Source organism: Acidovorax sp. SUPP950 (assembly GCF_030158935.1).
Lineage (GTDB): Bacteria > Pseudomonadota > Gammaproteobacteria > Burkholderiales > Burkholderiaceae_C > Paracidovorax.
This window is the reverse complement of the sequence record NZ_BQXE01000001.1, coordinates 955,279-1,012,454: the sequence shown is the minus strand read 5'-3', so window position 1 is coordinate 1,012,454 and position 57,176 is coordinate 955,279. Positions and strand designations below refer to the sequence as shown.

The window sequence follows — 57,176 nt, the reverse complement described above, 5'->3', positions numbered from 1 at the left end:
GTGCCGCAGGACCAGATGCACTCGGGCTACAAGCGGCGCAAGGACGATGAGCATCCCGCCGAAAAGCGCCGCCGCAACGACGACAACCAGATCCGCTACCTGCCCATCCAGCAGGAATCCGGCCAGCCGCCACCCGTGCGTCGGATCGTGCTGGCCTGGCGCAGGAGCTTTCCCCGCTACGAGGTCATTGCCGCCCTGCGCAATGCGATCTATGCGTGCGAGCTTCCCGGCGTCACGCCCATTCTGAGGTAGAGGGGCCGCTGGGCTGGGATCAGGGACCTGGCTTGCCGGCGGTCAGGGGCGGGTAGGTGCCCGTCCCTTCGGGCCAGGCGGTGAGCACCTCGTACCCCTCGGGCGTGACCGCCACCATGTGTTCCCACTGGGCGGAGAGGGATCGGTCCTTCGTCACCACGGTCCACCCATCGGACAGTTGCCGGGTCTCGCGTCTGCCCGCGTTGAGCATCGGCTCGATGGTGAAAACCATGCCCGGTTCCAGCCGCAGCCCCTCTCCGCGGCGGCCGTAGTGCAGCACTTGCATATCTTCGTGATAGACCTGACCGATGCCGTGTCCGCAGTACTCGCGCACCACGCTGAAGTGCTCCCGGTGAGCCACGGACTGGATGGCATGGCCAATGTCGCCCAGCGTCCCTCCGGGTCGGACCTGCTGGATGCCCGCCCGCAGGGCTTCATAGGTCGTCTCCACCAGGCGCCGGGCCAAGGCACTGGGGGCGCCGACGAAGTACATGCGGCTGGTGTCGCCGAACCATCCATCCTTGATGACGGCGACATCGATGTTGACGATGTCGCCCTGCTTCAGGATCTTGTCGGGCGAAGGGATGCCATGGCAAACCACCTGGTTGACGGAGGTCAGGATGGTCTTGGGGTACCCCTGGTAGCCCACGTTGGCTGGAATGGCGCCCTGGACATTCACGATGTGGTCATGGCAGATGCGGTCGAGCGCCTCGGTGCTCACGCCGGGCACGACGTGGGGTGCCACCATGCTGAGGACCTCCGCGGCCAGTTGCCCCGCCTGCCGGGCCATCGCGATCTGCTCGGCCGACTTGATGCGAATGTCGCTGGCCATCAGTGTTGCCCGGGCGAGGAGGGGGCGGGCTTGCCCGAGGAGGCCGCTGCAGCCACCGAGATGTCCAGTCCCCCGGCGAGCTCGGCGCGGATCAGCAGTTGGCAGATTTCCCGGTGGTTCAACTCCGGATACAGCTCGGTGAGCATGCCGACGCGCATCCAGTGCTCGGCCTGCGCATTGATCGATCGGCTGAGTGCGTTGCCTGCCACGCGCAGGTTTTCGTGCATCAGATCCGAAATTTTGACGATTCCCATCAGTCACCTCTATACGAAACGTATGTGAAGTATATGTGTTTCATATGGTTTTTGATGGCTTCTTACGGGTTGGATCCGTGACTGGGAAACCAAGCAACCTCCTTTGACCTTTAAGCTGCCGCTCTTTCCAATCGCCAACGGGTGTTTACCGCGCAACTCGGTTCGCATTCGTTGAAAGGAGAGCGCGCGACCCAGTTACGCTCGGAGCCCGCGCCGGGGCGCGCGTTGCCGTGCTACGGGCTGCTGTCTTACTGTTTTATTGAGTAAAGGCTTGTAGGCAAGGTCCGTTTTAAACCGCCCACTGTCTCGATTTCCTGAATGGGATGTCGAGAAAGCCTATCTATTGCGCTTCGACTATTGTCCTGAATGAACCAATATGTAATATTGGCAATGAAATTTTGCTTATCACTGGTCAAGGCGCGAGCATCGGTTCGATCGTAAGGAAACACTTCCATGGGTTTTAGGGATTTATGGGACACGTTACGTGCCCGCCGGCGCATGCGCTTTGAAAATACGGATGCGTTTCCAATGAGCGAAGAGTTGCACGAACTCGAGCCCTCCACGCATTCACCCCAGTCGGAGCTAGGGGTGGCCTTGATGCTGCGGCGGCGCATGGACCGTCCCCGCACGCGGATGGTGCCGGTCCTGCTGTGCTTGCTGTATCTGGCTTGCGTGCTGGTTTACTTTGCCTTGGGCGTGGTGGGTCTTTCCACGGTGCTGGTGGTCGCGGCCCTCATCGCATTGCTGGTGGTCGCTTTCATGGGCCTTTTCTATTTGGGTGTCCACGAGCATTTCGCCGACCGCCAAATGCGGTTGCCCATCGTGATCGGCTCGGCGGGCGCATTGCTTTTGGTTTTTTATCTGGAGCCCGTCACGCAGATCGCTCTGGCGCCGTTTTTGTTCGTGGTCATGGCCTATGGCCTGTTCACCCTGTCGCGCAACATGGCACTGGCGGTGTGCGTCGGTATCCTTGCGGTCTACGGAGCGATCAGCGGTTTGCACTATGCCCAGGACGAGAATGCCGCATTGCTGCGCCTGGAAGTACTGCACATCGTGTCGCTGGCACTGGCATTACCCGCCTATGTGCTGTTGATGGGGCGTGTGCGCATGTTGCACCGGTTGCTGCAAAAGAAAAGCAGCGAAGTGCGCTCCATTACCGAAAGCGCGCGCCGTGATGCCCTGGCGGGATGCCTGAATCGGCGGTCCGTCCTGGCCGCCCTCGAAGAACAAAAGCAGTTGGCGGACGAAAGCGGCATTCCGCTTTGCCTGGCCGTGGTGGATCTGGATCACTTCAAGCGGATCAACGACGAAATGGGCCACCTGGAGGGGGACGAAGTGCTTCGCACCTTTGCTAAGCTGGGGCAGGGCGCTGTGCGGGCTGACGATTTCTTCGGTCGATACGGCGGCGAAGAATTCCTGGTGATCTTTCCCGCGACGCCCTTGCTGCCTGCGCTGAACACCTGCGAGCGCATCCGCGTGCAGGTGGAGTCGCACGCTTGGGAAAACCCCCGCCTGCGGGGCCGGGTGACGGTGTCGATCGGTGTCACCCAATACGTGCTGGGTGAGACTGCCCTCGAGTTCTTCGCCCGTGCCGATGCCGCGATGTACATGGCCAAGCAAGGCGGGCGAAACCAGGTCGTGGTGCAGGAGCCCGTGGGGGCCGGCAGTGCTGCCAATGATGAAGAGGTGCAGGTGCCGTCGCACGGCTACTTCTAGGCGGGCTCTCCTGCGGCGCTCTGACTGAGCCACCAGAAAATCAGCGGTTTTTTGGGTTTTCCATCGATTTCTGGGATGCTTCGGAGATGATCCCCGAGCTCAAGACCCTCATCGCGGTTTGCAGATACGGAACCTTCGCGTCAGCGGGGGAGCAGATCGGACTGACCCAGTCGGCCGTCAGCAGCCAGATCAAGCGGCTGGAGGACGCGTTGGGATTTCCCCTGTTCGACAGGACCGGCCGCTCTGCAACGCTGAATGCGGCCGGACAGACGACTGTCGAGCGTGCGGAGGTCATCTGCGCGCTCTTTTCAAGGCTCGGTGATCCCCCCGATGAAAGCGCCACGCAAGGTGTTCTGCGCATCGGCTCCATTGCCTCGGCGCAGCCGACGCTTGTGGCCCGTGCGCTGGAGGGACTGAGGCGCCTGTTTCCGCAGGTCCGCGTGCATGTATCTCCCGGTGTCTCCATGCGGTTGATGGACGATCTCGACGCGGGAAAAATCGATGCCGCGGTGATGATCCGCCCTCCTTTCGGCATGCCCTCCGACCTGGCGTGGCAATCGCTCGTCCACGAGCCCTTCGTGCTGATCGTTCCCAAGGAGGAGACGGCGCGCAAGGATTGGCGTACCTTGATCCAGGCTCGGCCATTTCTTCGCTACGACCGGGTCTCGTTCGGTGGCCGAATGGTCGAAGGTTTCCTGCGGCGCCAGGGCCTGGCGGTCAATGAGGCCGTCGAACTGGATGAGATTCCCGGACTCATTCATCTCGCATCGAAAGGGGTGGGCGTTGCATTGGTTCCGTTGGTGGAAGCCCACCTGCCGTTGCCCGATGGCGTGCGTGTGATCTCGCTGCAGGAACACACCTTCCATCGTGAAATCGGGTTGCTCCAGCGTCGGGCCCAGAGCCGTTCGCCGTTCGTCGCCCACTTCTCGCGCAGCCTGGCAGAGGCTTCGCAGATCGGCCGCGTGAAGGCTCCCGCCGGGGCCAAGGCGCAAATGCTGGCCTTCCGCCGTCCCAAAGCGCCATAGCAGGGATACCGCGGTGGCGTGGTCGGCTCCGATGGCAGCCTTTTCCCTGTCGACCCGGATCACGGCCGTGGCGGATGTGATGACCAGACCGTCCGTCCGGGCCGCGATCTCCGGGGCCTGCCCCTTCTTTTGCGCAAAGTCCAACGGGTTGGCCACCGTGCCGTTTCGAAAGAGCGCAATGCGGGTCCGTGGCGTCACCGGTTGCTATTTTCACCTGAAGCCGGTCGGGTTGCACAGCCCCTTCGTGAACGGCATGGCGCCGGATACATCGCGAATGCCCACCGTGACCGTCGCCGACTCCCTGATCTTTTTCAAGGTATCGGTTTGTGCAGAGGCCGAAGCCGCAAGCGCCGTGCGCACCGCGGTCACGCCAGCGCGGGTGGTGAGGGAAGGTTCATCGCGCGTTCTCACTTGGCGAAGAGCGAACCCAGGTCCGCGAAAGCCTTCATCTCGATGGCATTGCCCGAGGGGTCCAGGAAGAACATGGTTGCCTGCTCGCCAGGTTCGCCTTTGAACCGGATGTACGGTTCGATGACGAATTTCGTATGCACCGCAGCCAGCTTGTCTGCCAGCGCCTGCCATGTGTCCATGGGCAGGATGGCGCCGAAATGCCGAACGGGGACGTCGTGCCCGTCGACGGCACTGCTCGCCCTGTGGCCGCATTCCTCGGGTGCCAGGTGGGCGACGATCTGATGGCCGTAGAAATCGAAATCGACCCACTCCGGAGCGCTTCGCCCTTCAGGACAGCCCAGCAGCTGCCCGTAGAAAGCGCGGGCTTCCGCGATGTCGCGGACGGGAAAAGCAAGATGGAAAGGAATGCGTGCAGGGGTGTCTGTCATGGCGTCGCCGTGGTGTGGAAGTTCGACATGACCCAGACTTTAGAAAACAAAAGGCATAACCGAAAACGATATATCTTCTTGCTGAGCACCAATGGAATTGATGCTTGAGCCGAGGCGAGAAGGCCGCCGTGCCATGGCGCTCCGGGATCTTCCGCCGCTCTTGCCGCGCGCCGATAATCCCGCCTGTCATTTCAAGGAGCGCCAGTGGATGTCGTATTGTTGGTCAAGGCCGCCATCATGGGGGTGGTCGAGGGCCTGACAGAGTTTCTTCCCATCTCTTCCACCGGGCATCTGATCCTGGCGGGTTCATTGCTCGGGTTCGACGATGCGAAGGCCAAGGTCTTCGATATCGCCATCCAGACCGGTGCGATCTTCGCGGTGATTCTGGTTTACTGGCAGAAGATCCGGGCCACCGTGGTGGCGCTGCCCACGCAGCGGCAGGCGCGGCGCTTCGCACTCAACGTGATCATCGGATTCCTGCCCGCCGTGGTGCTGGCGCTGATCTTTGGCAAGCTCATCAAGGAGCACCTGTTCACGCCCGTGGTGGTGGCCAGTACGTTCATCCTGGGCGGCTTCGTCATCCTGTGGGCCGAGCGCCGTTCGCCCCGCGCGGTGCGCGTGCACGAGGTGGACGACATGACGCCGCTCGATGCCCTCAAGGTGGGGCTGGCGCAGTGCCTGGCCATGGTGCCGGGCACGAGCCGCAGCGGCGCCACGATCATCGGCGGCATGCTGCTGGGGCTGTCTCGCAAGGCGGCCACCGACTTCTCGTTCTTCCTGGCCATCCCGACGCTGATCGGTGCGGGGGTCTACAGCCTGTACAAGGAGCGGCACCTGCTGACGGTGGGCGACGTGCCATTGTTCGCGGTCGGGCTGGTGTTCTCGTTCATCAGCGCCTGGCTCTGTGTGCGCTGGCTGCTGCGCTACATCAGCACGCACAGCTTCGTGCCGTTCGCGTACTACCGCATCGGCTTCGGCATCGTGGTGCTGGTGACCGCCTGGACCGGGTGGGTGACCTGGGCGGATTGACGGGCGCCGGCCACTCGCGCCAGTGGCGGCCCGCCAGCCCATCCGCTGAGGCATTGGTAACAGAAAGTGATAAGCTGCCCCGCGCAAGCCGGAATGCCGGGGAATGGCAGCGGCAGGCTGCCGCAGCGCCCCTTTTAGCCCCGGTTGCCCACGCCGCCAACGACAACAGTCAAAGGTTCCCGCCGTATGACGCCAAACGAGCTGCCGGGATTTCGCACGCTGCCCGCGTCGAGGGCGGCTGCCGAGTTTTCAGCCGAAGAGATGCTGGGGCTGCTCACACGCAGCGTGGGCGCCACCGTGGCGGCGGTGAACCGGCAGCAGCGCGTGGTGTACGTGAACGACGAATACGCCCGCTGGTTCGGCGCGCCCGCCTCGGAGCTGGTAGGCAAGACGCTGCTGGAGCTGTACGGCGACTACAACCATTCGCGCTTCATGCCGTTCGTGGAGCGGGTGTTGCGCGGCGAGCGCCTGAACTACCAGCGCCTGGTCCACAACCCCGAAGGCTTCGAGGAGTGGCGCACCATCTGCCTTGCGCCCTGGCGCAACGCCCAGGGCGAGATCGACGGCTTCGTCACCACGGCCCTGGATGTGCATGAGCTGCAGGTGACCATGAATGCCTTGCGCGCGGCCAACCAGCGGCTGTCTTCGCACATGGACAACAGCCCTCTGGCCGTGCTGGAGATGGACCACGAATTGCGGCTGCTGCACTGCTCGCGCCGTGCCATCCAGCTGATGGGCTGGGAAGACGTGGTGCAGATCGAGGCGCGGTCGCTGCTGGCGTTGCCGGGCACGGCGGCCATGGACGAGAACCTCACCCAGGCCCTGGCCAGCCTGCAATCGGGCCGCGAATCCCAGAACCGCGTGGAAACCTGCTTTCTGCGCGGCGACGGCACCGAGATGCACTGCGAGTGGTTCAACTCCGCGCTCACCGACGCCGAAGGGCGGGTGACCTCGATCATGTCGCTGGTGCAGGACGTTTCTTCCAAGATCGAGATTTCGCGACAGCAGCAGTATCTGGCCAATCACGACTCGCTCACCGGCCTGTACAACCGCTCGGCTTTCCACCGCCGCTGCGAGCGGTCTCTGGAGGTCGCGCGCCACCAGGCCGGCACGGTGGCGCTGCTTTTCATCGACCTGGATGGCTTCAAGAAGATCAACGACGAGCAGGGCCACAAGGTGGGCGACGAGGTGCTGCGGCTCGTGGCCAAGCGCCTGGGCAACGTGGTGCGCGCGCAGGACACCGTGGCACGCCTCGGGGGCGACGAGTTCCTGGTGATGCTGGATACCGACGTGGACCATGGCGCCCCCAACAGCCTGGGCCACCGCATCATCGATGCCCTGGGCCAGCCGATGCGGGTGGAGGGGCGCGACGTGCGCGTGGGCGCCAGCATCGGTGTGGCGACGTATCCGCCCATCGAGGGCGATATCGAGGTGCTCATGGGCCGGGCGGACCAGGCCATGTATGCCGCCAAGCGCGCGGGCTCGGGCTGCGTGCGCTACGCCGAGCCGCCTGCCGAGCGGCCTTGACCGAACGGGCGGCCTGGCCGGCATGCCGCCCGTCCTCGCGGCGAGTGGCATGTGCGGCTTGCACGCTCCGGATCAGTCTTTCGGAGGTGGTGGCAGCGCGATGCTCTGCGCGTAGTGGAAGAAGTTCGTCGGGTCGTACTGCAGCTTGACCTGCTGCAGCTTGGCGTATGTGGGGGCATCCCAGTAGGCGTCGGCGAAGTTCTCCAGCGTGGCATCGGGGTAGTTCTGGTACACGGCACCGCACAGCCACGGCTTGACCAGCTCCATCAGGCCTGCCAGCCACAGCTCCATGTGGGCGCGCTCTTCTTCGTCGCGCCAGAACACGTCCACCACCAGGTCGCAGTCCATGTGTCGGTGGATGAAGGCGCTGTCGGCCGCGGGGTAGCGGTTGATGGCGCCGCCATAGGGCTCCAGGTAGGCGAGCGACCAGGTGTTGGGCGAGGTGCTGAAGTAGTCCACCAGCTGCTGCCACTGGGCCTGGGTGACCGGCTGCGCGATGTACGCGCTGGCCTTGGATTCGCAGATGTGCGCGGGCAGGTGGTCGGGCAACTCGTAGGGCTCGTTCTCCAGGTAGCTGTTCATGTCCGGGTAGGTGCCCGTCTTGTCCACCAGCAGCTTCGCGCTCGGCACGGCCAGCAGGGAGGCGATGGCGTGCATGCCATCCTCGCGCGAACCGCAAAACATGCCCTGCACCATGTACACGGGCTTGCCGTTCAGGTAGCCCAGATTCATCATGTAGCCGAGCGTGTCGGGCGCGCCCACCTTCATGTAGCTGGTCTGGAAGAGTTCCAGCACCTGCGCGGCGTGCGCCGCATCCCAGCTGATGGACCATGCCCACACCTGGTCGAGCGGCACCATGCGGTAGGTCACCTGCAGCACCACGCCGAAGTTGCCCCCCGTGCCGCCGCGCAGCGCCCAAAAGAGGTCCGGGTTCTCCGTTTTGCTGGCCGTCACGGTGGTGCCGTCGGCCAGCATCACGCGCATCGAATCCACCAGGTCGCTCTGGATGCCGAAGGCGCGCGAGGTGTAGCCGTAGCCGCCCCCCTGCACGAAGCCCCCCACGCACACGTTGCCGCAGGCGCCGGTGGGAACGTGCCAGCCGGTGTGGTTCATCGCGGCATTGAACTGTTCGAATTGCGTGCCGGGCAGCACATGCACGAGCGCCTGGGCGCGATCCAGCACCACGCCGCAGAGCAGGCTGAGGTCGATCACCATGCCGCTGTTGACCGAATAGCCGGCAGTGCTGTGGCCGCCCGAGCGCACGGCCACCCAGGCGTTGAAGGTGCGGGCGTAGGCCAGGCACAGCGCCACGTCGGTCTCGCAAGCGCAGTACACGATGACCCACGGGTAGGACTGAAAGGCCGGGTTGGACTCCTTTCGGTCCTCTTCGTATCGCGGATCGCCGGGAACGACGATGCGCCCGAGCAGGCCGTCTTCCAGCGCGGCCAGCGCCTGCCAGGGGGTGGGATCGTCTGCGGACTGGCTGGCGGCCAGTGCGTTCAGGTGGGCGACGCGGGCGTCCTTGGCAATGCGGGCGGGACTCTTGCGATGGGCCATGGGGTGAAGCTCCTTGGGTGGTTGGACGATGGACGGAAAAAGGGTGCTCGAGGTGGAGGGGCGGTGAGGGTCGGCCGGGGCGGCACTAGGCGGAAGACAGCGCCAGGTCCCCGGTGTTGCGCCGCACGCAGAACTTGCCGCTTTGCTTGCCGGTGTACATGGCGGCATCGGCCAGCTTGATCAGCAGGGCCGGCTCGGTGGAGTCCAGGGGCGCCAGGGCATACCCGATGGTCAGGCCCACGTACAGTTCGAGATCGCCCAGCACGATGGGGGTGCGAAATGCATCCAGCAACTGGTTGCCGAGCGCATGCGCCTGCTCGGGGCTGGCCAGGTCATTGGCCATCACCACGAACTCGTCGCCGCCGATGCGGGCGACGGTGTCGGTGTGGCGCAGGTGTTCGTGCAGGCGCGCCGTCACCGCCACCAGCAGTTGGTCGCCCACGTCGTGTCCGTGGCTGTCGTTCACCGGCTTGAAGCCGTCCAGATCGAGCATGTACACGGCCGCCAGATGCTCGGGCGTGCAACGGGCCATGGCGGCCGCCAGCGCCAGGTCGAGCCCGCGCCGGTTCGCCAGGCCGGTGAGCGGGTCGGTGTGCGCGAGTGAGCGCATGGCGTCGCGCTCGCGGCGGGCATCGCGCGCGGCCCGGCCCAGCGCCGCGGTGCGCAGCCCCAGCACACGCATGAACAGCAGCATGTCCACCACCGTGCCGATCTGCAGGGCATGCAGTGTCCAGCCGTTGGCCGGCAGCAGGCCTTGCGACAGGCCGGCCATGGCAGCCGCCGCGATGAAGAACGCGGCGGCTGCCAGCAGCAGCGTGGCACCCAGCGGATCGCGCCGCCGCGCGCGGGCCCAGGCCACCGGCACGCTCATCAGCCAGGGCAGGGGGCCCAGGGCGGTGAGCAGCACCATGGCCATGCGCGTGTCGATCCCGTCCACGAGAAAGGCGGCGCCCAGCACCGCGCTGACCGCGGCACCGCCCTGCATGGCACGAAAGAAACCGCCACGCGCCTTGCCCTCCAGCAGGGCCTGCCCGAGGAACAGGAAGGTGGTCGCCAGTGCCGCGAAGCCGCACAGGGTCGCGATGTGCAGTTCGATCCAGAGCTGGTCGCGCCAGAGGTACTGTGCCCCGATACCGAAGAGCTGCAGGCAAAAGCCCGCGCTTGCCGCGACGAGCAGCGCGTAGTGCAGGAAGAGCCGCTCGCCTCCTCCGATCCATTGCCCCAGGCTGTAGATCAGCAGGCAAAGGGCCAGCCCGGCGAACAGGCCCTGCAGCATCTGCTCGGCGAGCGCGTCGGAGAGAAACTGCGGGGCCTGCGCCACGGTGGCGGGCAGGACCATGCTGCCGCCCGTGCGCACGCGCACCAGCAGTTCGTAGGGCACGCCGACGGTCATCTTGAGGCCCATCGCCGGGGTGCGCGACTGCCAGGGACGCTGGCTGAACGGGCGCATGTTGCCCATGGCGGCCTGCTGCACGATGCGGCCGCCCTGCGCCAGATAGAGGTCCACCTGGTGCAGGGCGGGGTAATCGATGTTCACGACCCACTCCGTGTTCGCCCTTGCCTGGTTGATCAGCGTGGCGCGCAGCCACAGGGCGCCCGCATGCACTCCGAGCGATCCGCCCGTGTGGGCCGGTGCGGCGAATGCGGCAGGGTTTGCCAGGGCTTCCTCGGCCGTCAGCGCCGCGGTGCGGTCGGCCCGCACCGTGAAGGTGTGCCACAGGTTCGCGGACGGCATGCCATCTCGGAGCACCAGCGGTTGCGCGGCCTGGGCGGCGGGGGCGAGCAATGCGGACATCACCACCACCACCACGCACCCCGGAAGAATGCGGCGCAGCCAGCACCGCAGGAAGGTTGGAGACCACGGATGCAGGCGGGAAAACAGGCGCATGGCAACGGTGGCAATGGGAGAGACGCGATGGCTTGGGCGTCAGCGCACCGTGCGCGAATGGCGGGCGCAGCGCCCGCCGGAAGGTGCCGGGCGATGTGTCATGTGCGCAAGCCGCCGCAGGGCGGGCAGAGGGCCATGCGGGGCCGGGAAGCAGCGCAGCGGGGGCGGACAGTGTGGGGACGGGGCATGCTGTATCACGTTGTAACGCTGCCGCAGTGTAGAAGAACTTTCTCTGCAGATTCCATTTTTTTGATGGCGCGGTGCGTGGGCCCCACGAAAAGCGGGTGCCACGCAGCGGTGGGCGGCGGGCGGCACCGGCCATGGGCGCGACCTTTCAAACGGCGGATGCGCTCTGCGTCCTCGTACTTGATTTCGGCAGATCGTTTGGGCGGCACTCTCGCACGGTGCGGAGCCGGCGCAGGGCGATCAGGGAGCCGAAGGATCAGGCGGCCCGGACCGCCATGAGATTCAACAGTGCGGCTTCGATGGCGGCGGCCGTGGTCTTGGGCTGCTCCATCGGGAACAGGTGGCTTCCGTCGAGCACCGTCACCCGCCCCTGGGTGATGCTCAGCGTCATCGCCATGCCCACCTGCCGCACCTCGGCCGATGAGCGCCCGCCAATGAACGCCGCAGGGCAGCGCAGCGGGTGCGCTCGCAGCAACTGCGACAGGTTGTGCGGCAGGGTGTTGTAGATGGCGGTCTCCACGGCCCGGTCGAAATGCAGCATGTGCCGGCCATCGTGCTCGCGCAGGCCGTGCTGGATGTAGTCGCGCAGCACCTCGCCATCCCACTGCGCGAAGGCCTTCTTCTTGCGGAAATGCTCCAGCGCCTCGCCGGGGCTGGCCCACGCGTTGCGCCGGGCCCGGCTGACCTTGCCGGGCGACACAGCACCCACCAGCTGCGTCTGCTTGGCCATGCCCAGCGCACTGGCGCGCCAGCCGCTGATGAGGGGCGAGTCGATCATCAGCACGCCGCGCGCCAGTTCGGGGTGGCGTGCGGCGGCCATCACGCTCAGGAAGCCGCCCAGCGAGTGGCCCACGAAGAACACCGGCCCGCCCACGCGTTGCACCTGCTCCTGCGCGAAGTCGGCCAGCTGCTGCACCAGGTGCGGCCAGTTGTTGGTGACAGGGTACTCAGGCGCATGCCCGTAGCGGTCCAGCGCGCTGACATCGAAACCACGGTCCTTCAGGTGGCGAAACAGCACCGAGTAGGTGCCTGCCGGAAAGCTGTTGGCGTGCGAGAAGACGATGGGGAGCATGGGGCTTCGGCGGCTGCTGCCCTGGCGGCGTGCCGCAAGGGCGTCAGACGAGCTTGTCGCGCGGGTTGGTGATCTTCTTGATCGGGCGGCTGCGCGACGGCTCGACCTTGATCGGCACTTCGGTCAGGCCACCGTGCCATGCGGGGTCTTCGATGCTGTCGAACACCTCGCGCAGCTTCTCGCCCCAGCTGTTGTGCAGCATGCGGAAGTAGGGGTTGTGCTCGTCGATGCAGACGATCTTGTCGGTGGCGAACTGGCCCACCTCATACACCACCAGGTCCAGCGGCAGCCCCACCGACAGGTTGGACTTGAGCGTGCTGTCCATGGACACCAGCGCGCACTTGGCGGCCTCGTCGAGCGGCGTGTCGGGCGTCAGCACGCGGTCGAGCACGGGCTTGCCGTATTTGGATTCGCCCACCTGGAAGTACGGCGTCTCGGACGTGGCCTCGATGAAGTTGCCCGCCGAGTACACCTGAAAGAGCCGCATGCCCTCGCCCTGGATCTGCCCGCCGAACACCAGCGAGACATTGAAGTCCACACCCGAGCGCTTGAGCGCAGCGCCGTCGCGTTCATGCACGTGGCGCACGGCGGCGCCCAGCACGCGGGCGGCATCGAACATGCTCTTGGCATTCCAGATCGTCATCGGCTCGCCGCCCTCGCGGTCGGTGAGCTGCTCGGACTGCAGGATCTCGCGCACCGACTGGGAGATGCTCAGGTTGCCGGCGGACAGCAGCACCATGAATCGGTCGCCCGCCTTCTCGTAGATCATCATCTTGCGAAAGGAGCTGATCTGGTCCAGGCCCGCATTGGTGCGGGAATCGGACAGGAAAACCAGTCCGGCGTTGAGCTTGATGGCGACGCAATACGTCATGGAGGGCAATTGGGGGACAAAGGGTCGAGTGTAGGCGCTGTCGCCGTTGCGCTGCGGACTTGCCCCAAGACGGTGCGGCAGAAACAGGGGACAAACAGTGCGGCGTGTCGCCAATGTTTCAGATGATTTCGCAATATGAAAAGACATTCGCATTTCCGGACATTGGCTTCGCGTGTCGGGGGGGATTCCGCCTTGTGGTTCGAAGAATGGCGGGTGGGTTAAGCGACGGATCAATTAGTCGCCGTTCTCGCTTTCTTTACCGCTTCGAAAGGTGTTTTTTCCATGACCAATGCATCCAGGCTCGTCTCCACGGGCAGCCGCCTCCTCAAACAGATGGCATCGCAACAACCGACCGCCCAGGCGGCCAAAAAGGCCGCGTCGGGCGCCACCACCGCCGGCCAATCGCGGCCGGGTTTGGCGCCGCCGGGCTTGAATGCCCGTGCGGGAGGGGGCAAGGCCCATTCGGGCAGCGCATCGCCGCAAGCCCGGGGCAGCCTCGCATCGTTCCAGTCCGGCGCTGCGTTTCAGTCGCCGCAGGGCGCATTCCCTCTGCGCCCCGGCAGCGGGCTTCAACATCTGCAAAGTGTGCGCCCCTTGACGACTGTGGCCGCTGCGGAATCCACGATCACCGCCCGCGAAGCGGCGCTGCCGGGTGTCTATACCGCCATCCCCGCAGACAACCTGCCCGAGCACGCGGGCAACCAAAAGCGCCTGGAGGCCGGCGTGCAGAAGTTTTTGCAGCAAGCCTCTGTACAAGCCGAGATCGCGGCCGGCAAGGACGTGCGCGATTGCGTGGCGGACGCCCTCCCGGGCCTGCTGGAGCAAGCCCAGCTGTCCACCGATGTCTATCAGCCCAAGGACGCCACCCAGTTGGCGGGTTACGGCCGCTATCTGCTGCACAGCCACGCAAAGGAAGGAGAGTCGTTCTGCCTGCAACTGTTCGCGTTCGATGCCAGGCAAAAGACCCCCATCCACGACCATCCCAACGAGTGCGCTTCTTTCATCCTGAAGGGCAATTTGTCGGAGCGGATCTACCGACCGACCGGCAAAACGAAAGACAACACGCCGCTGGCCGACAAGACCGACAAAAATGCGCGGCCGCAGGGGTCGTGGGCTGGCTTCGGACCTGACGAGCTGGGCGTGCCCCACAGCCTCAAGAACAAGTCCGGCGCCATCGCTCTGTCGGTGCACCTGTACCGCGACATGGATGGCCTGTCCGAAGGCCAGCAGATCGCGGCCAAGACCAAGTTCGAGCGCACGCCCAAGCCACCCAAGCCCGCCGTGGCTCCGGCCGAGTAGGCTCTCCCGGGGTCGTCCGCCTGCGCGGGCTGCCTAACCCTGCACCAGCCGCTTGAGCTGGTAGAGCGCGTCCAGCGCCTCGCGAGGGCTCAGGGTGTCGGGCTGCAGTTCGGCCAGCGCCGCTTCTGCCGGGCTCACCAGCGGCCCCTCGGCCTCGGGTGGCTCGGCGAACAGGTCCACCTGCGTTTCGCCCTCGCCGGCCCGCTGCTCCAGCGCGGCCAGCGTGTGGCGCGCATGGTTCAGCACCGGGCCCGGCACGCCCGCCAGGCGGGCCACGTGGATGCCGTAGCTGCGGCTGGCCGGCCCCGGCTGGATCTCGTGCAAAAAGACGATGTTCGAGCCCGATTCGGTCGCGCCCACGTGCACGTTCACCGCGTGCTGGTGGCGCGCCGACAGCTCGGTCAGTTCGAAGTAGTGGGTGGCGAACAGCGTGAACGCCTTGGTGCGGTCGTGCAGGTGCGTGGCGATGCCGCTGGCCAGCGCCAGGCCGTCGAAGGTGCTGGTGCCGCGCCCGATCTCGTCCATCAGCACCAGGCTGTGTGGCGTGGCCGAATGCAGGATCTGTGCGGCCTCGGTCATCTCCAGCATGAAGGTCGATTGCGCGTTGGCCAGGTCGTCGGCCGCGCCGATGCGTGTGTGAATCGCATCGATGGGGCCCAGGCGGCACGACGTGGCCGGCACGTGGCTGCCCATGCTGGCCAGCAGCACGATCAGCGCCACCTGCCGCATGTAGGTCGATTTACCGCCCATGTTCGGCCCGGTGATCACCTGCATCCGGGTGTTGGCGTTCAGCCGCGTGTGGTTGGCGATGAAGCTGCCGGACGAGGTCTCGGCCAACCGCGCCTCCACCACCGGGTGGCGCCCGCCCTCGATCTCGATGCAGGGCTCGGGCGCAAACTGCGGCGCGCACCAGTTCAGCGTGAGCGAGCGCTCGGCCAGCGCGCACAGCACGTCCAGCGTGGCCAGCGCATGCGCCAGCCGGGTGAGGGCGGGCACGTGCGGCTGCAGCCGGTCCAGCAGCTGCTCGTACAGCCATTTCTCGCGCGCCAGGCCGCGCTCCTGCGCCGACAGCGCCTTGTCCTCGAAGGTCTTGAGTTCCGGCGTGATGAAGCGCTCGGCGTTCTTGAGCGTCTGGCGGCGGCGGTAGTCGTGCGGCACGCGGTCCAGGTGGCTGCTGGTCACCTCGATGTAGAAGCCATGCACCTTGTTGAACTGCACGCGCAGGTTGGCGATGCCGGTGCGCGCCCGCTCGCGCGTCTCCAGGTCGAGCAGGAAGGTGTCGCAGTGCGTCTGGATGCCGCGCAGCTCGTCCAGCTCGGCGTCGAAGCCCGGGGCGATCACGCCGCCGTCGCGCACCAGCGCCGCCGGCTCTTCATGGATGGCCGCGCGCAGCAGTTCGCCGCAATCGACCGGCGGACGCAGGTGGTCGAAGATCTGGGCCAAAAACGGCTCCGAAGCATGGAATGCCCCGGCAAGATGCTCTGCTTTTTGTAGCGTCTTGCACAGGCCCAGCAGCTCGCGCGGGCGCACCTGCCGCAGCGCGATGCGGGCCGTGATGCGCTCCACATCGCTCACGCCGCGCAGCTCGCCGCGCAGCGCCTGCCACGCGCCGGTGCCCGAGGCCGTGCCGCGCAGCGCCGCCGTGGCCGACAGGCGCTGGCGGGCCTCGGTGCGGTCGCGCCGCGGCTCCAGCAGCCAGGTCTTGAGCAGGCGGCTGCCCATGCCGGTCATGCAGGTGTCCAGCAGCGAAAAGAGGGTGGGCGCGTCTTCGCCCCGCAGCGTGCGCGTCAGTTCCAGGTTGCGGCGCGTGGCCAGGGGCAGGGCGATCAGTTCGTCGCTTTGCTGCACGCGCACGCCGTGCACGTGGGTGAGCGATCGGCCCTGCGTGTGCTCGGCATAGGCCAGCAGCGCGGCGGCGGCGGCGTGGGCCTGGGCCAGGTCCTGCGCGCTCCAGGCGGCAAGGCTGGCCGCGCCCAGCTGCTCCAGCAGCTTGCGCTCGCCCAACGCGGCATCGAACTGCCAGTCCGGCCGCAGGCTCAAGGGGCAGGCGAAGGTGCCGTTCTGGCGCAGCGCCTTCAACTGCTGCTCGAAGCGCTCGGTCACGCCCGCGCTGTAGATCACCTCGCTCGGGCCGATGCGCGCGATCCAGGCGCCGACCTCGTCGTGCGTGCATTCGGCCAGGTGCACCAGCCCCTGCGTCACGCTGAGCCACGCCAGGCCGCAACGCGCGCGGGGGCCCTGGTGCACCGACAGCAGCAGCGATTCGGCCTTGTCGGACAGCAGTTCGCTGTCGGTGAGCGTGCCCGGCGTGACCACGCGCACCACCTTGCGCTCCACCGGCCCCTTGCTCGCGCCCACTTCGCCCACCTGCTCGCAGATGGCCACCGACTCGCCCATCTTGATGAGCCGGCCCAGGTAGTTCTCCAGCGCGTGGAAGGGCACGCCGGCCATCACCACCGGCTGCCCGCCGGACTGACCGCGCTGCGTGAGCGTGATGTCCAGCAGCCGCGCGGCCTTCTCGGCATCGGCGAAGAACACCTCGTAGAAATCGCCCATGCGGTAGAAGACCAGCGTGTCGGGGTACGCGGCTTTCAGGGCCAGGTACTGCTGCATCATCGGCGTGTGGTGCGAGAAGTCGCTGCCCAGATGCGGCGCGGCGGGCGCGGGCGTGCCAGGGGCGGAAGGCGCTGCGGATGGCGATGCGGTGATGGGGGCGTTTTCTGCCGGCTGCTGCATGTTCTGGGTTCTCTCGACTTCACCGGGATCGCGGAGCGCGCGACGGCCGCTCGCTGCTGGCAATCCCCTGCGGGGTGGCATCGCGGCACCCGCTCGGTCAGCGGCCGGCCGCGGCGAACCCGCTATTGTGGACGAGCGCCCTGGCGCAAGCGGGACGACCCATCGCATCGGCAGTGCCTTGGCCGGCAGCCGCCGCCGTGCCCCGGGCCTTGCCAAAGCATGGGTGGATGGATGCTGATTTCAAATAAAGCCAGAAAATAAGAAAAATATTCTCAATATGGCTCACTAACATGGTTGCTGTTACCCAGATCAATGGAAATCAAGCAACGCCATGGAAATCTACCTCGACGCCAACGCCACCACGCCCGTCCTGCCCGCCGCCCGCGATGCCGCCCTGGCCGCGATGGCGGACGACTACGGCAACCCCAGCAGCACGCACAGCACCGGCCTAAAGGCCCGCGCGCTGATGGATGCGGTGCGGGCCCGGGCCCGCCGGGTGGTCGGTGCGCCTTCGGGCCAGCTGATGTTCGTGAGCGGCGCGACCGAGGGCATCCAGACCGCCGTGCTGTCGGCCCTGGACCATGTGCGCAGGCAGCGCACCGCAGGCGGCGACGGCGCCGCGGGGCCGCAGCTGCTGCTGTACGGCGCGACCGAGCACAAGGCGGTGCCCGAGGCGCTCCGGCACTGGAACACGCTGCTGCAGCTCGGCCTGCAGGTGCTGCCCATTCCCGTGGCGCACGATGGCCGGCACGACCTCGACTGGCTGCGCGCCCATGCGCCGCGCGCCGCGCTGGTGTGCACCATGGCCGCCAACAACGAGACCGGCGTGGTCAGCGATCTGGCGGGCATCGCGCAGGCGATGGCGGGCAGCGGCGCGCTGTGGCTGGTGGACAGCGTGCAGGCCCTGGGCAAGATGGCGCTGCAGCTGGCCGACCACCCCATCGACTACGCCACGTTCTCCGGCCACAAGCTCTATGCGCCCAAGGGCATCGGCCTGCTGTACGTGCGTGAGGGCGCGCCGTTCACGCCCATGATGGCCGGTGGTGGGCAGGAGGGCGCCCTGCGCTCGGGCACCGAAAACATGGCGGGCATCGCTGCCCTGGGCGCGGTGCTGGCGGCGCTGCAGGGCGGCACCACGTTCCAGCCGCCATCGGTGCTGGCGGACTACCGCGCGCAGCTGGGCGCGGCGCTGGAGGCGGCCTTCCCCGGCCTCGTCTTCAACGCGCCGCCCGGGCTCTGCCTGCCCACCACGCTCAACTTCTCGGTGCCGGGCGTGGGCTCGCGGCTGTTGCTCGACCTGTTCGACGCCGCGGGCGTGCGCGTCAGCGGCGGCTCGGCCTGCAGCGCGGCCAAGGCCCAGCCCAGCCACGTGCTGCAGGCCATGCAGTTGCCGGCCTGGCAGGCGGACTCGGCCGTGCGGCTGTCGTTCGGCCCGGCCGCGGATGCTGCCTTCATCGGCGAGGCCTGCGCCCGCATCCGCGCGTGCGGCGAATCGCTGCGTGCCAGTTGCCTGGGCCCGGCCCAGCCGGCCGCGCTGCCCGTCGAAGGCGTGACCCGTTTCGTGGTCGATGGCTCATGCTGCTACCTGGTGGCCGATGCCGCCAGCCGCCGCTGCGCCGTGATCGATCCGCTGCCCGAGCTGACCGAGCGGCTGGCCCAGCTGGTGCGCTGCCAGGGCTACACGCTGGCGGCGGTACTGGACACCCACAGCCATGGCGACCACGCGTCATCCGCCGCCGCGCTGCGTGCCGCCCTGGCCGGCCACCCGGCCGCGGACGCAGCCGTGGACGCCCTGGGCTGGCCGCAGCCCGCCGAGCGGATCGACCTGGGTACGCTGCACCTCACCCGCCTGGCCACGCCGGGCCACACCGAAGATGCCACGGCCTATCTGCTGCACGGCGCGCAGGGCCTGCGCCTGGCGTTCGTGGGCGACACCGTCATGCCCGGCGCGCTGGGTCGCAGCGATTTCGCGCAGAGCGCGCCGCTCGCCTTCGGGCCGTCGCTGCATCGCATGGCGCAACAACTGGGCACCCGGACGCTGCTGCTGCCCGCGCACGATGAAGACCACCGCTTCGCCACCACGCTCGCCACGGAATGCGCCGTCCAGCCGCTGCTGGCGCAGGTGCTCGACGGGCGCCTGGATGCCGCGGGTTTCGCGCAGGCCAAGGCGCGGCTGGAGCAGGGCATGGCACCGCAGGAGGCCAGCGGCCAGCCCATGCTGTGCGGCGTGCGCGTGGACTCGCCGTGCGCATCCGCCGCGGGCAGCGACATGGCGCCCGCCGCGCTGCAGGCGATGCTGCAGGCCCCGCAGCCCGCCCTGCTGCTGGTGGACGTGCGCGAGCCCTACGAGCAGCGCCTGGGCCGGGCGCCCGACCTGGGGGCACCCGTGCAGCGCCAGGCCGTGCCGCTGTCGGCCCTGGTGAACGCGCTGCCCGAATGGCTGGCCCTGTCGCCCGACACGCCCGTCCTGTTCTTTTGCCGCAGCGGCAACCGCAGCGCGCAGGCGGCCAAGGCGCTGCGCCGGCTGGGCCACGCCCGGGCCTGGAGCCTGGCGGGCGGCATGGCGCTGTGGCGCAGTTGACAGGCGGTGCGCTTGGCCGGTGCGCAGGCATGCGGCCAAAAATGCCTCCAGCACAATCAGTACTAGGGCATATCGCTATTAAAAATATAGCAACCGTCTGGTGCGGCCAGATGGCGGGCGGGTGTGCCTGGCGCCCCAGGGCCGCAGATGCCTACCGCGCGTAATTGAGCGGCAGCGCCGTGGTGAACTTGATCTCTTCCATCGCGAAGCTGGAGCTGATGTCGCACAGGTGGTTGCTGGCGATCAGCTTCTTGTAGACCCGGTCGTAGGCCGCGATGTCGGGCACCACCACGCGCAGCAGGTAGTCGATCTCGCCGCTCATGCGGTAGAACTCGACGACCTCCGGCATGACCTGGATGGTGGCCTTGAACTTGTCGAACCACTCCTGCGTGTGGGTGCTGGTGCGCACCGACACGAACACCGTCACGCCGACGTTGACCTTCTGCGCGTCGACCAGCGCCACGCTCTTCTTGATGACGCCGCTCTCCTTGAGCCGCTGCACCCGGCGCCAGCACGGCGTGGTCGAGAGCCCCACCTTGGCGGCGATCTCGGCCCCTTGCTGGTCCGCGTCTTCCTGCAACAGATCCAGGATCTTTTGGTCAATGGCGTCTAGTTTCACGTTGGGCTCGGCTGGAAATTCGTAGGAAGGAAGGGGGTCGCCTTGGCCGGCGAGCGGTGGCGTCGGGGCCTGGGCCAGGCGCCTTCGATTCCGCCACGCGGATTTTGCATCGACTGAATGGTCACCGCGTGCCTGAAGGCCCGGACGCACCCCTCGAACCCGACCGTACTCGGCCCTTTCAGAGGGGCGGGATTTTTCAGCGCCGCTCAAGCGTCAGGAAAGTGTAAGGCAGGCCGCCCGCACTCCGATGGCTTTCGCGGGCGGTTTCCACCCATTCGGGGCCCAGTTCGGGCGCATAGGCATCGCCTTCGAACGCCTGCCCGATCTCGGTGGCCTCGATGCGCATGGCCAGCGGCAGGGCCTGCGCGTACAGCTGCGCGCCGCCGATCACCCAGGTGGTGGGGCCCTCGGCCTCGGCCATCCGAAGGGCCTCGGGCAGGCCCGCGGCGCGGCGGGCGCCTTCGGCCTGCCAATCCGGCTGGCGCGTCACCACGATGTTGGCGCGTCCAGGCAACGGCCGAAAGCGCGGCGGCAGCGAATCCCAGGTCTTGCGGCCCATCACCACGGGGCAGCCGTTGGTCAGCCGGCGAAAGTGCGCCAGGTCTTCCGGCAGGTGCCAGGGCATGGTGCCGTCCTTGCCGATCACGCCGTTGGCGGCGCGCGCATAAATCAGGTGCAGGGCCATGGGAGAGGGCTTTCGCAAAGACGGGAAGAGGGGGACGCCGCGCTCAGAAATGCAGGAACGCCATGGTGCCGACGCCCAGGCCGATGGCGGCCACGCCGTACATGCCGTATTCCAGCCACTTCTTGCGCGTGAGCAGCGCGATGGCCGCCAGGGCAATGGCCACCTGCAGCGCGGTGGTGGCCTGGGCCCAGCGGTGGTGCTGGTGCATCTGGGCCTCGCTCTGGTGGTCGAACTCGACCGACTCGCGCTCCAGCTTCTCGGCCTGCGTCTTGATCTCGTTCTTCTCGGCCTCGTAGCGGTCCAGCTTGGTCTGGTAGCTGCCCTTGCGGTCCTCGGGCGCCAGGTCGCGGGCCATTTCGGTCAGCGACTGCTTGGTGCTCTTGGACTGGAAGTAATTCCACTGGTTGGAGGCCTCCGTCTTGCGGATGGCCGCGTCGTTCTTCAGCAGCCCGGCATTGGCCTGCGTGGCCCCGCCCATGTACGAAAAGATGGCGCCCACCGTCGCCACGATCGCGGTGAACATGGCGATCTTGCTGGTGGACGATCCGCCGCCCTCGTGCGCGTGGGCCTCGTGGGGGCCGTGGCCCTGGCTGGCATGCTCGACCGCATGGTCGTGGGGGCCGTGTACGTGAAATCCGCCGGAAGACATAGTGAGTGGATGGTGGAAAGCGTCGGTTGGGACGGGAAAAACGGGGCGGAACGCGAAGGCGCCGTCCCACTGAAGGGTTCGCAACGGGGCGCCATCTTAGAGCGTGTCGGTGACCTGCCGGCGCCGCAGCGCTCAAGCCGGTCCCGCAGGCCGTGGCAGGCGGCACCGCGCCGCAATGCCCAGGAAGTGCGCCAGTCCCGGCGTGGCCAGGCCCTCGACCTTGGCCTGGTCGTCCCACAGCCGCAGGCGCACGGCCTCTTCGGCGTGCGGACGACCGATGAAGGCCCGGGCCTCCTGCGCACCGAAAACGCCGCCCTGCAGCACCAGGCTGCGCTGCGAGTCGGCCGACAGCGCCGACCGGTAATGCGGCCGGGTGGCGCACAGATAGCGCTTGGCGTCCACGTGCCAGCGGATGGCGTCGAGCACACGGTCCCCGAACAGACTGCGCAGAAAGGGCAGGGCGCTGAACTGGTGCAGGTCGTCGATGCCGTGCGCGGTGGGGGTGTCGCCATGGTCCTGCAGCAGGTGGCCCAGGTCGTGCAGCAGCGCCGCGGTGATGAGTTCGTCGTCCGCGCCCGCCTGTTGCGCCAGCCAGGCGGTCTGCAGCGCGTGCGCGGTCTGCGTGACCGGCTCGCCGCTGTACTGCGTGCCGCCATGGCGCTCGAACAGCAGGGCGATGTCGTCAAAGGCCAGCGGCATGGTCAGGCCTCGGCGGTGGTGCGAGTGGCCCGCCGGCGCGCCGCGGCCGGCGCCGCGAGAGAGGCTTCTGGCGCGGGGCGGTAGTTCTGCAGGGTGCGTTCGCGGCTGTTCATCACGTGGTCGAACATCGCCTGGCCCGCGGCCTCGGCATTGCGCGCCGCGATCGCCTTGACGATCTGCCGGTGCTCGCGGGTGTACACCGCCATGGATTCGACGGTGAGGTTGCGGCGCCGGATCAGCGACAACTCCTTGATGAGGCGCCGGTAATGGGCGGTGAACTTGGCGTTTCCGGCCAGCTGCAGCAGGGCGTCGTGGAACTCCAGGTTGAAGCGGTGGAAGTCCTGCGCGTTGTCGGCCTTGGTGGCCGCGTCCATGGCATCGACCCATTGGCGCAGCGCTTTCGTCTGGGCGGCGGTGCAGGTTTCGGCCAGCTTGCGGCCGATGTACATCTCCATCACCGCGCGCAGCTCGAAAATCTCCAGGGCCTCGTCCAGCGCGATGTCGCGCACGAAGACGCCGCGGTTTTTCTCGGTGCGCACCAGGCCGGCCTCGTCGAGCATGCGGAACGCCTCGCGCACCGGGCCACGCGACACGCCCAGGCGGGTGGCCAGGGTGGATTCGGTCAGCTTCTCCCCGGGCTGGAGCTCGGAAGCCAGGATCATGCGCTCGATCTCGTTTTGCACGAGGCCGGCGAGCGAGTTGCCCTGAAGCTGTGCGATGGCGGCGTTCGTAGGGCTCTGGACGGCCATGGATCAAGTTCTCCCAAAAAGACGATTTTGCAGATTGTCTACGATCTACAAAAAACAATCGGCCCGGCATGGCCCTCATTTTGCTTGGCAAGAATGTCATGAGGATGACACGGGCGGGCACCAAAGTTCCACCCGTTCAACCCCTGGAGCATTTCCATGCAACGCATCCCACGGCCGCTTTCCGCGGCAATTCTCGGACTGGTCCTGACCGCTGCGGCTGGCTCGGCCTTCGCGCAAAAGCAGCAGCTGATCGTCTATACCGCCCTGGAGACCGACCAGCTCAAGGCCTACCAGGAAGCGTTCAATGCGGTGAACCCGGACATCGAGATCAAGTGGGTGCGCGACTCCACGGGCGTCATCACCGCCAAGCTGCTGGCCGAGAAAGCCAACCCGCAGGCGGACGTCGTCATGGGCGTGGCGGCCACCAGCCTGGCGCTGTTCGACCGCAACGGCATGCTGGAGCCCTACGCGCCGCTGAACATCGACGCGATCATGCCGGCCTACCGCGACAAGAAGAACCCGCCCGCCTGGTTCGGCATGGACGTGTTCGGCGCCACCGTGTGCTTCAACACCGTGGAGGCCAAGAAGCGCAACATTCCCCTGCCCACGACCTGGAAGGACCTGACCCGGCCCGAGTTCAAGGGCCAGGTGGTGATGCCCAATCCGGCGTCCTCCGGCACCGGCTACCTGGACGTGGTGTCCTGGCTGCAGATGTGGGGCGACGAGGGTGGCAAGGGCGGCGGCTGGAAATACATGGACGCGCTGCACGAGAACATCGGCCAGTACACGCACTCCGGCTCCAAGCCCTGCAACATGGCGGCTTCCGGCGAGTACGTCGCGGGCATCTCCTTCGAGTACCGCGGCCACACCAACAAGGCCAAGGGCGCTCCGATCGAGCTGGTGTTCCCCAAGGAAGGCCTGGGCTGGGACCTGGAAGGCTTCGCCATCTACAAGGGCACCAAGAAGCTGGACGCGGCCAAGAAGCTGGCCGACTGGGCGTCGTCGAAAGATGCCATGAAGCTCTACGGCAAGAACTTCGCCATCACCGCCCAGCCGGGCATCGCGCCCAAGCTGGCCGGCATTCCTGACGACTATGAAGCGCGCCTGATCCGGCTCGACTTCGACCAGGCCGCCGCCAGCCGCGAGGCCACGCTGGCCGAATGGTCCCGGCGCTACGACAGCAAGAGCGAAGCGAAGAAGTAAAAACCGATGGACAACGACGACGGCAGCTTCCTCGCGCTTCGCGGGATTCACAAGCGATTCGGCGCTTTCACCGCGCTCGGCAGCATCGACCTGTCGATCCGCCAGGGGGAGTTCGTCTGTTTTCTCGGGCCGTCGGGCTGCGGCAAGACCACCTTGCTGCGCATCGTGGCGGGGCTGGAAACCCAGACCGCCGGCCGCATCGTGCAGGCGGGCCGGGACATCTCGGTGGCGCCGCCGGCCGAGCGCGACTACGGAATCATGTTCCAGTCGTATGCGCTGTTTCCCAACCTGACGGTGGCGCAGAACGTGGCCTACGGGCTGATCAACCGGCGCGAGGGACGCGCGCGGATCGCGGCGCGCGTGGACGAGCTGCTGCACCTGGTCGGGCTGCCGGGCAGCGGGCCGAAGTTTCCCGCGCAGATGTCGGGCGGCCAGCAGCAGCGCATCGCGCTGGCGCGCGCCCTGGCCACGTCGCCGGGCCTGCTGCTGCTGGACGAGCCGCTGTCGGCGCTGGACGCCACGGTGCGCGTGCACCTGCGCAACGAGATCCGGTCGCTGCAGCGCAGCCTGGGTGTGACCACCATCATGGTCACGCACGACCAGGAGGAGGCCCTGTCGGTGGCCGACCGCATCGTGGTCATGAACCACGGCGTGATCGAGCAGGTCGGCACGCCCATGCAGGTCTACCGCGAACCCGCATCGCCCTTCGTGGCGGACTTCGTCGGCAAGGTCAACCGGCTGGACGCGGTGGCCGAGGGCGGCCACTGGTTCCGCTGCGGCGACAAGCGCCTGCAGTGCGTGCCCGGCGCGGGCACGGAATTCCGGCCGGGCAGCGCGGTGTCGCTGTACCTGCGGCCCGAGGACCGCGTGGTCGGTGCCGCCGTGCAGGACGACCCGCTGCAGTGCGCCGGCACCGTGCGCCACATCGAGTTCCTGGGCGGCAACTGCCTGGCCGAGATCGACGTCGACGGCCTGGGCGGACAGCCGCTGCAGCTGCAGTATTCGCTCAACCAGATGGATGAGTTCGGGGTGCGCGAAGGCACGCGCGTGCGCTTCGCCCTGCGCGCCGACCGGCTGCGCGTGTTCGCCGCCGGCACCGCCGCATGAGCGCGGTGGCGGCGGCCGTTCGCGCGGCGCCCCTGCGCCAGCGGGTGCATTGGAGCGACCGGCTGGCCCACCTCGGCCTGCTGGGCGTGGTGGCGCTGCTGGGCGTCGGACTGGTGGCGCCGCTGCTGCTCATCCTGTCGAAGGCGCTGGATGCGCCGCAGGGCGGGGCGGTGTCGGGGCTGGGGGCCTTCACCGCCTACCTGGCCTCGCCCGCCTTGCTCACCAGCCTGTGGAACAGCGTGTGGGTGTCGCTGCTGGTGACCGCCATCGTGCTGCCGCTGGCCTTCGCCTTCGCCTATGCGCTGACCCGCAGTTGCATGCCGGCCAAGGCGCTGCTGCGCACGGTGATGCTGCTGCCGCTGCTGGCGCCTTCGCTGCTGTCGGCCATCTCGCTGATCTACTGGTTCGGCAACCAGGGCGTGGCCCGGGACTTCTGGACGGCGCTGGGGTTCACCGGCATCTACGGCGCATCGGGCATCGTGCTGGCCGAGTGCTTCGCGGTGTTTCCGCACGTGCTGATGATCTTGGTCACGGCGCTTTCGCTGGCCGATGCGCGCCTGTACGAGGCGGCCGATGCGCTCGGCACCGGCACGCTGCGCAAATTCTTCACCATCACCCTGCCGGGCGCCAAGTACGGGCTGATCTCGGCCGCGCTGGTGTGCTTCACCCTGGTCATCACCGACTTCGGCATTCCCAAGGTCGTGGGCGGCAACTTCAACGTGCTGGCCACCGACGTCTTCAAGCTGGTCATCGGCCAGCACGACTTCCAGCGCGGCGCGGTGGTGGCGCTGCTGCTGTTGCTGCCGGCGGTGCTCACCTTCGCCATCGACGGGCTGGTGCAGCGCCGGCAGACCGCCACCCTCACGGCGCGCGCCGTGGCGCTGGTGCCCCGGCGCGCGCGCGGATTCGATGCGGCCATGGCACTCTATTGCCTGTGCATCGCCGCCCTGGTGCTGGCCATGTTCGGCATGGCGGTGTTCGCCTCCTTCGCCAAGCTGTGGCCGTACAACCTGTCGCCCAGCCTGGACCATTACGTCGCGGGCCTGATCGATGCCGACCTGGCCGATGCCCTGGCCAACAGCCTGAAACTCGCCTGCGGCACGGCGGTGGTGGGGACGGCCGTGGTGTTCGTCGGCGCCTACCTTCTGGAAAAGACCCGGGGCCTGCAAGCCCTGCGGCCGGTGGTGCGGCTGGCGGCCATGCTGCCCATGGCCGTGCCCGGCCTGGTGCTGGGCCTGGGCTACATCTTCTTTTTCAACGCGCCGGCCAACCCGCTGAACGGCCTGTACCAGACGCTGCCGCTGATGGTGCTGTGCACGGTGGTGCACTTCTACACGACCGGCCACCTCACCGTGGTGACGGCGCTCAAGGCGCTGGACGCCGAGTTCGAAGCGGTGTCCGCCTCGCTCAAGGTGCCGCTCTACAAGACCTTCTGGCGCGTGACGCTGCCCATCTGCCTGCCGGTGCTGCTGGACGTGTCGCGCTATTTCTTCATCAGCGCCATGACGACGATCTCGGCCGTGGTGTTCCTCTACTCGCCCGACACCCGGCTGGCCTCGGTCGCCATCCTGAACCTGGACGAGGCCGGCGACACCGGCCCGGCCGCGGCCATGGCGGTGCTGATCGCCGCCACCTCGGCGGTGGTGACGCTGCTGTACCTGGCCGCGGGCCATGGGGTCGAGCGGCGCACCCAGGCCTGGCGGGCACCGCTCCGATGAAGGCGATGACCCCCTGAACACACAGCGCGCAGCGACGAAGACCGCCCTGCCGCCTGGAAAAAGCACCATGGAAACCCACCCCACTTTCGACGTGATCGTCGTCGGCGCCGGCATCGTCGGCCTGGCCCATGCCTACACCGCCGCCCGGCGCGGCCTGAAGGTCTGCGTGGTCGAGCGCGACGCGGCCTGCGTCGGCGCCTCGATCCGCAACTTCGGCTTCATCACCGTCACCGGCCAGGGTGCGGGCGACACCTGGCGCCGCGCCCGACGGGCTCGCGAGGTGTGGGGCGAGGTCGCGCCCCAGGCCGGCATCGAGGCCGTGCACCACGGCCTGTACCTGACGGCGTTCCGGCCCCAGGCCCTGTCCGTGCTCGAACAGTTCATGGGCACCGAGATGGGTGAAGCCTGCGAGCTGCTCGGCGTGGCCGAGGCCGCCCGCCGCGCGCCCGCGCTGCAGCTGGAGGGCGCCCAGGGCGTGCTCTACAGCCCGCACGAGATGCGGGTGGAATCGCGCACGGCCATCGGTTTGCTGACCCAATGGCTGGCCGAGGCGCATGGCGTGGTGTTCCGCTTCGGCGAGGCGGTGCTGGAGGTCGCCACGCCGCGGGTGCGCACGGCGCGCGCCGTGCTGCACGCCGAGCGCGTGGTGGTCTGCACCCATTCGGACATCCACGGCCTGTTCGCCGAGCGCCTGGCGCCGCAAGGCCTGCGGCTGTGCCTGCTGCACATGCTGCGCGTCATGCCCGAGCCCGGCCTGCGGCTGTCCGGCTCGGTCATGGCCGACCTGAGCCTGGTGCGCTACCGGGGCTACAGCGACCTGCCCGCCGCCGCCGCGCTGCGCGAGCAACTCCAGCGCGAAGAGGCCGAATCGCTGGCCAACGGCATCCACCTCATCGTGGTGCAGAGCGCCGACGGCTCCCTGGTGGTGGGCGACTCGCACCACTACAGCGCCGCGCCGCAACCCTTCGCCGACGAGCGGGTGGACGACCTCATCCTGCGCCACTTGCGCGACACGGTGAAGCTGCAGGCCTGCCGGGTGACCGAGCGCTGGGTGGGCATCTACCCCTCGTCGGCCACGACCGACTGCCTGATCGACCGGCCCGACGACGCCACCCGGCTGGTGATCGTCACCAGCGGCACCGGCGCCAGCACCGCCTTCGGCATCGCCGAGGACACCTTCGGCGCCTGGTGAGCCGTCTTTCACCCAACCCTTTCCCCACCGCGCCACGATCAGGACACGACATGGGCATGCCTCCTTCCACCACCACGCTGAGCGCCGTCGTCTTCGACTGGGCCGGCACCATCCTCGACTTCGGCTCCTGCGCGCCGATGGGCGCCTTCGTGCGGCTGTTCGAACAATTCGGCATCCGGATCGGCATCGAGCAGGCCCGCGGCCCGATGGGCGTCGCCAAGTGGGACCACATCCAGGCCCTGAGCCTGCTGCCCGAGGTGGCGCGGCAATGGGAGCACCTGCACGGCCGGCCCTTCGCCGATGCCGACATCGACCACCTCTACGAAGTCTTCACCCCCATGAATGCGGCAGTGGTGGCCGATTTCGCCGATTTCATTCCCGGCGCGCTGGACACCGTGGCCGCGCTGCGGGCCCGGGGGCTGAAGATCGGCTCCACCACCGGCTACAACCGGCCGATCATGGACATCCTGTCGCCCATCGCCGCGGCCGGCGGCTATGCGCCGGACAACCTCGTCTGCGCGGGCGACCTCGTAGCGGGCCGCCCTTCGCCGCTGATGATGTTCCGCTGCTTCGCCGACCTGGGGGTGTGGTGGCCCACCACGGTGGTCAAGGTGGACGACACCGAGGTCGGCATCCAGGAGGGGTTGCACGCGGGTACCTGGACGGTGGGCGTCGCCGTCAGCGGCAACGCGATGGGGCTGCCGCTGGCCGAGTGGAACGCCCTGCCGCCGGCCGCGCAGCAGGCCCGCCGCGAAGCGGCCGCTGGCAAGCTGCAGGGCGCGGGCGCGCATTACGTGATCGATTCGGTGGCCGACCTCCTGCCGGTGATCGACGACATCGCCGGCCGCCTGGGCAAGGGCATCCGGCCCTGAGGCGCGCTGCCGGCCCCCCTTGCGCTACGATTCCGCCCTTGGCTCGTCCCTTCGGCACATGAAACAGTACCTCGACCTCGTTCAGAACATCTTCGACAACGGCAGTTGGCAAGACAACCGCACGGGCGTCCGCACCCTGAGCCTGCCGGGCGCGATGCTCCGGTTCGACCTGCAGGAGGGCTTTCCTGCCGTCACGACCAAGAAGCTCGCCTTCAAGTCGGTGGTGGGCGAGCTGGTGGGCTTTTTGCGCGCACGCCGCAGCGCGGCCGATTTCCGGGCGCTGGGCTGCAAGGTCTGGGACCAGAACGCGAACGAGAACGCGCAGTGGCTGGCCAACCCCTACCGCCTCGCCGAGGACGACCTGGGTTCGGTGTACGGCGTGCAGTGGCGCCAGTGGCCGGCCTACAAGCTGATCGACCCGGCGCTGCCGCAGGGCCCGGCGCAGATCGCGGACGCGCTCGGCCGGGGATACGCGGCCATCGGCACGCTTGGCGGTGAGGACGGCAAACCGGCTGGCGTGCTGCTCTACAAGGCCGTCGACCAGCTCCGGCAGTGCCTGGATACGCTCATCCAAGACCCCGGCAGCCGCCGCATCCTGTTCCACGGATGGAACTGGGCGCAGCTGGACGAAATGGCCCTGCCGCCGTGCCACCTGCTGTATCAGTTCCTGGCCAATCCGGGCAGGAAGGAAATCTCGCTGTGCCTGTACATCCGGAGCAACGATGTCGGGCTCGGCACGCCGTTCAACCTGGCGGAAGGGGCGGCGCTGCTGCACCTGGTGGGCCGGCTCACGGGCTACACGCCGCGCTGGTTCACGTACTTCATCGGGGATGCGCACATCTACGAGAACCACGTGGACATGCTTCGCGAGCAGCTCACGCGCGAACCCCACCCGCTGCCCAAGCTGGTGCTGTCCGACCGCATCCCGGACTACGCCGTCACCGGCACCTACGCGCCCGAATGGCTGGAGGCGGTCGAGCCGTCGGACTTCTCGCTCGAAAGCTACCAGCACCACGCCCACATCACGGCCCCCATGGCCGTGTGAATATCGCGGGGTGGCGTGCCGAAACGCCCATGGGCGGCATGGGGCGCGATGGATTCGGGGGCATCAGCGGATAAGCTCGCCGGTTGCTTCCCCGATTCCAAGGAAATCCGCCCCATGCGCCTTTCGTCCTCTTTGCCATTGTTCGCCGCAGCGGTGCTGGCCGCCGGCTGCGGCACCCACGTGCCGCTCACGCCCTCGGCCTCCACGTCCTCTCCCGCCAAGCCGGCCGCGTCCGCTGCGACGGCTGCGGCACCGGCCGCCGCCAACCGCTGGGCCAGCGTGCAGGCGCAGGTGGGCCGCAAGCCTTCGGAGGGCTCGGACTTTCTGCGCACCGGCCCCATGGGGGTGCGGGTCAAGGAACTGCTCGGTCCCGTCAACCACCCGGAGTTCCTGCAGAACATGGCCGTCAGCACGCCGCTGCGGCAGGAAGGCGGCCTGCTCTACATCACCGGCCGCCGGTCGACCCAGCCGGACGCCCAGGCGGCGGCTGTGGTGGTGGACCCGTCGCGCGACGCGATGCGCGTGTGGCTGCAGACGGGCGACGAGGAATGGGACGTGCAGGATGCCGGCGCGCCGGTGCCCCTGCCCGCCGACGTGCGCAAGGTGCTGGAAGACGCGCGGCGCTGATCCCGCCGGGCCGCCCCGGTGGCCCGGCCGTCAGGCGCCGTGCACCGGCAGCATGCAGTGCGGGTTCATCAGCCCCTGCGGGTCCAGCGCGCCCTTGATGGCGCGCATCATGGACAGCGCCACGGGCGACTGGTACTTCTCCAGCTTGTCCACCTTGAGCGCGCCCACGCCGTGCTCGGCCGAGAACGAGCCGCCGAACTGCGCCACGGCTTCGTAGATCAGGTGGTTCACGCGGGCTTCCTCGTCGCGCAGGAAGGCCTTGGCATCGCCCTCGGCCGGCGCCTGCACGTTGTAGTGCAGGTTGCCGTCGCCCAGGTGCCCGAAGTTGACCAGCCGCACGCCGGGAATCTCGCGCTGCAGCAGCGCGTCGGCGTATTCGACGAAGGCGGGGATGCGGGGGATCTGCACCGAGATGTCGTGCTTGATGTTCAGCCCTTCCTCGGCCTGGGCCAGCGGAATGTTTTCGCGGATGTGCCAGAGCTGGTGCGCCTGCGCCAGGTTCTCGGCCACGACCGCATCGGTCACGCAGCCGGCCTCGAAGGCGGTTTCCAGCAGCGATTCGAAGCGCGTGCGGGCGTGCGCCTCCGACTCGCTGTCGCTGTTTTCCAGCAGCACGCCGTAGGGCACGTCTTCCTGGTCGATGAAGGGCACGCGCAGCTGCGGCATGTGCTTGGCCACCAGGCTCAGAGCGAAGCGGCCCATCACCTCGAAGCCGGTCAGGCCCGCGCCCAGGTGCTTGTGCGCCAGGGCCAGCAATTGCACGGCGTGTTCCATCGACGGCACCGCGGCCCAGGCCGTCAGGCTGGCGGCGGGCTGCGGGTAGAGCTTCATCGTCGCGGCGGTGATGATGCCCAGCGTGCCTTCACTGCCGATGAACAGGTCGCGCAGGTCGTAGCCGGTGTTGTCCTTGCGCAGGCCTTTGAGGCCGTCCCACACCTCGCCCTGCGGCGTGACGACTTCCAGTCCCAGGCACAGGTCGCGCGTGTTGCCGTAGCGCACGACCTGCGTGCCGCCGGCGTTGGTGGCCAGGTTGCCGCCGATGGTGCAGCTGCCCTCGGCCGCGAGACTCAAGGGGAACAGCAGCCCCGCCTTCTCGGCCGCGTCCTGCACGTTCTGCAGGATGGCGCCGGCCTCCACGGTGAGCGTCAAATTGTCGGCGTCCACCGCGCGGATGGCGTTCAACCGCGTGAGGCTCAGCAGCACCTGCGTGCCGGTCTCGTCGGGAATGGAGCCCACCGCCAGCCCCGTGTTGCCGCCCTGCGGCACGATCGCGGTGCCGGCGGCGGCGCAGGCGCGCACCACGGCGGCCACCTCCTGCGTGCTGCCGGGCCGCACCACGGCCAGCGCCTTGCCGCGCGCGCGGCGGCGCCAGTCCTGCTCCCAGGCGGTGAGGTCGCCTTCGGTGAGTACATGGGCGGCGCCGACGGTCTGGCGCAGGGTGTCGATCAGGGTGGACATGGTGTTCTCGAATGCTCGCGAAAAACGGGGAATGGAAGGGGCGTGGGGCGAGGCCGTTTTGGGGTGTTCAGGGCGTGGACGGGGCCGGTGTCGCCGCGGCCGCGGCCGCACGTGCGTGCTTCTGGCGCAGGCGCACATGCAGCGCGCAGGCGGTGAACAGCGCCAGGCACAGTGCCACTTCGACCAGCGCGAGCCACCGGCCAGGGGCCGGATCGCTCCAGGCGCGCACCACGCCTTCGGTGAAATACAGCCACACCACCAGGCTCACCCAGCGGTAGGTGTACATGCGGTGCTTGAGCAGCCCGGCCAGCGGGAACGCCAGCGGCAGCGCCTTGAGCGCCAGCCACGAGCCGCCGGGCCGCAGCGGGCTGAGCCACAGCTCCCAGGCCAGGCTGAGCACGATCAGGCCGAGCAGGCTGCCCACGGCGAGCCACCGGGTGGCCGCCACGTCGGGGGCGGCCGGGGCGCCGGTGCCGGATGCGGCGCGGTGCGCGCCGGGAGAGAGGGGGGAAGAGGCCATCGGGGTGGCATCATATCGGCCATGCCTTTAGCCCCACTCGCGCAGCGCTTCGAAGCCGTCCTGGCCGATCTGTCGCACTTTCCCTGGCGCACCACGGCGCACACCCTGCGCGAGCGCTTTCGCGAGGACCGCCTGGGCCTCACCGCCAGCAGCCTGACCTTCACCACGCTGCTGGCGCTGGTGCCTTTCTTCACCGTGGCGCTGGCCGTGTTCACCGCCTTTCCCATCTTCGGCACCCTGCAGACGGGGCTGCAGCGCTGGCTGGTGGACAGCCTGGTGCCGGACAGCATCTCGCGCCAGGTGCTGGGCTACCTCACGCAGTTCGCGGCCAAGGCCAGCGGCCTGGGCGTGGCGGGGTTTTCGATTTTGCTGGGCACGGCGCTGGCGCTGGTCCTGACCATCGACCGCACCCTCAATAACATCTGGCGCGTGCGCCGGCTGCGGCCCCTGGGCCAGCGCGTGCTGATCTACTGGGCGGTCATCACGCTGGGGCCCCTGGTGCTGGCGGCGAGCCTGGCGCTCACCACGTCGGTGGCGTCCTCGGCCTCGCGCGGCCTGCACGACGCGCTGCCCGACAGCGCGCGGCTGCTGTTCGATTCCATCGAATTCCTGCTGCTGGCCGGCGGCACCGCGGCGCTGTACCGCTACGTGCCCAACACGCAGGTCAAATGGCGCCATGCGTGGTCGGGTGGCGTGTTTGTCTCGGTGGGGATCGAGGTGGCCAAGAAGGTGCTCGGCCTGTACCTGGCCTCGGTGCCCACGTATTCGGTGCTGTACGGCGCCTTCGCGACGCTGCCGATCCTGCTGGTCTGGATCTACGTGGCCTGGGTGATCGTGCTGCTGGGCGCGGTGGTGGCGGCCTACCTGCCCAGCTTGCTCAACGGGGTGGCGCGCCGGGCGAGCGGCCAGGGCTGGACCTTCCAGCTGGCGGTGGAGGCGTTGCAGGCCTTGCACCGGGCACATGAGACACCGGCCCGCGGGCTGCGCATGAGCGCGCTGTGCCAGGCGCTGCGCGTGGATGCGCTGCAGCTGGAGCCCGTGCTGGAGGCGCTCACCGCCCTGGACTGGGTGGTGCAGGTCAACGAAACCGCCGCCGGCGTGCCCGAGACCGTGGAGCCGCGCTACCTGCTGGTGGCCGATCCCGCCGCCACGTCGCTGGAGCCGCTGGTGCAGCGGCTGCTGATCGAGCGGGCCGACAGCCTGGAGCGTTTCTGGGGCAACACGGGCGTGTCCGTGCTCAAGATGGCGGACGTGCTGCCCCGCCCGGCGTGAGTCACGGCGGGCACTTGCTATTGTTTTTGTAGCTATATGCCCTAGTGGAATCTGCGCTGGAGCCTATTTTTTGCCCAGCTGCTGCCCGACCGCCGTGCCTGCCAGCACCGCGCCTTCCAGCGTGGCGGGGTAGGGCCCGCGCACATAGTCGCCGCAGGCCCACAGCCCCGGCGCGATCGCGTTGGACGGGCGCTGCAGGGCTGGCGTGCAGGCGAAGGTGGCGCGCTTTTCCACCACTGTCTGCACCAGGTCCAGCGCCGGCAGGCCCAGTTGGCGCATGGCCTGGCGCAGCACCTGCTGTTCGCGCTCGGCACGGTCGCCCTCGAAGGCGCTCACCACCAGGGCCAGCAGGCCCGGCGGGCCGCCCAGCACACCGCGGTCGAAGGCGAACTGGGCCGGTTCCTGCGCCGAAGAGCGCAGGGCCAGCATGGGGCTCTCCAGCACGGGCCCCTGGGCGCCCGGCACCCGCGCATAGACGGTGGCGATGGCGGTGAAACGCATCGCCTGCGCCAAGGCCGCCCAGTCGTACAGCGCGGAGCACAGCGCCTTGCGCGGCGCGGCTTGCTCTGAGCCCGCGCACGCGGCCACCAGCCTGGCCGCATCGCTGCTGGGCAGGGCCAGCACGGCGGTGTCGAAGGCCTCGCCATCGACCGTCCAGCCGCTCGATGGCGGTGACTGGGGCGCGATGGCCTGCACCCGGCGCGCCCGGTGCACGGTGTGGCCCTGGGCCTGCAGCCATTGCGCGGCGGGTTCGGGAAACAGCGCGCCCAGGTCGGTGCGCGGCAGCAGCAGGTTGGAGCCGCCGCGCCCGCTGAAGAGCGCATCGCGCAGCACGCGCAGGAACACCGTGGCGCTGGCTTCGGCGGCGGGGGTGTTGAGCGCCGAGACGCACAGCGGCTCGACGAATTCCGCCATCAGCTGCGGCGGCAGGCCCTGGCTGATGGTCAGCACCGTATCGCCGGGCTCGCAGCGGAATCCGCCCAGTCCCCACATCCAGCGGGCGGTGGTGGTCATCAGCGCCAGCCGCTGGCGCAGGCCCCAACCCCGGGCGGTGGCAATGCCCCACACGGCGTCCCAGGGGGGCGCGATGTCCGGCAGGCGGATGCCCTTGCCGTCGGCGAAGCGCAGCGACAGCGGCATGCGCAGCAGGGCCGCTTCCGGGTCCACACCCACCTGCGCCATGAGGTGCAGGCACTCGGTGTAGGCGCCGATCAGGATGTGCTGGCCGTTGTCCAGAGGGGGCGGGGCGGCTGGCGCACCGGGCGCATCGGTGGCGGGCAGGGCGCGCGCGCGGCCGCCCAGCACGCGGGTGGCCTCGAAGACGGTCACACGGTGCCCCGCCTGCGCTGCGGCCACTGCCGCCGCCATGCCGGCCCAGCCGCCCCCGATGATGGCAACACGTTGCATGGAAGAAAGCCGGCTCAGAGGCGTCCGAGGGCCTGCACCTTCCAGGCCAGCCACAGCTTGCGCAGCGGGGTGAGGCTCACCCGCTGGTGCAGCACCTGGAAGCCGTCGTGCTCGATCTCGCGCAGCAGGGTGCGGTAGATGCTGGCCATCATCAGCCCGGGCTTCTGGGCGCGCCGGTCGCCCGTGGGCAGCAGGGCGAGCGCTTCGTCGTAGAGCCGGTGCGCGCGCTCGGCCTGAAAGCGCATCAGCGCCGTGAACCGCTCGGAATACTGGCGCTTGAGGATCTCATGCGCCTTCACGTCGAACTGCTGGAGCTCGGCCACGGGCAGGTAGATGCGGCCCATCATCGCGTCCTCACCCACGTCGCGGATGATGTTGGTGAGCTGAAATGCCAGGCCCAGGGTGTGCGCGTATTCGGTGGTGCGGTCGTCGGTCTGCCCGAAGATGCGCGCGGCCACCTCCCCCACCACGCCCGCCACCAGTTGGCAGTAGCGCGACAGGCCGGGAAAGTCGAGGTAGCGCGTCTGCTCCAGGTCCATCTGGCAGCCGTCGATCACGGCCTGCAGGTGGCGCTCCTCGATGCCGTAGGCCGCCACGTGCGGCATCAGCGCCTGCATCACTGGGTGCGTGGCACGCCCGGCAAAGGACTGGGCCACCTCGGCCTGCCACCAGGCCAGCTTGGTGCGGGCCACGCCGGCATCCGAGACTTCGTCCACCACATCGTCGACCTCGCGGCAAAAGCCATAGAAGGCCGTGATGGCGGCGCGCCGTTGCGCGGGCAGGAACAGAAAGGCGTAATAGAAGCTGCTGCCCGAGGCGGCGGCTTTTTGCTGGACGTACTGTTCCGGTGTCATGGGGCGCGATTCTCCCATGGGCGCCCGGGCTCGGCGGCGAACCGGGCTGGCTCGGGGCAGGGGCCGGCCTGCGGCCAGGCCAGGGGAGGGTGCCTTCGCATTCCTGCTCGCGCTTTCGGGTGGCCGTGCCGTGCTCGAACAGAGCGTGCCTACAGTGCATTTCAAGCGGCGATTTCCCGATGCGAGGCACGGCGAGCGACCGCCTCGAAAGGTTTTTCCATGTCCCTCAGTTCCAAGTTCGCTTCCAAGGTCTTATCGGCGGGCAACCGCTTCGTCAAGGAGGTGGCGTCGAAAACGACGGGTCAGGCCAAGACCCAGTCGGGTGCCGCGCAGTCCCGGCCGCAGCAGGACACCGTGTTCTCCAAATTGAGTTCGCGTAACAATGGCGCGGCCGCCCGTCCGCAAGGCCCGCAGTCGCAACAGCCCCGGGCCAACCTGCAGTCGTTCCGGCCGGGAAACCAGCAGGCTGGCCTCGCTGGCCAACAGCAGCAGCGTGTGCAGACCCCAAGTTACCAGCACGCCACGGCTGCCGCGCCTTCTCCGCGGAAACAACAGCCCGGGCCCGCGGGCTTGAAGATGTTCGGCGATGGGCGCAGCAATGCACCTGCTTCCCAGCCGGGAGTGCACCGCACGTCGATGCGCCCCACCGGTTCGTCCAGCTCCCTCAGCTCGCTGAGCTCCTGGGGTTCCTCCAATTCTTCGAGCTCCCTCAGCTCCTGGAGCTCCACCAGTTCCTCGGGCTCTTCGAGCCCCTCACGCCCCACGAGCCCGTCGCGCCCCTCGACCCCGACGAGTCCTTCGCGTCCCACGACCCCTGCAAGCCCCGCCCGTCCGACGAGCACGGCGCAAGCTGCAAGGCCTCAGCAGGCAGCCACCTCTGCGAGTTTCGGGCGGACCAGGCCCCAGTCCTCGGAAGCCGATACGGCCCAGCCCAAATTGCAGTTCATCCGCGGAACCCGGCAGGTCAAGGCGCAATACCTGGAGGCCAAGGCCCGCATGGAGGCCGTGATCAGGGAGCACCATCAGGTGGACACGGCGTTGGACAACGCGACCGATGCCATGTCCGACAAGGAGTACGACGCGCTGAGCGCACGGTATGAGACCCTGTCCGCTCAGAAAAAGGCAGTGGTCCGTGAACACAACGCCCTTCGCAACGAAATGGCGAGGATGAACATTCCTGTGGTGCACCATGTGAGCCAGGCACTGACGGCCAACCTTCCGATGCTGGAGAAACTGGCGGACCTGTCCGGCAAGTTCACCAAGGTCGATCAGACGGGCATGGCCTTCGATCTGGAGGGCACGATGCGCCGGAGCGGCGCGAAGATGGTGAGTACCTTCAAGACCGCCCAGGAGTTCGACGAACTGTCGGGCCAGCGCGATGCGATCATCAAGAGCCAGGCCCAGCTCAAGCAATTGCTCGCCAGCGACGAGATGGACGGCCTGCGCTATGCCGATCCCAAGCTGCATGCCTCACTCAGCCAGATGGCGAAGATGGACCTCGGCCAGTCTTTCCGCAAGCTGGACGCCCTGCAAAGCGTGGCCAAGGACATCGAAGAAGCGTTCGACAGCCAGGGGCTGTCGTCAATGCTGTACTCGACTCCCAGCACGCCAGAAGAAATTCGGGAGCGCAAGGAAAAAGAGTTGCGAGAACACCAGGAGGCGATCGACCAAGGCTACATGTAAGCCGGTGGACCGGGGGCCATCGGCTCCGGGCCCCCACTGCCTGCCGCCATGGTGGCAGGCGGGCCTCAGAAGGCGATCTGCTCCACACCCATGTCGCTCGGCCGGCGCAGCGCCTCTTTCATGAACATGCTCATTGGGAGCATGCCTTGCTGCTCCACGCTGAACCACTTCTTGTACAGCGCGGCCATCTCGCCGCCCTGGATCATGCGGCGCGTCACGCGGTCCACCAGTTCCTTGAACTTGGGATCGTCCTTGCGCAGGCCGATGCTGTAGGGCTCCAGCGACAGGCGCTTTTCCAGGAACTGGTAGTCGTCCACGTTCTTGCCCAGGCGGGTGAGCGGAATCCAGATGCCCGCATCGTCGGCGAAGGCGGCATCGGCCTCGCCCTTGACCAGCGCGCCCACCACGTCGATCGTGCTGTCGGCCAGCACGTAGTTGAAGTGGCGGTTGTAGGTGCGCTCGTTGGCGCGCAGCAGCCCTTCGTTGGTGGTCTTGCCCTGCACGGCGATCTTCTTGCCCTGCAGGTCGTCCAGTGTCTTGATGCCCGAGTTCTTGCGCACGAGGAACGAAGAGGTCGCCACGAAGATGTGGTGGCTGAACGCGATCTCCTTTTGCCGCGCGGCCGTGTTGGCGGTGCCGCCGCACTCCAGGTCCACCACGCCGTCCTTCACGTCGCTGATGCGGTTCTTGCCGTCCACCAGCAGGTAGTGCACGCGCAGGTCGGGGCGTTTGAGCTCCTTCTTGATCTCGTCGAAGATCTGCAGGCACACGTCTACCGTGTAGCCCTTCACCGCGCCGTTGGCGTCCTTGAACGAAAACGGCAGGGACTTTTCGCGGTGGCCCAGCTTCAGCTCGCCCGAGCTGGCGATGCGCGCCAGGGTGTCTTCCGCCCACGCGGGGGCAGCGCTGCCGAACGCGGCCAGGGCCGCCATGAGCGCCCAGGGGCGCAGTCGAGAAAGGAGATGCATGGGTGGAGGCGAAAAAGGCGGATGAAGGAGGGCGGCGGATGCGCCGGTGCCCGCACGGGCGAAAACCGCAAAGTGTATGTGCGTGTAACGAAAAAAGGCAGGGCCTGCCCGCGCCCCCGCGTGCAGGTGCGTCTTATTCGCCACACCGGCGACGGCGCAGCCCCGGGTTAGCGCCCTCACTCAGCACTCGACCACGTTCACCGCCAGCCCGCCGCGCGAGGTTTCCTTGTATTTGCTCTTCATGTCGGCACCGGTCTGCATCATGGTCTTGATGACCTGATCGAGCGAGACCATGTGCGTGCCGTTGCCGCGCAGGGCCATGCGCGCGGCGTTGATGGCCTTGATCGCGCCCATCGCGTTGCGCTCGATGCAGGGGATCTGCACCAGCCCGCCCACCGGGTCGCACGTCATGCCCAGGTTGTGCTCCATGCCGATCTCGGCCGCGTTCTCCACCTGCGCGGGCGTGCCGCCCATCACCGCCGCCAGCGCGCCGGCCGCCATCGAGCAGGCCACGCCCACCTCGCCCTGGCAGCCCACCTCGGCACCCGAGAGCGATGCGTTTTCCTTGTAGATGATGCCGATGGCACCGGCCGTGAGCAGGAAGTCGGCGATGCCGTCCTCGTCGGCGCCGGGCACGAACTTCACGTAGTAGTGCAGCACCGCCGGGATCACGCCGGCCGCGCCGTTGGTGGGCGCGGTCACGACGCGCCCGCCCGCCGCGTTCTCCTCGTTGACGGCCATGGCGTAGAGGTTGATCCAGTCCAGCATCGACAGCGGATCGCGCAGCGCCTCCTCGGCGCGGCCGGACAGCGTCTGGTGCAGCTGGCCCGCGCGGCGCTGCAGCCGCATGGGGCCGGGCAGGCTGCCGTGGCTGGCGCAGCCGCGCTGCACGGCGCCGGCCATGGTCTGCCAGATCTGCAGCAGTCGCTGGCGCACGTGCGCGCGGCTGTGCCAGTGCCCTTCGTTGGCCAGCGTGACGGCGGCGATGCTCTGCCCGGTGGCGGCGCATTGGGCCAGCAGTTCGGCGGCGGTGCGGTAGGGGTGCGGCAGTCCCATGCCGGAACCTGCTGCGCCCTGGTCCAGGGCCTCGACGCTGTTGAGCACCCGCTGGCCGCCTTCGTCCACCACGAAGCCGCCGCCCACCGAGTAGTAGGTGCGCGTGAGCAGCAGTTCGCCCTGCGCCCCATGGGCATGCAGGCTCAGGCCGTTGGGGTGAAACGGCAGGCTCTTGCGCCGGAACAGCAGGTGCTCCTTTTCGATGAAGGCGATGCGGTGCGTGCCCAGCAGGTCGATTTGGCCGCCCGTGCGGATCGCCTCGACTGTCGGGCCGATCCGGTCCGGGTCGATGCGGTCGGGCTCGTGCCCGGCCAGGCCCAGCAGCACGGCGCGGTCGGTGCCGTGGCCGATGCCGGTGGCGGCCAGCGAGCCGAACAGCTCCACCACCACGCGGTGCACGGGCGCCAGGCCCATGCAATCGCGCAGGGCGACGGCGAACTGCCGCGCCGCGATCATGGGGCCGACGGTGTGGGAGCTGGACGGGCCGATGCCGATCTTGAACAGGTCGAAAACGCTGACGGACATGGCGGGCAATGAGGGCTGTGGGGCGCGCAGGCTAACCGGCTGGCGGGGGCCGGGCATGCTCGCTATCCCGGGGCGGCCTTGCGCGAGGCCTGTGCCTTACCGGCTCAATCAAAATCGATTGCTACAAAAAATATAGCGTCATGCCCTAGTACTCATTGTGCTGAAGGCCGATTCGATGCCTGGATTATCGGCCTACAGAGCCGCGACTGAAGCCGCGCTTGCCGGGCATGAATTCGCCTTACATCGCCACGGCCCGGCCCAGCATGCGGGCCCAGTCCAGCGGGCGCAAACGCGGGCGGGTGTGCAGGCTGTCGCCGTCGAGCGCCTCCACCTTGTCCAGGATGCGCAGTCCGCCCTGCACGACCAGGCGCAGCTCCCAGCCGGCGCGCCCGGGCAGGCGGTGCACCAGGGGCGCGCCTTGGTCCATCAGCCCGCGCGCCCAGGCCGCGCAGTCGTTGACCAGCGCGCGCGTGGCGGGCGTGGTGCGCAGCGTGGACAGGGCTGCGCGGTCCACGCCGTGCGCCGCGCAGTCGGCGTCGGTGAGGTAGTGGCGCCCGCGCGGAATGTCCACGCTCAGGTCCTGCCAGAAGTTGATGAGCTGCAGCGCCGAGCAGATGGCGTCGCTGCGCGCGAGCGATTCGGCATCGTGCACACCGTAGAGGTGCAGCAGCAGCCGGCCGACGGGATTGGCCGAGCGCCGGCAGTAATCCAGCAGTTCGGCCCGGTCGGCGTACACGGCGCCGTCCCGCGTGCGGGCGATGTCCTGCGTGAACGCGCTCAGCAGGTCGGCCAGCAGCGGCACGGGCAGGGCATGGCTGCGCAGCACGGCCTGCAGCGGGCCGAAGATGGCGGCCCAGCGCGCGCCGGGCGGGTGGCCGGCGGCGATGGACTGCAGTTCGGCCCCATAGGCTGCCAGGTCCGCCAGGCGCTCGTCCGGGCCGGCGTCCCCTTCGTCGGCCAGGTCGTCCGCGGCGCGGGCGAAGGCGTAGATGGCCGCGATGGGCTGGCGCAGGTGCGGTGGGCACAGCAGCGAGGCCACGGGAAAGTTTTCGTAGTGCGTCACGGCCGGCGCCTGGGGGGGGCCGGGCGGTGCGGAGCGGGGGCGGGGATCGGAGGAGGGAAGCGTCACGGCGCGATTGTCGCTTGACAAGGTGACGGGGCTTCTCATAGATTACTAACCAGTCAGTCATTAAAACGAACCGCTTTCCCGGAACCAGCATGAACACCTCTGTCGCGCCGCGGCTTTCCCGGCCGTTCCCCTCGCAGCCCCGTCACGGGGCATTTTCTTGGGTGCAGCGCGCGATGGGGGGGCTGGCCGTCGGCGCGGCCGTCCTCGCGGGCGTGGGCTGCTCCAAGCCCGAGCCCGCCCCCGAGCCGGTGCGCTCGGTCAAGCTGCTCACCGTGGGCGCCGCCCCGCTGAACACCCAGCTCGAATATGCCGGCGAGGTGCGCGCGCGCATCGAATCGCGCCTGGGCTTTCGGGTGGCGGGCAAAATCGTGCAGCGCCAGGCCGAACTGGGCCAGCGCGTGCAGGCCGGCCAGGTGCTGGCCCAGCTCGACCCGCGCGACTACCAACTGGCCGCCGACGCGTCGCGCGCGCAGGTGGCCTCCGCCGCCACGCAGCGGGACCTGGCCGCCGCCGATTACCAGCGCTACGCCGCGCTCAAGGCGCAGAACTTCATCAGCGGCGCCGAACTGGAGCGCCGCGCCTCCACCCTCAAGGCCGCCGAGGCCTCGCTCGACCAGGCGCGTGCGCAACTGGCCTCGCAGGGCAACCAGACCGGCTACACGCGGCTGGTGGCCGACGTGTCGGGCGTGGTCACCAGCATCGATGCCGAGCCGGGCCAGGTGGTGTCCGCCGGCACGCCGGTGGTGCGCATTGCTCAGGACGGCCCCCGCGACGTGGTCTTCGTCGTGCCGGAAGACAAGGTCGCCCGCGTCAAGGCCGGCCAGCCGGTGGCCGTGCGGTCGTGGTCGGGCGGCGCGCCTTTGACCGGCCGGGTGCGCGAGGTGGCGGCCAGCGCCGATGCTGTCACCCGCACCTTCCAGATCAAGGTGGCCATCGAAGGCGCCGAGGCGCCGCCGCTCGGCGCCACCGTGTACGTCACGCCCGAGGCCCTGGGCCAGGCCGGCCAGCAGGCCATCAAGCTTCCCACCAGCGCGCTGCGCCAGGACGGCCAGCAGACGGCCGTGTGGGTCTTCGACGCCGCCAGCGGCACCGTGCGGTCGCAAACCGTGCAGATCGCCACGGCGGACGGCAACGAGGCCGTGGTGGCTTCGGGGCTGGCCCCGGGCATGCAGGTGGTGGCCACGGGCGTGCACGTGCTGTCGCCCGGCCAGAAGGTCGTGCCGTACCAGCCCAAAACGCCTGCAGCGCAATCCAGTCCAGCGCAGACGGCTGTCAATGGCGTGGCAAGTCCCGCCAGTGCCGCGGCCTCCGGCCCGGCACCCGCCGCGACCGCATCGTCCGCCCGCTGAAGGCCGCTCCATGACGCAGATCCAGCCGAAAGAGGGCTTCAACCTCTCCAAATGGGCGCTCGACCATCCGGCGCTCACCCGCTACCTGATGATCGTGCTGATGCTGATGGGCTTTGGCGCCTACTTCCAGCTCGGGCAGGACGAGGACCCCCCGTTCACCTTCCGCGCGATGGTGGTGCGCACCTACTGGCCCGGCGCCACGGCGCAGCAGGTGGCCGAGCAGGTCACCGACAAGCTCGAACGCACGCTGCAGGAGGTGCCGTACGCCGACAAGATCCGCAGCTACTCCAAGCCCGGCGAGTCGCAGATCATCTTCAACATCAAGGACTCGTCCAAGTCCGGCGACGTGCCCAACGTCTGGTACACGGTCCGAAAGAAGATCGGTGACATGCGCGCCACCCTGCCGCAGGGCGTGCAGGGGCCGTTCTTCAACGACGACTTCGGCGACGTCTACGGCGTGATCTACGCGCTGGAGTCCGAGGGCTTCAGCTACGCCGAGATGAAGACCTTCGCCGACGACGTGCGCCAGCAGCTGCTGCGCGTGCCCGACGTGGCCAAGGTCGAGCAATTCGGCGTGCAGGACGAGAAGCTCTACATCGAAATCTCGCAAAAGCGCCTCGCGCAACTGGGCCTGGACATGAACCAGGTGCTGTCGCAGCTGGGCCAGCAGAACGCGGTGGAAAGCGGCGGCATCATCCAGACGCCGCAGGACCAGGTCCAGGTGCGTGTGGCGGGGCAGTTCGGTGCGGTCGAAGACCTGCGCGCCATGCCGATCCGCGGCGCCTCGGGCGCGCAGCTGCGCCTGGGCGACATCGCCGACATCCACCGCGGCTACGTGGAGCCGCCGGCCGTGAAGGTGCGCCACCAGGGCCAGGAAGTGATCGCGCTCGGCGTGTCGATGGCCAAGGGCGGCGACATCATCCGCCTGGGCGAAGCGCTGAAGACCGCCACGCAGAACATCGAAAAGACCCTGCCGGCCGGCGTGCGGTTCGTGAACGTGCAGGACCAGCCCAAGTCGGTGTCCTCGTCGGTCAACGAGTTCGTGAAGGTGCTGATCGAAGCCGTGGTGATCGTGCTGGCCGTGAGCTTCCTGGCGCTGGGGCTGCACAAGCGCCCGGGCCGCCATCCGCTGTGGAAGCGCTGGACGCTGGACGTCCGCCCGGGCCTGGTGGTGGGCATCACCATTCCGCTGGTGCTGGCCGTCACGTTCCTGGCCATGTGGTACTGGAACATCGGGCTGCACAAGATCTCTCTGGGCTCGCTCATCATCGCGCTGGGCCTGCTGGTGGACGACGCCATCATTGCCGTCGAGATGATGGTGCGCAAGATGGAGGAGGGCTACGACAAGGTGCGCGCCGCCACCTTCGCCTACGAGATCACCGCCATGCCGATGCTGACCGGCACGCTGATCACGGCGGCGGGCTTTCTGCCGATCGGCATCGCTAAGTCGGTGACGGGGGAATACACCTTCGCGATCTTTGCCGTCACGGTGATCGCGCTGGTGCTGTCGTGGCTGGTCTCGGTGTACTTCGTGCCGTACCTGGGCACGCTGCTGCTCAAGAAGCCGCCGCACGTGCACACTGGCCCGGACGGCCAGCCGCACGAGGCGTTCGACAGCGGGTTCTACAACGTCTTTCGCCGCTGCGTGGACTGGTGCGTGCGCTACCGCTGGATCACCATCGGGCTCACGGTGGCCACCTTCGCGCTCGGCATCGTCGGCATGGGCCGCGTGCAGCAGCAGTTCTTCCCGGATTCGAGCCGCCCTGAAATCCTGATGGACATCTGGTTCCCGGAAGGCACCTCGTTCGAAGCCAACGAAGAGGTCACGCGCCGCGTCGAGCAGCGCCTGCGGGCCGAGGCGGGCGTGTCCACCGTCAGCGTGTGGGTGGGCTCGGGCGTGCCGCGCTTTTATCTGCCGCTGGACCAGGTCTTTCCGCAGACCAACGTGTCGCAGTTCATCGTGATTCCGCAGGACCTGCGCGTGCGCGAGTCGCTGCGCGTCGGGTTGCCCGAGCTCATGGCGCGCGAGTTTCCCGAGGTGCGGGCGCGTGTAAAGCTGCTGCCCAACGGGCCACCCGTGCCTTACCCGGTGCAGTTCCGCGTGGTGGGCACCGATCCCGCCGTGCTACGCGCCCGGGCCGACGAGGTCAAGGCCATCCTGCGCGACCACCCGCAGATGCGCGGCGTGAACGACAACTGGAACGAATCCGTCAAGGTCATGCGCCTGGAAGTCGACCAGGACAAGGCCCGCGCCCTGGGCGTGACCAGCCAGTCCATCGCCCAGGCCGCACGCACCGTCTTCACCGGCACGACCGTGGGCCAATACCGCGAGGGCGACAAGCTCATCGACATCGTGTTCCGCCAGCCGCCGGACGAACGCAAGGCCATCACCGACGTGGCCAATGCCTACCTGCCCACGGCCTCGGGCAAGTCGATTCCGCTCACGCAGATCGCTCGGCCGGTGTTCACCTGGGAGCCGGGCGTGATGTGGCGCGAGAACCGCGACTACGCCATCACGGTGCAGGGCGACGTCATCGAAGGCCTGCAGGGCGCGACCGTCACCGAAGCGCTGGTGCCCGGCCTGCGGCAGCTGGAGGCGAAGTGGCATGCGGCCGGCCAGGGCGGCTACCGCATCGAGGTGGCGGGTGCCGTGGAGGAAAGCTCCAAGGGTTCGGCTTCCATCGCCGCGGGCGTGCCGATCATGCTGTTCATCACGTTCACCCTGCTCATGCTCCAGCTGCACAGCTTCAGCCGCGCGGTGCTGGTGTTCCTTACCGGGCCGCTGGGCATTGCCGGGGTGGCGGGGGCGCTGCTGCTGCTGGGCCGGCCGTTCGGGTTCGTGGCGCTGCTGGGGGTGATCGCACTCATGGGCATGATCCAGCGCAACTCTGTCATCCTGATCGACCAGATCGAGCAGGACCGCGCGCGGGGCGTACCCGCGTGGGACGCCATCGTGGAGTCGGCCGTTCGCCGGCTGCGCCCCATCGTGCTCACGGCTGCCGCGGCGGTGCTGGCCATGATCCCGCTGTCGCGCAGCGTGTTCTGGGGCCCGATGGCCGTGGCCATCATGGGCGGCCTGATCGTGGCGACGGTGCTCACGCTGCTGGCGCTGCCGGCCATGTACGCGGCCTGGTTCCGCGTGAAAGAGCCTGATCCGCACGCGCCGAAACCGGCGTGACCGGAGGCGGTCCGCCGACAAGGTAAAATCGAAGGTTGACCAATTTCACACAGGTGGCCGGCCCTGCCGGTCGCCTGTTTTGTCTGTAAGTTTGCGCGGGTGGCGAAATTGGTAGACGCACCAGGTTTAGGTCCTGACGCCAGCAATGGTGTGGGGGTTCGAGTCCCCCCCCGCGCACCACGGTGCGGCTGCAAAAGCAGCCGTCACGGTCCCCCATATTCATAGAGGAAGAGCCATGGCCGTTACTGTTGAAACCCTTGAAAAGCTCGAGCGCAAGATCACGCTGAGCTTGCCCCTCACCGCGATCCAGTCCGAGGTCGACTCGCGCCTCAAGCGCCTGGCCCGCACCGTGAAGATGGACGGTTTCCGTCCTGGCAAGGTGCCGATGAACGTCGTGGCCCAGCGCTATGGCTACTCGGTCCAGTACGAAGTGCTGAACGACAAGGTCGGCGAGGCGTTCGCCCAGGCCGCCAACGAAGCCAACCTGCGCGTGGCCGGTCAGCCCCGCATCACCGAAAAAGACGGCGCTCCGGAAGGCCAAGTCACCTTCGACGCCATTTTCGAAGTGTTCCCTGAAGTCAAGATCGCCGATCTGGCTGGTGCCGAAGTCGAAAAGCTGTCCGCCGAAGTCACCGACGCCGCCATCGACAAGACCATCGACATCCTGCGCAAGCAGCGCCGCAGCTTCGCCCAGCGTGCGCAAGCCGCCGCCGCCGAAGACGGCGACCGCGTGACGGTCGACTTCGAAGGCAAGATCGATGGCGAAACCTTCTCCGGCGGCAAGGCCGAAGACTTCCAGTTCCTGGTCGGCGAAGGCCAGATGCTCAAGGAATTCGAAGACGCCGTTCGTGGCATGAAGTCCGGCGAAAGCAAGACCTTCCCGCTGGCCTTCCCCGAGGACTACCACGGCAAGGACGTGGCCGGCAAGACGGCTGACTTCATGGTCACCGTGAAGAAGATCGAAGCCGCCCACCTGCCCGAAGTGAACGAGCAGCTCGCCAAGTCCCTCGGCATCGCCGACGGCACGGTCGACGGCCTGCGCGCCGACATCAAGAAAAACCTGGAACGCGAAGTCAAGTTCCGCCTGCTGGCTCGCAACAAGCAGGCCGTGATGGACGCCCTGGTGTCCAAGGCCGAGCTGGATCTGCCCAATGCCAGCGTGCAGGCCGAAATCGCCCGCCTGCTGGAAGGCGCCCGTGCCGACCTGAAGCAACGCGGCATCAAGGACGCCGACAAGGCCGAAATCCCGGAAGACGTGTTCCGTCCCCAGGCCGAGCGCCGCGTGCGCCTGGGCCTTGTGGTGGCCGAACTGGTGCGCGCCAATGAACTGCACGCCAAGCCTGAGCAACTGAAGGCCCACGTGGACGAACTGGCCGCCAGCTACGAAAAGCCGGAAGACGTCGTGCGCTGGTACTTCGGCGACCGCCAGCGTCTGGCCGAAGTCGAGGCCGTCGTCATCGAAAACAACGTGACCGACTTCGTGATGGGCAAGGCCAAGGTGACGGACAAGTCCGTTTCCTTCGACGAACTGATGGGCCAGGGCTGATGCGCTGCTGCCGCCGGACCGCCCGATTGCGGTTTCTGGCGGCTGGATGACATCGGGGGCTTGTGCTTGCGTGCACAAGCCCCAATTCATTTCTGGGTACAGTATCCGCATGACAGGAGAAAACATGAGTGCACTGGAAACACAAGCCTTGGGCATGGTCCCCATGGTCATCGAGCAGTCGGGGCGTGGCGAACGCTCCTACGACATCTATTCGCGGCTGCTGAAAGAGCGCATTATTTTTTTGGTGGGCGAGGTCAATGACCAGACCGCCAACCTCGTGGTGGCCCAGTTGCTGTTCCTCGAAAGCGAGAACCCCGACAAGGACATCTCGTTCTACATCAACTCCCCGGGCGGCAGTGTCACGGCCGGCATGGCGATCTACGACACCATGCAGTTCATCAAGCCCGATGTGTCTACCATGTGCGTGGGCTTTGCCGCGAGCATGGGCGCCTTCTTGCTGGCCGCCGGTGCCAAGGGCAAGCGGTTTTCGCTGCCGAACTCCAAGATCATGATCCACCAGGTGCTGGGCGGAGCCCGCGGCCAGGCGACGGACATCGAAATCCACGCACGCGACATTCTGCGTACCAAGGATCAGATGAACCGCATCCTGGCGGAACGCACCGGACAGCCCCTGGACAAGGTCAAGAACGACACGGAGCGCGACTACTTCCTCACGGCCGATGAAGCCAAGGAATACGGTCTGGTCGATCAGGTGATCGCCAAGCGCCCCTGATCGCTCCCGCAAGGGAATACGCGGCGTTTTCCCCAGGGAAGACGCCGTTTTTTATTTCGTTATCATCCCGACAACGTTCCGCAACACGAGGCATTGCCCCCATGGCCGAGAAAAAAGGCTCTTCCAGCGAAAAAACCCTTTACTGCTCCTTCTGCGGCAAAAGCCAGCACGAGGTAAAGAAGCTGATCGCCGGTCCGTCGGTTTTTATCTGCGACGAGTGCATCGACCTGTGCAATGAAATCATTCGCGACGAGCTTCCCGCAGCCGACGGCACGCGCGAATCGCGTGGCGACCTTCCCACCCCCGCGGAGATCAAGGCGAACCTGGACAGCTACGTCATCGGCCAGGACTTCGCCAAGCGCACGCTGGCCGTGGCCGTGTACAACCACTACAAGCGGTTGCGCCACAAGGACAAAGCCGGCAAGGACGAGGTGGAACTGTCCAAGAGCAACATCCTGCTGATCGGGCCCACCGGCTCGGGCAAGACGCTGCTGGCCCAGACGCTGGCCCGCATGCTGGACGTGCCTTTCGTGATGGCGGACGCCACCACCCTGACCGAGGCCGGCTACGTGGGTGAAGACGTCGAGAACATCGTGCAAAAGCTCCTGCAAAGCTGCAACTACGAGGTGGAACGGGCCCAGCGCGGCATCGTCTACATCGACGAGATCGACAAGATTTCCCGCAAGTCGGACAACCCGTCCATCACGCGGGACGTGTCGGGCGAAGGGGTTCAGCAGGCGCTGCTCAAGCTCATCGAAGGCACCATGGCCAGCGTGCCCCCGCAGGGTGGCCGCAAGCATCCCAACCAGGACTTCCTGCAGATCGACACGACGAACATCCTGTTCATCTGCGGCGGCGCGTTCGCGGGCCTGGAGAAGGTGATCGAGAACCGCACAGAAGCCTCGGGCATCGGTTTTGGCGCGTCGGTCAAGAGCAAGAAGCAACGGTCCCTGACCGAGGTGTTCACCGAGATCGAGCCGGAAGATCTGATCAAATTCGGCCTCATTCCCGAACTGGTGGGCCGCATGCCCGTCGTGACGGCCCTGGCCGAACTCAGCGAAGATGCGCTCGTCCAGATCCTGACGGAGCCCAAGAACGCACTGGTCAAGCAGTACAACAAGCTGCTGTCCATGGAGGGCGTGGATCTGGAGATTCGCCCTGCGGCGCTCAAGGCCATTGCCCGTAAGGCGCTCGCCCGCAAGACCGGCGCCCGTGGCTTGCGATCGATACTGGAGCAATCGCTGATCAGCACCATGTTCGACCTTCCCAATGCCACCAATGTGGAAAAAGTGGTGGTGGACGAGTCCACCATCGAGGAAAACAAGGCGCCCCTGCTCGTGTACCGAGAGGCCGCTAAGAAAGCCTGAGGCGCGGCCCGCCGGTAACGCAGCAGCCGCCTGCAGTCCTCTTCGCCTGCAACCCATCGCCTTCGCTTCACCGGTGATCTTGGTGGGTTGAAAAATCTCGCTGTTGGACCATATTCCAAGCAGCTTCATGAGGATTTCCATGTCCGGACACACCCCACTGCCTGCCACCCCCATCGACCTTCCGTTGCTGCCGTTGCGCGACGTTGTGGTCTTCCCCCACATGGTGATCCCACTGTTCGTGGGACGCCCCAAGAGCATCAAGGCGTTGGAATTGGCCATGGACGCCGACCGGCGGATCATGCTGGTCGCCCAGAAAACCGCCGCCAAGGATGAGCCCCTCGTCTCGGACATGTTCGACGTGGGTTGCGTTTCCACGATCCTGCAGATGCTGAAATTGCCCGATGGCACCGTCAAGGTGTTGGTCGAAGGGCAGCAGCGGGCGCTCGTTTCCGCCATCCAGGACAACGAAACGCATTTCACCGCGACCGTGGCGCCTGTGGAAGCGCAGGAGGGCGAGACCAAACCCAGCGAGATCGAGGCCCTGCGCCGCGCGGTGATGCAGCAGTTCGACCAGTACGTCAAGCTGAACAAGAAGATTCCTCCGGAAATCCTCACCTCGATCTCCGCCATTGACGATCCAGGGCGTCTGGCGGACACCATTGCCGCCCACCTGCCGCTCAAGCTGGAAAACAAGCAGGTTGTGCTCGACCTGTCGGATGTGAAGCTGCGCCTGGAAAACCTCTTCGAGCAGCTGGATCGCGAAGTAGACATCCTCAATGTCGACAAGAAGATCCGTGGCCGCGTGAAGCGCCAGATGGAGAAGAACCAGCGCGACTTCTACTTGAACGAGCAGGTCAAGGCCATTCAGAAGGAGCTGGGCGAAGGCGAGGAAGGCGCGGACATCGAGGAGATCGAAAAGAAGATCAAGCTCGCAAAGATGCCCGCTGATGCGCGCAAGAAGGCGGACAGCGAGCTTAAAAAGCTCAAGCTCATGTCGCCCATGTCCGCCGAAGCCACGGTGGTGCGCAACTACATCGAAGTGCTCACCGGGTTGCCCTGGAGCAAAAAGACCAAGATCAAGCACGACCTTGCCAATGCCGAGGGCGTGCTCAATGAAGACCACTACGGCCTCGACAAGGTCAAGGACCGCATCCTGGAATACCTCGCGGTCCAGCAGCGCGTGGACAAGGTCAAGGCCCCTATTCTGTGCCTAGTGGGGCCTCCTGGCGTTGGCAAGACCTCGCTCGGGCAGTCGATTGCCAAGGCCACCGGGCGTAAATACGTGCGCATGGCGTTGGGCGGGATGCGTGACGAAGCGGAGATTCGCGGTCACCGCCGGACCTACATCGGCGCCATGCCGGGCAAGGTTCTGCAGAGCCTGAACAAGGTCGGTACGCGCAACCCGCTGTTCCTGCTGGACGAAATCGACAAGTTGGGTACGGATTTCCGGGGCGACCCTTCGAGCGCCCTGCTGGAAGTGCTCGATCCCGAGCAGAACCACAAGTTCGGCGACCACTACGTCGAAGTCGATTTCGATTTGAGCGACGTGATGTTCGTCGCCACCTCCAATTCGATGAACATCCCGCCGGCGCTGCTGGACCGGATGGAAGTGATCCGCCTGTCGGGCTACACCGAAGACGAGAAAACCAACATCGCCATGAAGTACCTGCTGCCCAAGCAGATGGGCAACAACGGCGTCAAAGATGAGGAACTGCAAGTCACCGAGTCGGCGGTGCGGGACGTTGTTCGCTACTACACGCGCGAAGCAGGGGTGCGTTCGCTGGAGCGTGAGTTGTCCAAGATCTGCCGCAAGGTAGTCAAGGGGTTGCAGCTCAAGCAACTGACGCCGCAAGTCGTGGTGACTGAGGACAACCTCCCCGACTATCTTGGCGTGCGCAAGTACACCTATGGCCGTGCGGAGCAGCAGAACCAGGTGGGGCAGGTGGTCGGCTTGGCATGGACCGAAGTGGGGGGCGATCTGCTCACCATCGAAGCGGCCACCATGCCCGGCAAAGGCGTGATCACGCGCACCGGTTCGCTGGGCGATGTCATGAAGGAATCGGTGGAAGCGGCACGAACCGTGGTGCGTAGCCGCTCTCGCATGCTTGGCATCAAGGACGAGACCTTTGAAAAGCGCGACATCCACATCCATGTGCCTGATGGTGCAACGCCCAAGGATGGACCCAGCGCCGGCGCGGCCATGACGACCGCTTTCGTTTCGGCGCTGACCGGGATCCCTGTGCGGGGCGATGTGGCGATGACCGGAGAAATCACCTTGCGAGGCGAGGTGACGGCGATCGGTGGGCTGAAGGAAAAGTTGTTGGCGGCACTGCGCGGCGGCATCAAGACCGTCTTGATCCCCGAAGAGAACGTCAAGGACCTGCAGGAGATTCCTGAGAACGTGAAGAGCGGGCTGGAAATCGTGCCGGTGAAGTGGATCGACAAGGTGCTGGAAGTGGCGCTCGAGCGCAAACCGATCGCGCTCACCGATGAAGAAATCGCTGCGGCAGTGCCTGCGCCCGAGGAAAAAACCTCTACCACTGCAGGCTCTGTGAAGCATTGATGGAAATTTGTCGAAAGCCTCCAAAAATTGCGCTACAATTCATCCCATCGATGCAAACGTTGTACAATGTGAGGCTTCGGTAAATGCGGGAATAGCTCAGTTGGTAGAGCGCAACCTTGCCAAGGTTGAGGTCGAGAGTTCGAGACTCTTTTCCCGCTCCAATTTCCAAAAAAGGGGAAGCACAGCTTCCCCTTTTTGCCAAGGGAAGCAGGTTTGGCGCGGTAGCAAAGCGGTTATGCACCGGATTGCAAATCCGTGTAGGTCGGTTCGACTCCGGCCCGCGCCTCCAGCACTGATCGCGAATGTGATTTGATTCGCTGAGCAAGAACATTCATTTGTTCTCGTTGAGTGGTTAAAGTGGTGCTATAATTTGAGTCTTGCTAGGTTGGTTGAAATCAATTTGGCAGCATGCGGGAATAGCTCAGTTGGTAGAGCGCAACCTTGCCAAGGTTGAGGTCGAGAGTTCGAGACTCTTTTCCCGCTCCAATTTTTACGCCCTGGACTTTACTGAAGTCCAGGGCGTATTCGTTTGACGGTGTTCTTTTCTGTGGAGCACCCAGCACTTCTGCTGAAAATCCAACCCCTCAGTCACTTTTTCAGTACTTAAAACAGTACTGGAACGTTGGGTGTCTTAGTGCTCAGGTTTCGACTGTTCCCTCTGCTACTCAATCAGGCGACGGCGTTCCCCAGGCGGCTCTGCAGTGCAATCAGGAACGATGGCAAAAGTACTGTTCCCTGGCGGGAGTCAGTTTGTTGCTCGTGGTGGGGGCAACGGTGAAAAGTGATGTTTTCGGTCTTCATGGTTTAGCCAAGGCTTTACCTTGCCATTGGCCTGTACCCAAAAGCAGCCTCTGATAGGCAGGAGTTTGCGGGTCAACTCTGGCTGCAACTATTTGCCAGCGGCGCGACTCAGCTCCCAGTTTCTGTGCAGTGATGAAAAAGCGTTTGCCACTCAAACGTGTGAGGCGTTCCGGTCCAGGTGGTACTCCAAGTACGGAGCCTTAAGACTGGCAACGATGGGATTACAGGCAACTCGAAAGGGATACCCACGGACTAAGAAGCTGCCCATTTCGATTGGCGAATGTGCGAACGTGATTGCTCTGCAGAGTAGTTGGCGCTTGTCAGGCTCATTGCTGCCTCACCAACTCTACCCGGCGGTTCTGCGACTTGCCATTCTCGGTGGCATTGTCTGCCACCGGATCAGCGCTGCCAAAACCAGCCGATGATAATCTGGCCGTGTCGATACCCCTTGCGGTAATGGCTGCAACTACGGCCTTGGCTCGGCCATCCGACAGCGTCTTGTTTCGGGCTGGGTCACCAGTGCTGTCGGTATAGCCGTTAACGGCCAACTTCAGCGATGCATCTTGCTTGAGCAATTGCACGACCTGCGCAATCTGTGGCAGCGAGTCAGGAAGGATTTCGGTTTTGTCTGAGTCAAAGTTGACATGCAATGTCACTTTGCCAGTTTTGTCGATCTGCGACTTCAGTTCGCTGGCAGGCAACAAACGGGCGGTCACTTCCAACGGCTTGGTCTCGGCGATAAGAAGTCCGCCGCCAAATTGGTAGCTGCACAAGTGGATCCAAATGTCGCGATCAGCCCGGTGGACAACGAATACCTGTGCAGGATTGTTCCACACGTCACCCAAACCACTGTTGTACTTGAGCGCGATATCGCGTGGCCACTCTTTGATTTTCTGTCCAACTTCTTCGGGGAGTTTGCCATCAAAGATCTTTTTGCCGCCCAGTGCGGAGACCACCGATTCGATGTTTCGCTGAAGTTCCAGGTCCGAGAACGTTTTGCCTTCGGCCGCGCTGATGTGCGCCGACCAGACCCTGCCTTCTACCGGTTCCAGGCGATCGCCTGTCCAAAATGGCACTTGGTCGAAATCGGCCATGTCCGGCGCACTTCCGGTGACATATCCGCTTGGAAGCGCGATATAAGGGAAAGCACCCAGCGGTACGGTCGATACTGGAAGGCTGGATGGTTTGAAGGCATGGCCGGCCGCTTTCTGTGCAACGTCCGGACTTGGGGCACTCGCAACTGTCACCGCTGGCGAAGCTGAATGGCTTTGCAACGTCTGGTCCTGCTTCTTACATGCGCCAAGGCCTATTGAGATGGCCATAATCCACATCGCGGTTACTGCTTTTTGCACAGAGATACTCCTTAGCAAGGGACATAAAAGGATTTAGGTGCGAGCCGGGCCGGTCTCGTTGCGAAACTACCGTGCCAAACGTCATGCGGAGGCTCCAAACCATCGTGTCAGTACCGCATGCAACTGCGCGGGGGCGAGAGGCTTGCGGAAAACGAGGTAGCCTTCTTCCTCCGCCTGGGCGAGCGCGGCCGACCGGTACTCTCCGCTCACGAGCGCGCCACGCGCTGCGGGGCACCGCTGCAGCAACTCCTGTAGCAGCGCGAAGCCACTCTGACCTCCGGCGAGGCGTTGGTCGCACAGGATCGCACCGGGCGCGGGGCCGGCGTCCACGATCTCCAGCGCCTGCTGCGCGGTGACTGCCACATTGACCTCCAGTCCCCACGAGCGCAGTAGCGCTGCCACTGCGGGCGCCACCTGGGGGTCGTCTTCGACCAGCAGGCAGCGCCCCGACAACGAGTCCAGTCGCTGCTGCCATGACACGCCGCCCAGCGGTTCGGCATCCTGGAGCCGGTGATCCAGCGCCGCGTCGAGTGACACCCAAAAACAAGAACCCCCGCCCTCGGTCGACTGGAAACCATGGTCCGCACCGATCAGCCGGGCCGAGCGCGCCACCACCGAGAGCCCCAGGCCGTGGCCGGCCACCTCCTGTGTCCAGCGTGCGGTCCCGCGATAGAACGGGGTATAAAGGCGATGCTGGTCCTCCAGCGGCACGCCAGGGCCTGTGTCACGAACCTCGATGCGCCATTGCCCGCCGCGAGAGCGAACGCCGACCAGCACGCCGCCTCTGCAGGTGTAGCGCAACGCGTTCTGCACGAGATTGAAGACCATCTGCCGCAGCAGCGTGCCGTCGGTGTGCACGATGGGCATGCGCCGGCGCGGCAGGCTCACCCGCAGCCGCAGTCCGCGCTGCTGCGCATCCGGACCGAACACCGTCGCCACGTCGCCGAACACAGTGGCAAGAGGGACGGGCTCCCGCCGCACTTCGTAGGTGCCTGACTCCAGGCGCGACAGGTCGAGCAGCGCGTCGAACATGAAAGCAAGCGAACGAGCGCAGTCCTGGATGCCATTCAGTACCGGCACGAGCTGCGCATCGGTATTGCGCTGAATCGCCGTCTCCATCAGCAGGCCCAATGCGTGCAGTGGCTGGCGCAGGTCATGGCTGGCCGTGGCATAGAACCGGTTCTTTTCCTCCAGCGCGCGCTCCGCTTCCTCCTTGGCCGCTCGGTAACGTTCTGCGAGCTGCAACCGCTGGCGCTCCATTTCCACCTGCTGCACGACGAATCGGCGCGACCCCCAGGCATGTCGCAAGATCACGCCGCCGAAGAGGACCACCAGCGCGAGCATGGCCTGCCAGCGCTCGGGGAAATACCACGTCACGGCGGCCAGGATCGGCCCATAAGTGGCCACGAAGAACGGAAAGAACACGCGCGGCTGCGGCGCCAGAAAGGTGGTGCCCGAGGCGATCACCGCGCACATGACGAGGTATACCAAAAGCCGGAAATCCTGGGCCGCCCCCTGCGTGAGTGCGATGGGCACGACCCAGAGCACACCGTCTGCCACCGCCAGCACCTGGAAAGTGCGCTCCCAGCGAGGCACCACCTCGACATCGGGCCGAGTGGCGTCTCGGCGAAAGCGCCACTGCATGGTCCACAGCAGGCTCGCAAAGGCGAGGAATGCACCCCACCACCAGAGCATGGGCCCGGATGGCGCTCCGCTGCGCGCATGCAGCCACGTCAGCACCCCCGGGATGACGAGCGCCGGAATCTCCGAGGCGCCGCTCCGCGATGCAAACGATTGGAGCAGCCGCCGCCGTACCGCCAGGTCGAGTGCGGCGTTGGACGTTTGGGCATTTGCCGCGGGCTCGGCGTTCCATGCGTCGGGATAGCGGCTGTCGGGTGTGATCGGCATCTGCGGGATGGGGGATGGGGGATGGGGATTGGGGATTGGGGTAAGGCGGAAAGGCGAGGGAGGGGCCGGAGTTTTCGGGGGCAGGACTCTGTCAGCCGAGCGTGGGGCAAGGCGGCTAGTCGTTGGTCGCCGCTTCGCATACCCCGATCTCCGCTCGGTGAGCCGCGAACTCTGACCTCGGCGCGGCATCAGCCGGAATGCACGCTACGTGTCGCGCATGGCTTGCGGCTGCGAATCAATCGAACCCTGCAGGGCGCCAAAGTGCTCACCTCCGCGCTGCTGCATGGCCGTCGCAAGCCGGGCTTCGCGATGTCGGGGCGCACACAGATGGCAGCGGCACTGGGCCACCGTGCAAGTTGCTCACCCGTCGAAACTCCACATGCCGGATCCGGGCTCGGCCGTCTGTGCCCAAACCGGTGACGCACAGGCAGCCATGAAGCCCATCAAGAGCAAGGCAGTGGCAGACGGACTGTTCGATGGTGCGTATCGCATGGCATCCCTTTGGCTTTGGAAGAGCGAAGGTTTTTGGAAAGCAGCACTGGAACACGTCGATTGCGGATTGCCTATCCCTCCATGGTGGGGTAGGGCGCACGGGCGTTACAGCTCGTGCGCTGAGCCGGGCTTGGCCAAGCCCAAAAAAGTAGTACATAATGCAGGCTTTCTGCCCGAGGGGTGTCC

The 57,176-nt window shown here is 66.7% G+C and carries 46 protein-coding genes and 4 tRNA genes (1 of these 50 running past the window's edge); 26 read left to right on the top strand and 24 right to left on the bottom strand.

The genetic code is table 11. The features are described 5' to 3' along the window. Positions 1 to 252, top strand: partial view of a hydrogen peroxide-inducible genes activator gene (locus tag AVME950_RS04800; RefSeq protein WP_284428940.1) — the end only. The gene continues 750 nt to the left of window position 1, outside the view; only the last 252 of its 1,002 coding nucleotides appear in the window; its start codon lies beyond the left edge, outside the window; it ends in the stop codon at positions 250 to 252. A gap of 19 nt (positions 253 to 271) precedes the next feature. Here AVME950_RS04800 and map read toward each other — a convergent pair whose 3' ends face one another. Together map and AVME950_RS04790 are read right to left on the bottom strand one after the other, a co-directional pair. Beyond that, positions 272 to 1,084 carry a type I methionyl aminopeptidase gene (gene map / locus AVME950_RS04795; RefSeq protein WP_284428939.1) on the bottom strand — a complete coding sequence of 271 codons (813 nt, stop codon included), beginning with the start codon at positions 1,082 to 1,084 and terminating at the stop codon, positions 272 to 274. Next, the gene (locus AVME950_RS04790) at positions 1,084 to 1,338 is read right to left on the bottom strand and encodes a ParD-like family protein (protein ID WP_284428938.1); all 255 of its coding nucleotides are present in this window, start codon (positions 1,336 to 1,338) and stop codon (positions 1,084 to 1,086) included. Before AVME950_RS04790 ends, map begins: the two co-directional genes overlap by 1 nt. 453 nt (positions 1,339 to 1,791) lie before the next feature. Between AVME950_RS04790 and AVME950_RS04785 the strand changes: the two genes are divergently transcribed. Together AVME950_RS04785 and AVME950_RS04780 are read left to right on the top strand one after the other, a co-directional pair. Beyond that, positions 1,792 to 3,054 (top strand): GGDEF domain-containing protein, encoded by a 1,263-nt coding sequence (locus tag AVME950_RS04785; protein ID WP_284428937.1) that lies wholly within the window; start codon positions 1,792 to 1,794, stop codon positions 3,052 to 3,054. Positions 3,055 to 3,140: 86 nt separating this feature from the next. Beyond that, the gene (locus AVME950_RS04780) at positions 3,141 to 4,079 is read left to right on the top strand and encodes a LysR family transcriptional regulator (RefSeq protein WP_284428936.1); all 939 of its coding nucleotides are present in this window, start codon (positions 3,141 to 3,143) and stop codon (positions 4,077 to 4,079) included. Positions 4,080 to 4,289: 210 nt separating this feature from the next. Here AVME950_RS04780 and AVME950_RS04775 read toward each other — a convergent pair whose 3' ends face one another. After that, positions 4,290 to 4,448, bottom strand: a complete 159-nt coding sequence (locus AVME950_RS04775) for a hypothetical protein (protein WP_284428935.1) — start codon at positions 4,446 to 4,448, stop codon at positions 4,290 to 4,292. 38 nt (positions 4,449 to 4,486) lie between these two features. Next, positions 4,487 to 4,918, bottom strand: a complete 432-nt coding sequence (locus AVME950_RS04770; protein ID WP_284428934.1) for a VOC family protein — start codon at positions 4,916 to 4,918, stop codon at positions 4,487 to 4,489. A gap of 204 nt (positions 4,919 to 5,122) precedes the next feature. On the opposite strand from AVME950_RS04770, the gene AVME950_RS04765 reads away from it, so the two are divergent. Beyond that, the gene (locus AVME950_RS04765; protein ID WP_272564344.1) at positions 5,123 to 5,947 is read left to right on the top strand and encodes an undecaprenyl-diphosphate phosphatase; all 825 of its coding nucleotides are present in this window, start codon (positions 5,123 to 5,125) and stop codon (positions 5,945 to 5,947) included. A gap of 186 nt (positions 5,948 to 6,133) precedes the next feature. Further along, on the top strand, positions 6,134 to 7,474 hold the full coding sequence (locus AVME950_RS04760; protein ID WP_284428933.1) for a diguanylate cyclase domain-containing protein: 1,341 nt from the start codon (positions 6,134 to 6,136) through the stop codon (positions 7,472 to 7,474). Positions 7,475 to 7,546: 72 nt separating this feature from the next. On the opposite strand, the gene AVME950_RS04755 is transcribed toward AVME950_RS04760, so the two are convergent. From AVME950_RS04755 to AVME950_RS04740, 4 genes are all read right to left on the bottom strand, one after another. Further along, positions 7,547 to 9,031, bottom strand: a complete 1,485-nt coding sequence (locus AVME950_RS04755) for an FAD-binding oxidoreductase (RefSeq protein WP_284428932.1) — start codon at positions 9,029 to 9,031, stop codon at positions 7,547 to 7,549. Between the two features lie 85 nt (positions 9,032 to 9,116). Beyond that, positions 9,117 to 10,919: a diguanylate cyclase gene (locus AVME950_RS04750; RefSeq protein ID WP_284428931.1), complete on the bottom strand. Its 1,803-nt coding sequence runs from the start codon at positions 10,917 to 10,919 to the stop codon at positions 9,117 to 9,119. Between the two features lie 442 nt (positions 10,920 to 11,361). Then, positions 11,362 to 12,177, bottom strand: a complete 816-nt coding sequence (locus AVME950_RS04745) for an alpha/beta fold hydrolase (protein WP_284428930.1) — start codon at positions 12,175 to 12,177, stop codon at positions 11,362 to 11,364. A gap of 43 nt (positions 12,178 to 12,220) precedes the next feature. Beyond that, positions 12,221 to 13,048 (bottom strand): proteasome-type protease, encoded by an 828-nt coding sequence (locus tag AVME950_RS04740; protein WP_284394794.1) that lies wholly within the window; start codon positions 13,046 to 13,048, stop codon positions 12,221 to 12,223. A 594-nt stretch (positions 13,049 to 13,642) separates the two neighbouring features. Here AVME950_RS04740 and AVME950_RS04735 point away from each other — a divergent pair. Beyond that, a complete protein-coding gene (locus AVME950_RS04735; RefSeq protein WP_284428929.1) occupies positions 13,643 to 14,347 on the top strand; it encodes a cysteine dioxygenase in 705 nt (234 codons plus the stop codon). Positions 14,348 to 14,380: 33 nt separating this feature from the next. Here AVME950_RS04735 and mutS read toward each other — a convergent pair whose 3' ends face one another. Further along, on the bottom strand, positions 14,381 to 16,963 hold the full coding sequence (mutS, locus tag AVME950_RS04730; RefSeq protein WP_284429572.1) for a DNA mismatch repair protein MutS: 2,583 nt from the start codon (positions 16,961 to 16,963) through the stop codon (positions 14,381 to 14,383). A gap of 451 nt (positions 16,964 to 17,414) precedes the next feature. Here mutS and AVME950_RS04725 point away from each other — a divergent pair, with 451 nt between their 5' ends. After that, positions 17,415 to 19,664, top strand: a complete 2,250-nt coding sequence (locus AVME950_RS04725) for an aminotransferase class V-fold PLP-dependent enzyme (protein WP_284428928.1) — start codon at positions 17,415 to 17,417, stop codon at positions 19,662 to 19,664. Between the two features lie 151 nt (positions 19,665 to 19,815). Here AVME950_RS04725 and AVME950_RS04720 read toward each other — a convergent pair whose 3' ends face one another. The 5 genes from AVME950_RS04720 to AVME950_RS04700 form a co-directional block, all read right to left on the bottom strand. Further along, positions 19,816 to 20,283: an Lrp/AsnC family transcriptional regulator gene (locus AVME950_RS04720; protein WP_272564333.1), complete on the bottom strand. Its 468-nt coding sequence runs from the start codon at positions 20,281 to 20,283 to the stop codon at positions 19,816 to 19,818. 196 nt (positions 20,284 to 20,479) lie between these two features. Beyond that, the gene (locus AVME950_RS04715) at positions 20,480 to 20,968 is read right to left on the bottom strand and encodes a dihydrofolate reductase (protein WP_284428927.1); all 489 of its coding nucleotides are present in this window, start codon (positions 20,966 to 20,968) and stop codon (positions 20,480 to 20,482) included. Between the two features lie 43 nt (positions 20,969 to 21,011). Continuing rightward, a complete protein-coding gene (locus AVME950_RS04710; RefSeq protein ID WP_284428926.1) occupies positions 21,012 to 21,617 on the bottom strand; it encodes a DUF4337 domain-containing protein in 606 nt (201 codons plus the stop codon). 132 nt (positions 21,618 to 21,749) lie between these two features. Then, positions 21,750 to 22,316: a phosphonate degradation HD-domain oxygenase gene (locus tag AVME950_RS04705; protein WP_284428925.1), complete on the bottom strand. Its 567-nt coding sequence runs from the start codon at positions 22,314 to 22,316 to the stop codon at positions 21,750 to 21,752. A 2-nt stretch (positions 22,317 to 22,318) separates the two neighbouring features. After that, a complete protein-coding gene (locus tag AVME950_RS04700; RefSeq protein WP_284428924.1) occupies positions 22,319 to 23,065 on the bottom strand; it encodes a phosphonate utilization associated transcriptional regulator in 747 nt (248 codons plus the stop codon). 156 nt (positions 23,066 to 23,221) lie between these two features. Here AVME950_RS04700 and AVME950_RS04695 point away from each other — a divergent pair, with 156 nt between their 5' ends. From AVME950_RS04695 to AVME950_RS04665, 7 genes are all read left to right on the top strand, one after another. After that, positions 23,222 to 24,268, top strand: coding sequence for a putative 2-aminoethylphosphonate ABC transporter substrate-binding protein (locus AVME950_RS04695; protein WP_284428923.1), 1,047 nt, complete (start codon positions 23,222 to 23,224; stop codon positions 24,266 to 24,268). Positions 24,269 to 24,274: 6 nt separating this feature from the next. Continuing rightward, positions 24,275 to 25,375 carry a putative 2-aminoethylphosphonate ABC transporter ATP-binding protein gene (locus AVME950_RS04690; RefSeq protein WP_284428922.1) on the top strand — a complete coding sequence of 367 codons (1,101 nt, stop codon included), beginning with the start codon at positions 24,275 to 24,277 and terminating at the stop codon, positions 25,373 to 25,375. Continuing rightward, positions 25,372 to 27,093, top strand: coding sequence for a putative 2-aminoethylphosphonate ABC transporter permease subunit (locus AVME950_RS04685; RefSeq protein ID WP_284428921.1), 1,722 nt, complete (start codon positions 25,372 to 25,374; stop codon positions 27,091 to 27,093). Before AVME950_RS04690 ends, AVME950_RS04685 begins: the two co-directional genes overlap by 4 nt. 67 nt (positions 27,094 to 27,160) lie before the next feature. Beyond that, positions 27,161 to 28,285, top strand: coding sequence for a TIGR03364 family FAD-dependent oxidoreductase (locus AVME950_RS04680; RefSeq protein WP_284428920.1), 1,125 nt, complete (start codon positions 27,161 to 27,163; stop codon positions 28,283 to 28,285). Positions 28,286 to 28,335: 50 nt separating this feature from the next. Then, entirely contained in the window at positions 28,336 to 29,157 is an 822-nt protein-coding gene (gene phnX, locus AVME950_RS04675; RefSeq protein ID WP_284428919.1) for a phosphonoacetaldehyde hydrolase, read from the top strand. A 58-nt stretch (positions 29,158 to 29,215) separates the two neighbouring features. Continuing rightward, positions 29,216 to 30,202, top strand: a complete 987-nt coding sequence (locus AVME950_RS04670; RefSeq protein ID WP_284428918.1) for a thymidylate synthase — start codon at positions 29,216 to 29,218, stop codon at positions 30,200 to 30,202. A 114-nt stretch (positions 30,203 to 30,316) separates the two neighbouring features. After that, on the top strand, positions 30,317 to 30,829 hold the full coding sequence (locus AVME950_RS04665) for an Ivy family c-type lysozyme inhibitor (RefSeq protein WP_284428917.1): 513 nt from the start codon (positions 30,317 to 30,319) through the stop codon (positions 30,827 to 30,829). Positions 30,830 to 30,859: 30 nt separating this feature from the next. Here AVME950_RS04665 and AVME950_RS04660 read toward each other — a convergent pair whose 3' ends face one another. Together AVME950_RS04660 and AVME950_RS04655 are read right to left on the bottom strand one after the other, a co-directional pair. After that, entirely contained in the window at positions 30,860 to 32,287 is a 1,428-nt protein-coding gene (locus AVME950_RS04660) for an FAD-binding oxidoreductase (RefSeq protein WP_284428916.1), read from the bottom strand. A 67-nt stretch (positions 32,288 to 32,354) separates the two neighbouring features. After that, positions 32,355 to 32,807: a DUF2069 domain-containing protein gene (locus AVME950_RS04655; RefSeq protein WP_284428915.1), complete on the bottom strand. Its 453-nt coding sequence runs from the start codon at positions 32,805 to 32,807 to the stop codon at positions 32,355 to 32,357. A gap of 21 nt (positions 32,808 to 32,828) precedes the next feature. On the opposite strand from AVME950_RS04655, the gene AVME950_RS04650 reads away from it, so the two are divergent. After that, positions 32,829 to 34,079 carry a YihY family inner membrane protein gene (locus tag AVME950_RS04650; RefSeq protein ID WP_284428914.1) on the top strand — a complete coding sequence of 417 codons (1,251 nt, stop codon included), beginning with the start codon at positions 32,829 to 32,831 and terminating at the stop codon, positions 34,077 to 34,079. A gap of 63 nt (positions 34,080 to 34,142) precedes the next feature. Here the strand turns inward: AVME950_RS04650 and hpnE are convergent, their stop codons facing one another. From hpnE to AVME950_RS04635, 3 genes are all read right to left on the bottom strand, one after another. Next, positions 34,143 to 35,486: a hydroxysqualene dehydroxylase HpnE gene (gene hpnE / locus AVME950_RS04645; RefSeq protein WP_284428913.1), complete on the bottom strand. Its 1,344-nt coding sequence runs from the start codon at positions 35,484 to 35,486 to the stop codon at positions 34,143 to 34,145. A 14-nt stretch (positions 35,487 to 35,500) separates the two neighbouring features. Continuing rightward, positions 35,501 to 36,340, bottom strand: coding sequence for a presqualene diphosphate synthase HpnD (hpnD, locus tag AVME950_RS04640; RefSeq protein WP_284428912.1), 840 nt, complete (start codon positions 36,338 to 36,340; stop codon positions 35,501 to 35,503). 509 nt (positions 36,341 to 36,849) lie between these two features. Further along, positions 36,850 to 37,149, bottom strand: a complete 300-nt coding sequence (locus tag AVME950_RS04635) for a hypothetical protein (RefSeq protein WP_284428911.1) — start codon at positions 37,147 to 37,149, stop codon at positions 36,850 to 36,852. 127 nt (positions 37,150 to 37,276) lie between these two features. Here AVME950_RS04635 and AVME950_RS04630 point away from each other — a divergent pair, with 127 nt between their 5' ends. Further along, entirely contained in the window at positions 37,277 to 38,023 is a 747-nt protein-coding gene (locus AVME950_RS04630) for a hypothetical protein (protein WP_284428910.1), read from the top strand. Between the two features lie 65 nt (positions 38,024 to 38,088). Here AVME950_RS04630 and AVME950_RS04625 read toward each other — a convergent pair whose 3' ends face one another. From AVME950_RS04625 to hpnC, 3 genes are all read right to left on the bottom strand, one after another. Then, complete coding sequence (locus AVME950_RS04625) at positions 38,089 to 38,991, bottom strand: amino acid ABC transporter substrate-binding protein (RefSeq protein WP_284428909.1); 903 nt, start codon at positions 38,989 to 38,991, stop codon at positions 38,089 to 38,091. Between the two features lie 180 nt (positions 38,992 to 39,171). After that, positions 39,172 to 40,572: an L-serine ammonia-lyase gene (locus tag AVME950_RS04620; RefSeq protein WP_284428908.1), complete on the bottom strand. Its 1,401-nt coding sequence runs from the start codon at positions 40,570 to 40,572 to the stop codon at positions 39,172 to 39,174. 238 nt (positions 40,573 to 40,810) lie between these two features. After that, positions 40,811 to 41,740: a squalene synthase HpnC gene (gene hpnC, locus AVME950_RS04615; RefSeq protein WP_502869363.1), complete on the bottom strand. Its 930-nt coding sequence runs from the start codon at positions 41,738 to 41,740 to the stop codon at positions 40,811 to 40,813. A 50-nt stretch (positions 41,741 to 41,790) separates the two neighbouring features. On the opposite strand from hpnC, the gene AVME950_RS04610 reads away from it, so the two are divergent. The 10 genes from AVME950_RS04610 (at position 41,791) to AVME950_RS04565 (ending at position 52,923) form a co-directional block, all read left to right on the top strand. Further along, the gene (locus AVME950_RS04610) at positions 41,791 to 43,050 is read left to right on the top strand and encodes an efflux RND transporter periplasmic adaptor subunit (protein WP_498737984.1); all 1,260 of its coding nucleotides are present in this window, start codon (positions 41,791 to 41,793) and stop codon (positions 43,048 to 43,050) included. Positions 43,051 to 43,060: 10 nt separating this feature from the next. After that, positions 43,061 to 46,228 (top strand): efflux RND transporter permease subunit, encoded by a 3,168-nt coding sequence (locus tag AVME950_RS04605; protein ID WP_284428906.1) that lies wholly within the window; start codon positions 43,061 to 43,063, stop codon positions 46,226 to 46,228. Between the two features lie 93 nt (positions 46,229 to 46,321). Further along, a tRNA-Leu gene (locus tag AVME950_RS04600) sits at positions 46,322 to 46,408 on the top strand. 55 nt (positions 46,409 to 46,463) lie between these two features. Further along, entirely contained in the window at positions 46,464 to 47,774 is a 1,311-nt protein-coding gene (tig, locus tag AVME950_RS04595) for a trigger factor (RefSeq protein WP_272564309.1), read from the top strand. Between the two features lie 124 nt (positions 47,775 to 47,898). After that, on the top strand, positions 47,899 to 48,507 hold the full coding sequence (clpP, locus tag AVME950_RS04590; RefSeq protein WP_092740460.1) for an ATP-dependent Clp endopeptidase proteolytic subunit ClpP: 609 nt from the start codon (positions 47,899 to 47,901) through the stop codon (positions 48,505 to 48,507). Positions 48,508 to 48,608: 101 nt separating this feature from the next. Next, positions 48,609 to 49,874, top strand: a complete 1,266-nt coding sequence (clpX, locus tag AVME950_RS04585) for an ATP-dependent Clp protease ATP-binding subunit ClpX (RefSeq protein WP_092740458.1) — start codon at positions 48,609 to 48,611, stop codon at positions 49,872 to 49,874. A gap of 139 nt (positions 49,875 to 50,013) precedes the next feature. Further along, the gene (lon, locus tag AVME950_RS04580; RefSeq protein ID WP_284428905.1) at positions 50,014 to 52,437 is read left to right on the top strand and encodes an endopeptidase La; all 2,424 of its coding nucleotides are present in this window, start codon (positions 50,014 to 50,016) and stop codon (positions 52,435 to 52,437) included. Positions 52,438 to 52,522: 85 nt separating this feature from the next. Further along, a tRNA-Gly gene (locus AVME950_RS04575) sits at positions 52,523 to 52,598 on the top strand. 54 nt (positions 52,599 to 52,652) lie between these two features. Further along, positions 52,653 to 52,726 (top strand) — tRNA-Cys (locus tag AVME950_RS04570). A 121-nt stretch (positions 52,727 to 52,847) separates the two neighbouring features. Continuing rightward, positions 52,848 to 52,923, top strand: a tRNA-Gly gene (locus tag AVME950_RS04565). A 641-nt stretch (positions 52,924 to 53,564) separates the two neighbouring features. Here the strand turns inward: AVME950_RS04565 and AVME950_RS04560 are convergent. Next, positions 53,565 to 54,590 carry an OmpA family protein gene (locus AVME950_RS04560; protein WP_284428904.1) on the bottom strand — a complete coding sequence of 342 codons (1,026 nt, stop codon included), beginning with the start codon at positions 54,588 to 54,590 and terminating at the stop codon, positions 53,565 to 53,567. Between the two features lie 81 nt (positions 54,591 to 54,671). Further along, positions 54,672 to 56,498, bottom strand: coding sequence for a hybrid sensor histidine kinase/response regulator (locus AVME950_RS04555; RefSeq protein WP_284428903.1), 1,827 nt, complete (start codon positions 56,496 to 56,498; stop codon positions 54,672 to 54,674). Positions 56,499 to 57,176 lie beyond the last annotated feature (678 nt).

Bases quoted from the DNA above. Each gene is read 5' to 3' on its own strand.
- map (WP_284428939.1), bottom strand. From the start codon at position 1,084: ATGGCCAGCGACATTCGCATCAAGTCGGCCGAGCAGATCGCGATGGCC.
- AVME950_RS04790 (WP_284428938.1), bottom strand. From the start codon at position 1,338: ATGGGAATCGTCAAAATTTCGGATCTGATGCACGAAAACCTGCGCGTG.
- AVME950_RS04785 (WP_284428937.1), top strand. From the start codon at position 1,792: ATGGGTTTTAGGGATTTATGGGACACGTTACGTGCCCGCCGGCGCATG.
- AVME950_RS04780 (WP_284428936.1), top strand. From the start codon at position 3,141: ATGATCCCCGAGCTCAAGACCCTCATCGCGGTTTGCAGATACGGAACC.
- AVME950_RS04770 (WP_284428934.1), bottom strand. From the start codon at position 4,918: ATGACAGACACCCCTGCACGCATTCCTTTCCATCTTGCTTTTCCCGTC.
- AVME950_RS04760 (WP_284428933.1), top strand. From the start codon at position 6,134: ATGACGCCAAACGAGCTGCCGGGATTTCGCACGCTGCCCGCGTCGAGG.
- AVME950_RS04755 (WP_284428932.1), bottom strand. From the start codon at position 9,031: ATGGCCCATCGCAAGAGTCCCGCCCGCATTGCCAAGGACGCCCGCGTC.
- AVME950_RS04750 (WP_284428931.1), bottom strand. From the start codon at position 10,919: ATGCGCCTGTTTTCCCGCCTGCATCCGTGGTCTCCAACCTTCCTGCGG.
- AVME950_RS04745 (WP_284428930.1), bottom strand. From the start codon at position 12,177: ATGCTCCCCATCGTCTTCTCGCACGCCAACAGCTTTCCGGCAGGCACC.
- AVME950_RS04740 (WP_284394794.1), bottom strand. From the start codon at position 13,048: ATGACGTATTGCGTCGCCATCAAGCTCAACGCCGGACTGGTTTTCCTG.
- mutS (WP_284429572.1), bottom strand. From the start codon at position 16,963: ATGATGCAGCAGTACCTGGCCCTGAAAGCCGCGTACCCCGACACGCTG.
- AVME950_RS04725 (WP_284428928.1), top strand. From the start codon at position 17,415: ATGGAAATCTACCTCGACGCCAACGCCACCACGCCCGTCCTGCCCGCC.
- AVME950_RS04715 (WP_284428927.1), bottom strand. From the start codon at position 20,968: ATGGCCCTGCACCTGATTTATGCGCGCGCCGCCAACGGCGTGATCGGC.
- AVME950_RS04710 (WP_284428926.1), bottom strand. From the start codon at position 21,617: ATGTCTTCCGGCGGATTTCACGTACACGGCCCCCACGACCATGCGGTC.
- AVME950_RS04705 (WP_284428925.1), bottom strand. From the start codon at position 22,316: ATGCCGCTGGCCTTTGACGACATCGCCCTGCTGTTCGAGCGCCATGGC.
- AVME950_RS04700 (WP_284428924.1), bottom strand. From the start codon at position 23,065: ATGGCCGTCCAGAGCCCTACGAACGCCGCCATCGCACAGCTTCAGGGC.
- AVME950_RS04695 (WP_284428923.1), top strand. From the start codon at position 23,222: ATGCAACGCATCCCACGGCCGCTTTCCGCGGCAATTCTCGGACTGGTC.
- AVME950_RS04690 (WP_284428922.1), top strand. From the start codon at position 24,275: ATGGACAACGACGACGGCAGCTTCCTCGCGCTTCGCGGGATTCACAAG.
- AVME950_RS04685 (WP_284428921.1), top strand. From the start codon at position 25,372: ATGAGCGCGGTGGCGGCGGCCGTTCGCGCGGCGCCCCTGCGCCAGCGG.
- AVME950_RS04680 (WP_284428920.1), top strand. From the start codon at position 27,161: ATGGAAACCCACCCCACTTTCGACGTGATCGTCGTCGGCGCCGGCATC.
- phnX (WP_284428919.1), top strand. From the start codon at position 28,336: ATGGGCATGCCTCCTTCCACCACCACGCTGAGCGCCGTCGTCTTCGAC.
- AVME950_RS04670 (WP_284428918.1), top strand. From the start codon at position 29,216: ATGAAACAGTACCTCGACCTCGTTCAGAACATCTTCGACAACGGCAGT.
- AVME950_RS04665 (WP_284428917.1), top strand. From the start codon at position 30,317: ATGCGCCTTTCGTCCTCTTTGCCATTGTTCGCCGCAGCGGTGCTGGCC.
- AVME950_RS04660 (WP_284428916.1), bottom strand. From the start codon at position 32,287: ATGTCCACCCTGATCGACACCCTGCGCCAGACCGTCGGCGCCGCCCAT.
- AVME950_RS04655 (WP_284428915.1), bottom strand. From the start codon at position 32,807: ATGGCCTCTTCCCCCCTCTCTCCCGGCGCGCACCGCGCCGCATCCGGC.
- AVME950_RS04650 (WP_284428914.1), top strand. From the start codon at position 32,829: ATGCCTTTAGCCCCACTCGCGCAGCGCTTCGAAGCCGTCCTGGCCGAT.
- hpnE (WP_284428913.1), bottom strand. From the start codon at position 35,486: ATGCAACGTGTTGCCATCATCGGGGGCGGCTGGGCCGGCATGGCGGCG.
- hpnD (WP_284428912.1), bottom strand. From the start codon at position 36,340: ATGACACCGGAACAGTACGTCCAGCAAAAAGCCGCCGCCTCGGGCAGC.
- AVME950_RS04625 (WP_284428909.1), bottom strand. From the start codon at position 38,991: ATGCATCTCCTTTCTCGACTGCGCCCCTGGGCGCTCATGGCGGCCCTG.
- AVME950_RS04620 (WP_284428908.1), bottom strand. From the start codon at position 40,572: ATGTCCGTCAGCGTTTTCGACCTGTTCAAGATCGGCATCGGCCCGTCC.
- hpnC (WP_502869363.1), bottom strand. From the start codon at position 41,740: ATGAGAAGCCCCGTCACCTTGTCAAGCGACAATCGCGCCGTGACGCTT.
- AVME950_RS04610 (WP_498737984.1), top strand. From the start codon at position 41,791: ATGAACACCTCTGTCGCGCCGCGGCTTTCCCGGCCGTTCCCCTCGCAG.
- AVME950_RS04605 (WP_284428906.1), top strand. From the start codon at position 43,061: ATGACGCAGATCCAGCCGAAAGAGGGCTTCAACCTCTCCAAATGGGCG.
- tig (WP_272564309.1), top strand. From the start codon at position 46,464: ATGGCCGTTACTGTTGAAACCCTTGAAAAGCTCGAGCGCAAGATCACG.
- clpP (WP_092740460.1), top strand. From the start codon at position 47,899: ATGAGTGCACTGGAAACACAAGCCTTGGGCATGGTCCCCATGGTCATC.
- clpX (WP_092740458.1), top strand. From the start codon at position 48,609: ATGGCCGAGAAAAAAGGCTCTTCCAGCGAAAAAACCCTTTACTGCTCC.
- lon (WP_284428905.1), top strand. From the start codon at position 50,014: ATGTCCGGACACACCCCACTGCCTGCCACCCCCATCGACCTTCCGTTG.
- AVME950_RS04555 (WP_284428903.1), bottom strand. From the start codon at position 56,498: ATGCCGATCACACCCGACAGCCGCTATCCCGACGCATGGAACGCCGAG.